The following is a 57,671-nucleotide window of genomic DNA, read 5'->3' on the forward strand; positions in this document are numbered from 1 at the left end:
CGCGCAAGGCTTCGAGTGCGGCGCAGGGCGCGGCATCGAAAGCGATCACGTTGACGAACAGGTTCTCGCCATCACCGCATTCGGCCCGCATGCGCGCCACCATGAAGGGCTTTCCGGTCTTGCTTGTGCGCTGCTCAGGCGTGCCGTACAGCCGCCCGGCAATCAATCCATCCATCATGGTCGGTCCTTTTTCGGTGGAGACACAGCCATGCTGCGCCCAAAGCGGCAGAAAACAAAAAAGGGTCAGCAGAAAAATCTGCTGACCCTTTTTGGGGATTGTGGTCGGCGAGAAAGGATTCGAACCTTCGACCCCTTGCACCCCATGCAAGTGCGCTACCAGGCTGCGCTACACGCCGACGAGAATTGAATTATATACCGAAAAATCAGCTCATAAAGACAACAGCTCGCGAATTTGCAAAAGCTCGTGCCGTACCGCCGAGGAATCGAGCGCCAGCTGCGGCCCCTCCTCGCGCCAGTCCGCGCAGATCAGCTCGAACTCATCGACATTCCCCGCACCCTCGGCGCCCGTCCCGCCGGCTTCGCGCAGCCGGGCGCGCGCCCCCTGGATGGTGAAGCCCTGGTCGTACAGCAGCTCTCGGATGCGGCGAATCATCAGCAGTTCGTGGTGCTGGTAATAGCGCCGGTTGCCGCGGCGCTTGACGGGACGCAGGTGCGTGAACTCCTGCTCCCAATAACGCAGCACATGCGGCTTCACGCAGCACAATTGCGCCACTTCACCAATGGTGAAGTAGCGTTTGGCCGGAATAGCCGGAAGCGGGGTTCCCTGGGACATCGGATGCATCTCCAAATCAACCTGACAAGGTTACCGCAGCCATTGTGCCGCCGCCATGCGCAATCGCCCTGCCCGGGCAACGCCATGCGGCAAGCGCCGGTTACGCGTCCGACGCCGAAGTTTCGCCGCTCTGGATCTGTTCCTTGAGCTTGGTGCTCGCATGGAACGTCACCACGCGGCGTGCCTGGATGGGGATCAATTCGCCGGTGCGCGGATTGCGCCCCGGGCGCGGCGCCTTGGTGCGGATCTGGAAATTGCCAAAACCCGAGAGCTTGACGTCATCGCCTTCGACCAGGCTTTGCGACACCAGATCGAAGAACGCATCCACCATTTCCTTGGATTCGCGCTTGTTCAGACCGATCTGGTCGAACAGCAAATCCGCAAGCTGGGCCTTGGTCAGCGCGGGGCTGTCCAGGCTTTCAATGGCCAATTCCATAGCAGACCCCTTGTCGTGGGAAAAGACAGTCAAATCGATCACCCGCGCAGGCGTGCGCCGCAGCGCGCCACCAGTTGTTCGATCACGGCCGCCATCGCGGCTTCGATCTCGGCTTCGGTCAGGCTCGCGGTGTCGCTGCCCAGCAGCAGGCGCACGGCCAGACTCTTCTCATTGGGCGCGAGCGCCCCCGCGGCCGGCGCTTCACCGGCGCGCAAAGGCTTGGCGCGGAACACGTCGAACAGCACGGCCGAGCGCAGCACAGTATGCGCTGCCGCGGCTTCGACGGCCGCCATGATCTCGGCATGGGTCACCGATTCGGCGACCACCACGGCGATATCGCGCTCGACCGACTGGTGCTTGGCGACCGCGCGGAACTGAGGCACCTGGCGCAGCTGCACGGCGTCGAGTTCGAGCTCGAACATCACCGGTGCCTGGGACAGTTCCCAGCCCTGGCGCCACTGCGGGTGGAGCTCGCCGACAAAGCCTATGGCCTTGCCGTCCAGCAGCACGCGTGCGCAGCGGCCCGGGTGCATGGCCGGATGCTGGGCAGCTTCAAACGTCGGGCGCAGCGGCGCGAGCAAGGCTTCGACATCGCCCTTGACGTCATAGAAATCCACGGCCTGGTCCTTGCGGCTCCATTGCAGCTGGTCGGCCGGGCCGCAGGCCATGCCGGCGACGCGCATGGGCTGGTCAAAGCCCTGCACCGTGGTGTCGGTGCTCTGCACGCTGGCATCGCGCAGGAACACGCGGCCGAGCTCGAACACGCGCACGCGCTGGGCCTTGCGGTCCAGGTTGAACTTGACGACCTGCAGCAGCGAGCCCAGCAGCGAGCTGCGCATCACGCTCAGGTGGCTGGCGATGGGGTTGAGCAGCTTGATCGGGTTGGCGTTGCCCGCGAGCTCGTGCTCCCAGCGCTCTTCGACGAAGCTGAAGTTGATGGTTTCCTGGTAACCCAGGGCCGCGAGTTCACGGCGCACGGCAAAGCTGCTGCGGCGGTTTTCGGCGCGCAGCTTGGGCGTGATGGGCGCCAGCGGCGGCGTGGTCGGCAGTTGGCCGTAGCCCAGCATGCGCGCGACTTCCTCGATCAGGTCTTCTTCGAGCGCGATGTCGAAGCGGTACGACGGCGGCGTCACCGTGAGCACGCCCTCGCCCTGCGTCACCGCCAGGCCCAGGCCCTGCAGCGCATCGGCGCACTGCTGCTGGCTCACGGGCATGCCGATCACCTTGGCCGCGCGCGCCACGCGCAGTTGCACGGGCTGGGGCTGGGGCACATTGACGATCTGGTCGTCGATGGCACCGCACCGGGTCTCGGGCGTGCCGCAGATTTCCAGCACCAGCTCGGTGATGCGCTCGATGTGCTCGACCGTGAGGTCGGCATCGACGCCGCGCTCGAAGCGGTGGCCGGCATCGGTGGAAAAGTTGAAGCGGCGCGAACGGCCGGCGATCGCGCGCGGCCACCAGAAAGCGGCTTCGACGTAGATGTGCTGCGTGTCGTCGGACACCGCCGTGGCGTCGCCGCCCATGATGCCGGCCAGCGATTCTATGGCCTGGTCATCGGCGATCACGCCGACCTGGCCGTCGACGCTCACGGTGTTGCCGTTGAGCAGCTTGAGCTGCTCGCCGGGACGGCCCCAGCGCACATCGAGGCCGCCGTGGATCTTGTCGAGGTCGAAAATGTGCGAGGGACGGCCCAGCTCGAACATCACGTAGTTCGAGATGTCGACCAGCGGCGCGACGCTGCGCTGGCCGCAGCGCGCCAGGCGGTCGACCATCCAGGCCGGGGTCTTGGCCTGGGTGTTGACGTTGCGGATCACCCGGCCCGAGAAGCGGCCACACAGATCAGGCGCGCTGATCTTCACGGCCAGGCGGGCGTCGCTGGCCACGGCCGCGGGCGTGAACGTGGGCGCGAGCAAAGGCGCGCCGGTCAGGGCCGCGACTTCGCGCGCGATGCCGTAGACGCTCAGGCAATGCGCGAGGTTGGGCGTGAGCTTGAGCGTGAACAGCGTGTCGTCGAGGTTCAGATAGCTGCGGATGTCCTGGCCCAGCGGCGCATCGAGCGGCAGCTCGAGCAGGCCGCCGTGGTCTTCGGCGAGCTTGAGCTCCTTTGCCGAGCACAGCATGCCGTAGCTTTCCACGCCGCGCAGCTTGCCGATCTTGATCAGGAAAGGCTTGCCGTCATCGCCCGGGGGCAGTTCGGCGCCGACCGTGGCGCAGGGAATGCGAATGCCCACGCGCGCATTGGGCGCGCCGCAGACGATGGTCAGCAGCTCGGCCTGGCCCACATCGACCTGGCACACGCGCAGGCGATCGGCATTCGGATGCTGCTGGGCCTCCTTGATTTCACCGACCACGATGCCGGTGAACGGCGGCGCGACGGGCGCGAGCTCCTCGACTTCCAGACCGGCCATGGTCAGGGTGTGCGCGAGTTCGGCGGTGCTCAGGGGCGGGTTGCAGAACGCGCGCAACCAGGATTCAGGGAATTGCATAGTCAGACTCTTTGGCTTCAAACGGGCCTGCGCTCCAGACGCAGGCGCCAGCGGTGGGTGCGGTGCTCAGAGTGGCCAACACCACCCAGCAAATCGAAGATTTGCGGTTGATACTAGGCGCTTTGCCGCAGACAGTGCGAATAGCACGGCAAGGCGAAGCAACGACGTAGCAAGGGTGGTGTTGGCCACTCTTATTGGAACTGCGACAGGAAGCGGATGTCGCCGTCAAAGAACAGGCGCAGATCGTTGACACCGTAGCGCAGCATGGTCAGCCGGTCGGGCCCCATGCCGAAGGCAAAGCCGATGTACTTCTCGGGGTCCAGCCCCATGTTGCGCACCACGTTCGGGTGCACCTGGCCCGAGCCGGCCACTTCCAGCCACTTGCCCGCGAGCGGGCCGGTCTGGAACTGGATGTCGATCTCGGCGCTGGGTTCGGTGAACGGGAAGAAGCTGGGGCGAAAACGCAGCACCAGATCGTCGCTTTCGAAGAACGTGCGGCAGAAATCGGTGAACACCACCTTCAAGTCCTTGAAGCTGACGTTCTCGCCTATCCAGATGCCTTCGCACTGGTGGAACATCGGCGAATGCGTGGCATCGCTGTCCACGCGGTAGGTGCGGCCCGGCGCGATCACGCGGATCTCGGGCATGCTCTGGCCCGCGTCCAGCAGGGCCTGGTATTTCTTCACATGCTGCACCGCATAGCGCACCTGCATGGGGCTGGTGTGCGTGCGCAGCAGGTTGGGGGCGGTCTCGGTGCCGCCTTCGACGTAGAAGGTGTCGTGCATCGAGCGCGCGGGATGGTCTTCGGGCGTGTTGAGCGCGGTGAAGTTGAACCAGTCGGACTCGATTTCGGGGCCGTCGGCGACATCGAAGCCCATCGAGGCAAAGATGCCTTCGATGCGTTCGAGCGTCAGCGACACCGGGTGCAGGCCGCCTTGGCCGCGGCGGCGGCCCGGCAGGCTCACGTCCAGCGCTTCGGCCTTGAGTTGGGTTTGCAGCTCGGCATCGGCCAGTGCCTGGCGGCGTGCCGTCAGGGCCGCCTCGATCGCCTGCTTGGCGACGTTGATGGCGGCGCCGCGCGACTTCTTCTCCTCGACGGAAAGCTGCGCCATGCCCTTCATCAGCTCGGTCACACGACCGGACTTGCCCAGGAACTGGGCCTTGGCGTTTTCCAGATCAGCAGGGGTGACGGCTTGCGCAAACAGTTGCTGCGCGCTTTCGACCAGAGAATCCAACTCGTTCATATCCGACTCTTGAAAATAAACAAGGGCTAGTGCCTTTTCAAGCTCTAGCCCTTGTTGTTAGTGCATTAGCAGCTACAGGTTATGTAGCTACAGGCCGTGAACTCAAGCAGCCAGCTTGGCCTTGACTTGTTCCACGATGCTGGCGAAAGCAGCCTTGTCGTGCACCGCGATATCGGCCAGCATCTTGCGGTCGATTTCGATCGATGCCTTCTTCAGGCCGTTTGCGAACACGCTGTAGGTCATGCCCAGTTCACGCGCAGCGGCGTTGATACGGGCAATCCACAGCTGACGGAACACGCGCTTCTTGTTGCGACGGTCACGGTAGGCATATTGCCCAGCCTTCATTACCGCTTGTTTGGCGATACGGAAGACATTACCGCGGCGACCGCGAAAACCCTTAGCGAGGGCCAGAACTTTTTTGTGACGGGCACGGGCCGTTACACCACGTTTGACGCGAGGCATGTAAGTACTCCTTGTTCGTCAGTTAATTACAAGCCAAAGCCGGGCAGCATTTGCGCGACGGAGGCCATGTTGGTCTCGTGCACAGCAACCGCACCACGCAGGTGACGCTTGTTCTTGGTGGTCTTCTTCGTCAAGATGTGACGCTTGAAGGCTTGACCGCGCTTGACGGTGCCACCGGGACGAACGCGGAATCGCTTCTTCGCGCTGCTCTTGGTCTTCATTTTGGGCATGTGAATGCTCCTGTTAATTGTGCTCGTGAGGCGTTCGCACAAAGGAGTGCGAACTTGTTGGCCCCGAGCCACTTCTTTGCCGGCCATTTCAGGCCGGCCTGCGCGCCAACGAACGAATCCGCTGCCGCACTCCGCGCCATGGCGCAAACCATGCCGCGCAAAAGAAAAAGTGAGCCTTTACGGCTCACTTTCGCTGCGAGCTAGATTATGCCTCAAGCTGCCGGCGTTGTGGGCGCATCGCTCTGTGCCTTGACAGGAGCGGGCTTTTTCTTCGCCGGGGCAATCATCATGATCATCTGGCGGCCTTCGAGCTTGGGGAACTGCTCGACGGCAATGGTGTCGGCCAGGTCATCGCGAATGCGATTGAGCAGGGCCAGACCCAAGTTCTGGTGCGTGATTTCGCGACCGCGAAAACGCAGCGTGATCTTGCACTTGTCGCCTTCCGCGAGGAAGCGGCGAATGTTGCGCAACTTGATGTTGTAGTCGCCGTCGTCGGTACCGGGACGGAATTTGACTTCCTTGATCTCGATGACCGTTTGCTTGGCCTTGGCCTCGGCGGCGCGCTTTTGTTCCTGGTATTTGAACTTGCCGTAGTCCATCAGCCGGCAGACCGGCGGATTGGCAGTAGCGGCGATTTCCACCAGGTCAACGTCCAACTCGCCCGCCATGCGCAGTGCTTCCATGATGGGAACAATGCCGAGGGGCTCGTTTTCTGGGCCGGACAGACGCACTTCAGGCGCCATGATTTCACGGTTGAGGCGGTGCTTGCGCTCCTCACGGTGACGGCGATCGCGAAATTCAGTAGCTATGGTTTTCACCCTTGAATATAAATGGCTACAACAGCGTAGCCTGCTTGCGTGCACTGTGCACGCAAGCCAAAGGCTGACATCTCAGTCAGACCTTGGAGGCGATGTCGCTGGCGACCAATTCAATGAATGCGTCAACCGACATCACGCCGAGGTCCTTATTGCCCCGGGCGCGCACTGCAACCGCTCCAGCAGCCTTTTCCTTGTCGCCAGCGACGAGGATATAAGGCAGCTTCTGCAACGAATGCTCGCGTATTTTATACGTAATCTTTTCGTTGCGCAGATCAGTAACCACGCGAAGGTCTTGACCAGGCAAGGCTTTTCGCAGTTTTTCGGCAATTTCACGACAGTAGTCGCCCTGGGCGTCGGTGATGTTGAGCACCGCCGCCTGCACTGGCGCGAGCCAGGCCGGCAGCGCACCCGCATGCTGCTCGATCAGGATGCCGATGAAGCGCTCCAGGCTGCCGACGATGGCGCGGTGCAGCATCACGGGGCGATGGCGGTTGCCGTCCTCGCCCACATATTCGGCGTCCAGACGCTCGGGCATGGAGAAGTCGACCTGGATGGTACCGCACTGCCACTGGCGACCCAGCGCGTCCTTGAGCGTGTACTCGATCTTCGGGCCGTAGAACGCGCCGTCGCCGGGCGAAATCTCGAAGTCGCAGCCCGAAGCGCGCAGGCTGTCGATCAGCGCGGCTTCGGCCTTGTCCCAGCTTTCATCCGAGCCTATGCGCGCTTCGGGGCGCGTGGCGACCTTGTAGATGATGTCGGTGAAGCCGAAGTCGGCATAGACTTTTTGCAGCAGGCGGCTGAAGGCCAGCACTTCGGGCTGGATCTGGTCTTCGGTACAGAAGATATGGCCGTCGTCCTGCGTGAAGCCGCGCACGCGCATGATGCCGTGCAGGCCACCCGTGGGCTCGTTGCGGTGGCACTGACCGAACTCGCCATAGCGCAGCGGCAGGTCGCGGTAGCTCTTGATGCCCTGGTTGAAGATGATGATGTGGCCGGGGCAGTTCATCGGCTTGAGCGCATAGTCGCGCTTTTCGCTCTCTGTGACGAACATGTTGTCGCGGTACTTGTCCCAGTGGCCGGTCTTCTCCCACAGGCCCTTGTCCAGGATCTGCGGGCCCTTGACTTCCTGGTAGCCGTTGTCGCGGTAGACGGCGCGCATGTACTGCTCGACCTGCTGCCACAGCGTCCAGCCCTTGGGGTGCCAGAACACCGTGCCCGGCGAATGCTCGTCGATGTGGAACAGGTCGAGTTCGCGGCCGAGCTTGCGGTGGTCGCGCTTTTCGGCTTCCTCGAGCATGCGCAGGTATTGCTGGAGCTCGTCCTTGGTGGCCCAGGCCGTGCCATAGACGCGCTGCAGCATCTCGTTGCGGTGGTCACCACGCCAGTAGGCGCCCGCGACCTTCATCAGCTTGAAGAACCTGAGCTTGCCGGTGCTGGGCACGTGGGGGCCGCGGCACAGGTCTTCGAAGTTGCCTTCGCGGTACAGGCTCACGTCCTCATTGCTCGGAATGCTGGCAATGATCTCGGCCTTGTAGTGCTCGCCCAGGCCCTTGAAATAGGCCACGGCTTCGTCGCGCGGCAGCACGCGGCGCACCACGGGCTCGTCCTTGGCGGCGAGTTCGGTCATGCGCTTTTCTATCGCCGCGAGGTCTTCGGGCGTGAACGGGCGCTTGTAGGCGAAATCGTAGAAGAAGCCGTTTTCGATCACCGGGCCTATCGTGACCTGGGCATCGGGAAACAGTTCCTTGACCGCATAGGCCAGCAGGTGGGCCGTCGAGTGGCGGATGACGTCCAGGCCATCGGCATCCTTGGCCGTGATGATGGCCAGCTGGGCGTCCTGCTCGATCAAGTGGCTGGTATCGACGACCTTGGCGGCGTCGCCGGAGCCGACCTTGCCGGCCAGCGCGGCCTTGGCCAGGCCGGTGCCGATCGAAGCGGCAACTTCAGCGACCGTGACCGGGCCGGGGAACTCACGTTGGGAGCCGTCGGGGAGCGTGATGTGGATCATGGGATTCCTTGTCAAACCTTGTCTGGGGGGAGTGGTGCGCGCCCGTGCCAAAAACAAAAAGCGCGGAACAGGTCCGCGCTTGAGAGGGAGAGAAAGCAAAAATCTCGTGCAGGCGCGAACCGCCGACCTATCGCAGGCCGGAGAACATCTCCGTGGATGTAGTTCGCGGTGTCATAACCAGATTGCCTTTCTCGCCCTTGTACGTTGAAACAGTGGTGTTTATGCGCGCATTTTACCTCTGTCGCGCAAGACCCGCACAGCTGCCGCGTTGCCGGATTGCCTAAACGATGCTGGCGATGCAGGCGCCCTGTTGCTGGAACGCACCAACGGCGGCGCGGATCGTGATCTTGCCCGCGCGGTGGGCCGTCACCTGCATTTCCATCTTCATCGCTTCCATGACCGCGATCACGTCGCCGGCCTGCACGCTGTCGCCGTCGGCCACCTGCCATGCATGCACGGTGCCGCTCACGGGTGCGGCCACGGCCGACGCGTCCACAGCGGCCGCCGCTGGGGTATCCGCCACACGCGCCACGCCCGACGACAGGCCCGCGAGCAATGCCGCGGGCAGGCCCAGAGTCACGCGGCGGCCGTCGATTTCCATGACCGTGCGCTGCAAGCTGGTGTCGGCCACCGGCGTCACGCGCGCGGCCGCCTCGAGGTCCTGGGCGAAATCGGTTTCTATCCAGCGCGTATGGACCTTGAAGTCCTGCGCCGTTTCGGCCGTGAAGTCGGGCTGCTCGAGCACCGCGCGGTGGAAAGGCAGGACCGACGCCACGCCTTCGATGCGGAACTCCTTGAGCGCGCGGCGCGCGCGCGCAATCGCCTGCTCGCGCGTGGCGCCGGTCACGATCAGCTTGGCCATCAGCGAGTCGAAAGTGCCGGGAATGGTCGATCCCGTGACCACGCCCGAATCGACGCGCACGCCCGGCCCCGTTGGCGCCTCGAACCGAGTGATCGCGCCGGGCGTGGGCACGAAGCCGCGGCCCACGTCTTCGGCGTTGATGCGGAACTCCAGCGAATGGCCGCGCGGCACCGGCGTTTCCAGCACGCGCAGCGGCAGGCCGTCGGCAATGCGCAGCTGCTCCACGACCAGGTCCATGCCCGTGGTTTCCTCGGTCACGGGGTGCTCGACCTGCAGCCGCGTGTTGACTTCGAGGAAGGAAATCGCGCCGTTCTGGCTCAGCAGGAATTCCACCGTGCCCGCACCGGTATAGCCCGCGGCCGCGCAGATGTCCTTGGCCGACTGGTGGATGCGCGCGCGTTGTGCGTCGCTCAGGAAAGGCGCGGGCGCTTCTTCCAGCAGTTTCTGGTTGCGCCGCTGCAGCGAGCAGTCGCGCGTGCCCAGCACCAGCACGTTGCCGTGCTGGTCGGCAAGCACCTGGGCTTCGACATGGCGCGGATGGTCGAGGAATTGCTCCAGAAAGCACTCGCCGCGACCGAACGCCGTCACCGCTTCGCGCACCGCAGAAGCGTAGAGCTCGGCCACGTCCTCGAGCTTCCACGCCACCTTGATGCCGCGGCCGCCACCGCCAAACGCGGCCTTGATGGCCACGGGCAGGCCGTGCTGCCTGGCGAAATCCACGACTTCCTGGGCGTTCTTGACCGGCTCGGCCGTGCCGGCCACCAAGGGCGCTCCGACCTTGATTGCCAGCTTGCGCGCCTGCACCTTGTCGCCCAGGCGGCGGATCGCTTCGGGCGAAGGGCCTATCCAGACCAGGCCGGCGTCGATCACCGCCTGGGCAAAGGCCGCGCTTTCCGACAGAAAGCCATAGCCCGGGTGCACGGCATCGGCGCCGCTCTTGCGCGCGACTTCGAGCAGCTTGGCGATGTGCAGGTAGGTGTCTGCCGGGCGATCGCCGCCCAGCCCATAGGCTTCGTCGGCCATGCGCGTGTGCAGCGCGTCGATGTCGGCGTCGGCATAGACGGCGACGGACTTCACGCCGTAGTCGGCGCAGGCGCGCGCCACGCGCACGGCGATCTCGCCACGGTTCGCAATCAGGACTTTTTTCATCATTTCAATTCTTTACTGGGTGATGTCTTCAGGCGACGCAGCAACTGCACAGGCCTGCACCGTCTCGGCGACGTCAAACGCACGCACCACACGGAACTTCACACGGGCATTGACCGGAATCTGCCCGGCCAGATCGAGGTGGTAGCTGGCCACGCTGGCGATCACGGGGTAGCCCCCGGTCAGCGGATGGTCGGCGAGAAACAGCACGGGCTGCCCGCTGGCCGGCACCTGGATCGCGCCGCGTGCCGTGCCTTCGCTGGGCAGCTCGCGGGTCTGGGCACGCGCGAGCGGAATTTCGCCTTGCAGGCGTATGCCCACGCGGTTGGACTGGGGCGTGACTGCCCAGGTCTGCGCGCACAGCGTGACCAGCGCCTGCGCAGCAAACCAGTCGGTGCGCGGGCCAAGCACCACATCCAGGCAGACTTCTTCATCGGCGCGCGGCATGTCGAACGCAGCCTGCTCGGCCAGCGCCACGGGCGGCAGGCCCGCGTCGCTGCCAACCTGCAGCGCATCGCCCACGGCCAGCGCGGCCGGGCCGACGCGCGCCAGCGTATCCGTGGACGCGCTGCCCAGCACCGGCACCACGCTCCAGCCGCCGCGCACGGCCACATAGTTGCGCGAGCCGGCCTGCGGCGCATGCACGATCAGGCGATCACCTGCATCGAGCGCCAGCGGCGCGTAGGTATTGACGGCGTAGCGCCGCCCTCCGGCGGTCAGCACTTCGACCAGCGCGTCGGCGCCGGTCACCGCGACGACCGCGGCCTGCAAGGCCTCGAGCGCAAGCCCGCCATAGGCGACTTCGAGGCAGGCAGCGTCCACGCCTGGAGCGGCCTTGTCCGCCGCCACATTGCCGACCACGCGGTTGGCCGCGCGCAGCGCGCCGCGGTCCATCGCGCCCGAAGCGCCCACGCCCTGCCCTGCATGGCCCGGACGGCCGCCGTCCTGGAACAGCGTCTGCAGGCCCGCGGCCTCGACGCGGAACGCGGCATCTGCAGCGTCGCCCGTGCTTTCCTCCGGTGCCACGCGTTCGCCCGCGCAGGCCGCCATCAGCGCGGCCAGCGCTTCAGGCGACAAGGTGGCCACATCGACAAACTGCACGCGATAGCCGGGACGCAGCAGCGAGGGAGCGACGCGCTCCAGGTCCCACATCTGCACCGGCGTCGTGCCTATGATCTGCCAGCCGCCGGGGCTGGCCTGCGGGTAGACGCCGCTGAACGTGCCAGCCAGCCCGACCGCGCCCGCGGGGATGCGCGTGCGCGGCGTCTTGCGCCGCGGCACGTCGAGCCGTGCATCGCCGCCCGACAGATAGGCAAAGCCGGGCGCGAAACCCGTGAACGCCACGGCGTACTCGCCGCCGGTGTGCATGCGCACCACGTCGGCGGGCGTCACGCCCAGCAGATCCGCGACCTCCTGCAGATCCTCACCGTCGTAACGCACAGGAATCTGCACGCGGTGGCGCGCGTGCTCGACCTGCGCGCCCAGGCGGCGGCGGCCGACTGCGTCGATCAGCCGCGGCAGTTGCGTCAGCGTGGGGTTGAAATAGATCAGGATGGTGCGCGCCGCGGGAATCAGCTCCTCGACGCCGGCCACGGGCGCGGTCTGCAGCGACTGCAGCAGGGCCAGGGTCTGCGCGAGGTCATCGAGCTCGACCAGCACCGCATGGAGATTGACAGGCAGAAAACGCATGCGCGGCTCAGTTCGCATTGCCGAGCGCAAACGGGGCGATGGCCACGCCTTCGGCCTGCAGGCGCGCGCGCACGGCACGCGCCATCTCGACCGCGCCCGGGCTGTCGCCGTGCACGCAGATCGAATCGGCCGCTATGCGCACATCGCAGCCATTCACATCCGCCACCACGCCTTCGCGCACCAGGCGCAGCATGCGCTTCGCGACTTCGTCGGCGTCGTGCAGCACCGCGCCTTTTTCGCGCCGCGACACCAGGCTGCCATCGGGCATGTAGCCGCGGTCGGCAAACGCTTCAGCTACCGTGCTCAGGCCCGCAGCGCGCGCCCAGCCGATCAGCGGCGCGCCCGCGAGGCACACCAGCACCAGGCTGGCATCGATGGCGAGAATCGCATTGATCACGTCGCGCGCCTGGCGCGCGTCATGGGCAATGGTGTTGTAGAGCGCGCCATGGGGCTTGACATAGCGCACTTCGGTGCCTGCGGCCTTGGCCAGTCCTTGCAACGCGCCGATCTGGTAGATCACGTCGGCCACCAGGTCTTCGCTGGCCACGTCCATGTTGCGCCGGCCAAAGCCCACGAGATCGCGGTAGGCCACATGCGCGCCCACGGTCACGCCATTGGCCCGGGCTTCGCGCAGCGTCTTCAGGATGCCGGCGGTATCGCCCGCATGGAAACCACAGGCCACGTTGGCGCTGCTGACAATCTTGAGCATGGCCGCGTCATCGCCCATGCGCCAGGCGCCCAGGCTCTCACCCAGGTCGCTGTTCAAATCCATCTTCAACATCTTGCTTTTCCTCTATTCAATGCGGCTCAGTGCAGCTTGCCGCCGGTCTCAAGCACGTCGGCCTGCACCGTGAGCGCGGTGCGCAGCAGCTGCTGCATGCCTTCGACCTGCGTCGCCAGCGCCATGCTGGGCGCGCCGGGAATGCGCGCCGCCTGCTGCGGCAGCAAAGGCAGGTGCACAAAGCCGCCGCGTGTTCGCGCCCCTGGGCTGCCCTGGGCCAGCGCATGCATCAGCGCATAAAAGACATGATTGCAGACAAAGCTGCCCGCGGTGTTCGAGACCGACGCCGGAATGCCTGCAGCGCGCAGGTCGCGCACGATCGCCTTGATCGGCAGCGTGGACCAGTAGGCCGCGGGCCCGTTCTCGGCGACCGGCGTGTCGATAGGCTGCGCGCCCGCGTTGTCGGGAATGCGCGCGTCGTTCACATTGATCGCCACGCGCTCGGGCGTGATGTCGCTGCGGCTGCCGGCCAGGCCCAGGCAGACCACCAGTTGCGGCGCGCACTCCCCTAGCGCCTGCTGCAGCGCCTCGGCGGCCGCGCCGAAGACGCAGGGCAGCTGCACCGCATGCACGCGCGCGGTCCGGCCTTCGGCTTCGAACGTCCAGCCCGCGAGCGCGCGCGCGACTTCCCACGACGGGTTGACCGAGTCCTGGTCGAAAGGCTCGAAGCCCGTGAGCAGGATGGTCATCGTTGGATTCAGTGCTTCATTCATCGCTCGCTCCCCGCCACTCAGCGGAACATCAGGAAATACAGCAGGAAGACATTGACCACCAGCAGCGCCAATGCCGTAGGCGCCTGCGCCTTGATCACCGCATTCTTGTCCGGCAACTCCAGCAGCGCCGCGGGCACGATGTTGAAGTTCGCGGCCATGGGGGTCAGCAAGGTGCCGCAGTAGCCGGAGAACATGCCGATGGCCGCCATCACGGCGGGGTCGCCGCCGTACACGCCGATCAGGATAGGCACGCCCACGCCGCCAGTCATCACCGGGAAGGCGGCGAAGCCATTGCCCATGATGATGGTGAACAGCGCCATGCCCAGCACGTAGACCGCGACCGCGACGAAGCGGATGTCCATGTTGATATAGCTGGTCGTCACATAGGCCACGGCCTTGCCCACGCCGGCGTCGGAGAACACCAGCCCCAGCATGCCCAGCAACTGCGGCAGCACCACGGCCCAGCCGAGCGCGTCCGTGAGTCGGCGCGATTCTCGCATGCCCTGCACCGGCGTTTCGCGTGTCAGATAGCAGGCCAGGCCCAGCGCCACGACGCAGCCCAGCCCCAGGCTCACCAAGGTGGTGTTCCTGGGGTCGAGCAGCAGCGTCTGACCGATCTTGACTTCATGCAGCAGCAAGGTGCCAATCACGGTCACCAGGGGAATCGCCAGTGCCGGAACGAACAGCTTGTTGCCCAGGCGCCTGGCGCTGGCCAGATACTGCGCGTCGGTGCGCGGCTTGTGCTTGCCCACGCCCACGCCGCCGAAGCCCGCGAGCAGCGCCATCACGATGACGCCCACGCCCACCCATTCAGGCGGCAGCTTCTCGCCGATCAGAAAGACCAGCGAATACAGGCCCCAGAAAGCGGCGCTGGTGTAGCGGCGCGTGTGGCCCTTGTCGGCCAGGGTCATCAGCGCGGTGATCGCCAGGATGACGCCAACGAGATAGTAAAGATGTTGAATCGACAAAATCATGATCAGCGCGCCTCCACGCTCTTGCCCACGACCGCTTGCTCAGCGGCGATTTCCTCGGCGGCCCGGCCGCCCCCCAGCTCCTTGTCCAGCACCTTGTCGAGGCGGTACATGCGCCAGCCGTGGATCAGGAACGCACAGATGGCCGTGGGAATGCCCCACAGCGCGACGTGGATGGGTTCGACCTCGATGCCCGCCTCGCGCAGGAAGGTGACCATCAGCACGATGGCGCCGAACGCCACGAAGATGTCCTCGCCGAAGAACAGGCCGACGTTGTCGGTCGCCGCCGAATAGGCGCGCAGCTTGTGGCGGATGCGATCGGGCAGCTTGCCGTACCGGGTCTCGGCCGCACCTTCGGCCATGGGGGCCAGCAGCGGACGCACCATCTGCGGGTGACCGCCCAGGCTGGTCAGGCCCATGGCCGCCGTGAGTTCACGCGCGGCCAGGTAGACGATCAACAGGCGACCGGCCGTGGCCGACTTGATGGAGCTGATCCAGTTCTGGGCGTGCTGCCTGAGGCCATGGCGCTCGAGCAGGCCGATCACCGCCAGCGGCAGCAGGATGATCAACGGCAGGTTGCGGGTCTTGATGAAACCCGTGCCGATGACAGCCAGGATTTTCTCCGGGCCGAAGCCCGCCGCGACGGCCGTGGCAATGGCCGTGGCAATCACCACCAGCATCGGATTGAAGCGCAGGATGAAGCCCGCGATGATGACGCCTACCCCAATCAGGGGCCAAAGGCTGACGTCTGTGATCATTGGAAGACCTTTCGTTTGGATCCCACGCGCTCGGCCGGGGCGGCTCGGGCGGACAAGTGGCCACTGCCACGCTGATCTGCCCTGCCCCGCGCTCGGCCCTGGGGACGAAGAACGGCGCAAGGGCTGGTTTCAAAAGCCAGCCCTTGCTTTTTTTGTTGAACAATCTATCAATAAGGTTGAGCATTCATAAAACAATGAATGAACAATGACTGGATTGTGCAAGCCATTACAGGGGCAGCAGAATCAGTAATTACCCTCATTTCCCCGCTGCAGGTCACGTTGCACCCCTGAGCAAACGGGAGGATTGGCTGCACAATGGTCTCGCTGCCCAGGGCATCCGCGCTGTGGCGGGCCCTTCCACGATCACCTGCACCACTTGATGACTTCCGCTCCCGAACTTTCCATCGCCGCCACCAGCCTCAACGAACGCGTGGCCGACATGGTTAGACAAAAGATCGTCCAGGGGGAATTCGTGCCCGGGCAAAAGCTGTCCGAAGCCGCGTTGAGTGAAAGCCTGGACATTTCGCGCAACACGCTGCGCGAAGTGTTTCGCTCCCTGACCAAGGAAGGGCTGCTCAAGCACGCACCCAATCGCGGAGTCTTCGTCGCCACGCCCAGCATCGCCTCGATCATCGACATCTACCGCGTGCGCCGCATGATCGAGTGCCAGGCACTGGCCCAGGCCTACCCCTACCATCCCGCGAAGAAGCGCATGCGCCAGGCGGTCGACAAGGCCCAGGCCTGCCGTGATGCGGGCGACTGGCAGGGCGTGGGCACGGCGAACATGGACTTCCACATGGCGCTGGTCGGAATGGCCGACAGCGAACGCCTCAACAGCTTCTTTTCCCACCTGCTGGTCGAGCTGCGCCTGGCCTTCGGTCTGCTCAACGACCCGGAATTCCTGCACGCGCCCTATGTGGGCATGAACCAGCGCATCATGGAAATGGTCGAGGCCGACCAGATGGCCGAAGCGGCTGCGGCGCTCAATGAATACCTGGTGCATTCGGAGCGCATCGTGCTGGCGGTATATGCGCGGCAGATTGCCCACGATGCATAACGCTCAATAAAAAAATCCATCCCTGGTGGGGATGGCTTTGAAGCTTGGGAGCTCCTGGCTGGAAGCTCCGCGGTCCAGGATCAGTGGAACGGCTCTTCCTCGGTCGGGCCCGTCGGCGCCTTCACGCTCGGCGTACCGCCCTGGATCACCGTGGCCCCATCGTCGAAGTAGCCCGCGCCCACTTCCTGCGGGTGCGACACGAAGGTGTAGCCCTTTTCACGCGCGGCGAAATCGGGTTCCTGGACCAGGTTCACGTAGTGCTTCATGCCTTCGCCGTTGGCGAAATGAAAGACTCATCAATTCAGCGTGAACTTGCTTGCGGCTTAATGAACCCGCAGCACCTCAAACTGCTGTCGGATTGGAGCGACCTGTATCGATACCTCATCACCCTCGCACTTGCCCAGCATGGCCCTGCCCAAGGGGGCTTCGCTGCTGATGACCTGAACGAGTTCAGCGCCGTTGACCAACTTCATGCTGCCCCCATCCGGGCCGAGAAAGATCTGTTGCTGCCTGTCGTCGGAATCCACCAGGCAGACCAGCGCGCCGAGCTGTATACCTTTGCTGGCGTTGTAGGGGCGCGGAGAGAACTGGCGCCAATTGGCCATCGCCTGACGGATGGCTTCGGCGCGACGAGCCTGGCCTGTTGCCAGGTAGGCGGCTTCGAGACCCAATGTGTCGTATTTGTTTTCGGCGATGTTTTCTTCGTGAGTCGCCGCTTCATGGGCCGCCCGCGCTGCCTGCTCGGCTTGCAGCAGGTCCTCGGCGAGCCGTTCCAGCACCTGCTGCTGCAGCAACAATTTATCCATAATGAAAGCTAGGCATGTCAACAAGTGGGGGGGGGGGGGAAGGTCTTGATTATGAAGGGCTGCGACGCTCCTGTTGGCTACAGGTTAACTTCAGCTATGGGTCGAAACGAGACTTCCACACGCCGGAAGCGGATTTCCACACCAGCCCGAATCCCGTCTCACAACGCAAAAACCACCTGACACCAACGGCATCAAGTGGTTTTTCAGCCTGCCCTGCCCCGGCGCCCTCGCGAACGCCAGGGGCTGGCGAAGATCAGTGGAACTGCTCTTCTTCGGTCGAGCCCGTCAGCGCCTTGACGCTCGAGGTGCCGCCCTGGATCACCGTGGTCACGTCGTCGAAGTAGCCCGCGCCCACTTCCTGCTGGTGCGACACGAAGGTGTAGCCCTTTTCACGTGCGGCGAACTCGGGTTCCTGGACCATGTTGACGTAGTGCTTCATGCCTTCGCCGTTGGCGTAGGCGTGTGCGAACTGGAAGGTGTTGAACCAGTTGATGTGGATGCCGGCCAGCGTGATGAACTGGTACTTGTAGCCCAGCGCCGAGAGTTCGTCCTGGAACGAGGCGATGGCCTTGTCGTCGAGGTTCTTCTTCCAGTTGAACGACGGCGAGCAGTTGTAGCTCAGCAGCTTGCCCGGGCAGGCGGCCAGCACGGCCTGGGCGAACTCACGCGCAAAGCCCAGGTCGGGCGTGCCGGTTTCGCACCACACCAGGTCGGCGTACGGAGCGTAGGCCACGCCGCGGCTGATGGCCTGCTCCAGGCCGTTCTTGACGCGGTAGAAACCTTCCTGGGTGCGCTCGCCGGTCAGGAACGGCTTGTCGTTGGCGTCATGGTCGGAAGTGATCAGGTTCGCGGCTTCGGCATCGGTGCGCGCCAGGATCAGCGTGGGCACACCCATCACGTCGGCCGCAAAGCGCGCGGAAACCAGCTTTTCAACCGCTTCCTTGGTCGGCACCAGCACCTTGCCACCCATGTGGCCGCACTTCTTCACGGCCGCGAGCTGGTCTTCGAAGTGCACGCCCGCCGCGCCGGCGGAGATCATGTTCTTCATCAGCTCGAAGGCATTGAGCACGCCGCCAAAACCGGCTTCGGCATCGGCCACGATGGGCAGGAAGTAATCGATGAACTCGGCGTCGCCGGGGTTCAGGCCGCGGCCCCACTGGATTTCATCGGCACGCTTGAATGTGTTGTTGATGCGGCGAACCATGGTGGGCACCGAGTCGTAGGCATACAGCGACTGGTCGGGGTACATGGTTTCGGAGCTGTTGCCGTCGGCGGCAACTTGCCAGCCCGACAGGTACACGGCTTCGAGGCCGGCCTTGGCCTGCTGCATCGCCTGGCCTGCGGAAATCGCGCCGAAGGCGTTCACATAGCCTTTCTTCGCGCCGCCGTTGACCTTCTGCCAGAGCTTCTCGGCGCCGCGCTGGGCCAGCGTGTGCTCGGGCTGCAGGCTGCCGCGCAGACGCACCACGTCGGCGGCCGAATAACCGCGCTTGATACCCTTCCAGCGGGGGTTTTGCGCCCAGTCCTTCTCAAGTGCGGCGATTTGCTGTTCACGGCTCAGTTGTTGCGTCAGCGATTGGGGCATGTTGTTTCTCCAAGGACTCAAGGTTGATGAACTTTCGCGGCGGCATTTCTGCTGCCCATGGAGACTACTGTAAATTTATTTCGGAAAAAAAGCTTGAGTCTTATGTCTTATATAAGAGATAAGACACCTATATAAATCAACCACTTGCAATCATTTTCCGCATTGCGAAATGACATTTCTCGTATTGATATTTTTTGGTGCGTTGCAGCATTTTGAATTTTCACATTATGAAAACGACATTTCAGCAGGCAAAATCTGGGGCTCTTCCACGGCCGCAGCATTTGAAACCGGCGCGGATTTCTGAAGCGCTGAAGGCCACACGGGGCAGAGCAACGGATCCGGCCATTCTTGGACGGGCTCAGGACGCTCAAGAAACAGCTTTTTTCCCCAAATAAATCGATGACTTAGAAAGTGACCGATTGGGGCAAACAGCGGCGAGATTGGTAAAAACCGTTCGTGGTGAGCTTCGCTAGGCGCGCCCGTCGAACCATGAACGGCCCGTCCTCATGATTTGAGCGCAGGCCGTTCACCCTTCGACGCGGCCGGCCAAGCAGGCTCAGGGCGAACGGGGATTGTCAAGTCCGCTGTTTCTTTTAAATGCATTACGAGACCTCGGCTTGCTTACCTCGCTCAGGACTCTCAAGAAACTGATTTCCCCAAACAAATCAATAACTTAGCAGCGATCCGATTTGTGCAAGCAGCGATCGCAAAGTCATGATTTGTCGAAAAAGAATAGCTAATGGCCGTTCGCCCTGAGCGAGGTAGGCGAGACTCGTCTCGCTTGAACCGAAGACCCGCGCTCAGCTGCGGATCTCTTCGGAAAGCACTTCCCAGCGATCGCCCAGCCGGCGCCAGTACTGCCGCAAGGGCAAGCTCTTGCCCGCCTTGCGGCTGCCTATCTGCATGTCCACGATGCGAATCTCGCCTTGCGGATCCTTCCATGCATAGACCGACAGATCTTGCACGCCAATATCGGAGAAGCGGAAGAACTCCGTGAGGCGGGCCCTGGGAACCTGCTGCGCCGCAGGCTCTTGCCCATACATTTTCGCGAGAAGGCCCGGGTCGGCGCTTTTCCAGGCCTGCTGCCAGTTATCCAAGACGCGCACGAAGGCATCGGCGGTCCTGGCCTGGGAACGGTCCGACGGCCCGGTCCACTCCAGCTTGTCGCGCATCAGTACCGGCGTCTGGCGATCGAGCGTCTTCATCAGCAAGATCAGATCGGGATTGGCCAGAACGATGCAGCCGTCGCTGGCCTCGGGAAGGCGCGCGAACTGGTCCGGCGGAGATCCGTGCAGCCAGATGCCATCGCCCGAACGGTCCACGGCCTTGTCCCAGTCATTGGGGTAGTTGAGCGTGAGCGCGCCCTTGCCGTAGAACTCGGGCAGTCGCGCACCCGGAATCTGGCGGCCGATGAAGTAGACGCCCTGGGGCGTGCGCTGATCGCCTTCCAGCGACTTGCCCATGCCGAACTTGCCGATCGAGACATAGAAATCACCGATCAGGCGCAGCTTGCCCTTCTCGTTGCGAAACAGGTACAGCCTGGATTTGCTTGCATCGATCGCCACGGCATGGCGAACCGAAGCGCCCAGTTGCTGGAACTCGCGCGGCACGCTGCCCGCGGCCAGCACGGCACCCGCGCCATGGACGCGGCGCTGGAGTTCCTTTTGCAGGCCATGCGCCTGTTCCTGCAATTCCAGCGGCGCAGCCGGCGTCGCCTTGGGATCGGCGGATACATGCTTGACCAGCAGTTGCGTGACTTCGGACGTGGGCGCGTTCGCCCATCCGGTCATGCGGCCGGTCTTGAAGCGCAGCAGATCGGCATAGACCAGCTGGGCCGCACGGAAATTGGGAACATCGGCCGTGAGCTGGGCCGCAGCACGCAAGGCCGCATCCAGCTCCTGGCGCTTGACCAGGTCGATGACGTCGAGCAGGCGCGCTTCCGCCGTATTGGCCACCACGGGCTTTGCAGCAGCGCCTGCGGCCACTGCGCCGGCCGCACCCGCTGCACCTGCTGCGGCAGACGCCTTGGCCCGGCTCGCCGATTTTGGCGCGGACGCAACCGCGCGCTTGGCAGGCTTGACCTGCTTGGCGACCGACTTCGACTTCTCCTGGCGCACCTGGGCATGGGCGGTCGAGATATATGCCGCACCACTGCCCATCACGCACAGCACAAGCAGCGCTCGACAAAGCGACCTTCTCATCAATATTCCCGACAATTATCTTCTACTGGCGATGCGCACGGAGGCAAGGAAAAGGACCGGTCTCAACCGCCCGTGCTTTCACGCACGATGCGCCAGTTGCCGCCCTCGTTGCGCATGGCCAGGGTTTTTCGCGTGGTGGTGTTCAGGCTGCCGGCTACGTAGTTCTGGCGGAACCTGGCCGTGGCCTGGTCGCCATTGACGGACACCTGGATGTTTTGCAGCGTGATCGAGATACCGCTCTTGCCGACAATGCGGATGCGGCGCGCTTCCTTCCATTGGGCCAGGCTGGCGCCATTGCCCGGCACGAACTTCTCGCTGTAGGCATCGAGATAGCCCGGCATGTCCTGCTTCTCCCAGGCGGTTACCCAGGCCTTGACTGCGGACTCGACTTCGGCCGCAGACTGTGCGACTGCCGGCTTGGGTTCGGCGGCAGGTGACGCTGTCGGCTCGGCGGCCACAGCAGGCTTGGCGGGCGATGCCAGCGCTGCGGCGGCCGATGCCGCGGCGGTCGATACCGCGGCAGCCGACGCTGCGGCGGCCGGCGCTGCTGCGGGCGCTGCCGGCGCTGCGGGCGCGGCAGCCACAGCGGCAGGGGCCACCACGGCAGCAGGCGCTGTCGGTGGTGTAGCGGTCTTGGCGACGGCTTTCGCTTCCGCCTTGGGCAAGGGCCTGGTTTCGACCACCGGTGCGGGCGTGGTCTGCGCCTTCACCTCCGGCTTGACCTCGACCTTGGGCACCACCGGCGGCTTCGCCGGCGCTGCGGGCGCCGCGACGGCACTCGTGCTCGCCTGCGCCACCACGGTCTTGGCCGGGCCCTGTGCCGCGGGGACCAATTGCGTGATCAATGCCAGCTTGGCTGGGATGGTCTGGCGCGAACTGTCCAGTTGCAAGGCCTTGGAATAGGCTTCGCTGGCCATGCGCGCATACAGGTCGCCCAGGTTCTCATGGGCAGTCGTGTAGCTGGGATTGGTGCGAATGGCTTGCTCCAGCGCTTCCGCTGCCTTGCGCTCCTGGCCATCCGCCGCGTACAGCACGGCCAGATTGTTGTAGGGCTCGGGCATGCTCGGGTACTCCCGAACCAGCGAAGAGAAAATCCTGATGGCCTGCGCGTTCTGCTTTTGCTCGGTCGCAATCACTCCACGCACGAAACGCATTTCGACATCGCCGGGGTTCTGCTTGAGATAGCTGTCGGCCTGTATTGCGGCCTGCTTGGCATTGCCCTGGTCCAGCAGCTTCGTGACTTCATCCACGGCGCGCGAAGCCTGCACGGGCATGCTGCCAAGACTCAGGCCCCAGCCCAGCAGCACAGCGAGCATGGGCCTTGAAAAGCGCGACGGGACAGCACTGCGCTTACGCAACATAACCGGGGATGCAATCTGCATATGGCGCTCTTCTCTCTACGCAATGAATGGGAGGGGAAATGGGATGGGGCTTGTCGCTCATGCCAGGTCAGCGCAGCCGCCTGAGCACGCAGCCAAACCCTTTTAATTGTATACGCGCTCCATCCCGCCAGCACCTGCCAAGGGCGTATCCAGCGACGTGCAACCGCCTTGAAAGCGAAGTCGGCGGCAAAGCGATCGATGCGTGCGCCCGAAGTGCAGCCCACGGCTGCGAAAACGATACGCCACAAACACCGAACGTTACGGAACACACGACGTAACACATACCGGAACACGCGCCGAAACACGCTTGCACTCCACTGCCAATTCTTGGAAACACCCAGAAAACACCAATTAAATCAACCACTTGCGAATATCTCAAGGATTGAACAGATAGGGACGGCCGTTGGCACGCATATTGCAAAAAACCTTCCAGACGAGCTTTATGGCCCGCGACCTTGCCGACCGCTTGAACGATCAACCCATCTGGAAAGAGCATATGACGACCTCTTCAATACAACCCTCCGGCACCGCCCTCGCACAGTTGAATGTCTCGCAGGCCGGCGCGTTCGACGCAGCCCCTGCGGCTGGCGCAGCGGCCGCGGCCGTGCCTGCTCCCGCCGTTCTTTCCCAGGTTTCACCGGGCGTTCAGATCGTGCGCGACGGCCAGGCCATGGCGGCGCAAGCCGGCAGCCGGCTGCAAATCGGCGACAAGATCATCGTTCCGCCAGAGGGTGGAGCGCAGGCATTGTTCTCGGGCAGCGGAGGGCAGCAGCTGGTAGGAACGTTCGCTGGCGGCACCGAGGCCACGCTCAACTTCCGCAGTACCGAGGAAGGCACCGGCGTCATGGCGCTGGACCTGGAATCGGGCGACGTCGATGTCGCCGCGGTCGACTCCGAGTCCGTGGGCCTGGTGGTGACGAAGGAATCCTCTGAGGCAGGCGGCGCGGTGCTCGGCGACTTCCTGCTCGCAGGTCTGGCCGGCCTGGGCGCGGGCGCGCTGCTCGCGTCCAGGAACAACGACGACGATGACAACCCGGCGCCTGTGCTGCCGACCAATCCAACGGATTCCACCGAGCCGACGGATAGCACTGAGCCAACGGACTCCACCGAGCCGACGGACTCTACCGAGCCCACAGATTCCACTGAGCCTACGGACTCCACCGAACCCACGGACTCCACTGAGCCTACGGATTCCACTGAGCCTACGGATTCCACTGAGCCTACGGACTCCACCGAACCAACGGACTCTACCGAGCCCACGGATTCCACTGAGCCTACGGATTCCACCGAGCCCACGGATTCCACTGAGCCCACGGATTCCACTGAGCCTACGGACTCCACCGAGCCCACGGATTCCACTGAGCCTACGGACTCCACCGAGCCCACGGATTCCACCGAGCCGACAGATTCCACTGAGCCTACGGATTCCACTGAGCCTACGGACTCCACCGAACCAACGGACTCTACCGAGCCTACGGATTCCACCGAGCCCACGGATTCCACCGAACCAACGGACTCCACTGAGCCTACGGACTCCACCGAGCCCACGGATTCCACCGAACCAACGGACTCCACCGAACCAACGGATTCCACTGAGCCCACGGATTCCACTGAGCCTACGGACTCCACCGAGCCTACGGATTCCACCGAGCCCACGGATTCCACTGAGCCCACGGATTCCACCGAGCCAACGGACTCCACTGAGCCCACGGATTCCACCGAGCCAACGGACTCCACTGAGCCCACGGATTCCACCGAGCCCACGGACTCCACCGAACCAACGGACTCCACTGAGCCCACGGATTCCACCGAACCAACGGACTCCACTGAGCCTACGGATTCCACTGAACCAACGGACTCCACTGAGCCCACAGATTCCACTGAACCAACGGACTCCACTGAGCCCACAGATTCCACTGAACCAACGGATTCCACCGAGCCAACGGACTCCACCGAGCCAACGGATTCCACTGAGCCCACGGACTCTACCGAGCCGACAGATTCCACTGAGCCCACGGATTCCACCAATCCAACGGATCCGACAGATTCCACCGAGCCAACGGATTCCACTGAGCCCACGGATTCGACCGAACCGACGGACTCTACCGAGCCCACCGATGGTCCGGATGACAGCACCGGCCTGATCACTTCGGTGCAGGACGTGGTCGATACCCTGTTGCAGGGGACGGTCGCGGCGCCAGTGATCGATCTGATCAACTCCCTCGTGGACCCTGACAACAGTGCGTTGAGCACGGTTACCGGCTTGCTGGAAAACCTCACGAATACCGACGGCGGCCTCGGTGCGCTGACGGACCTCGTCAACGGCCTGGTCAATACGCAAAATGAGGGCCTGGCGCCCTTGATCGACACCCTCAACAATCTCTTGAACGGTCTCGCGGAGCCCTCGGGTAGCGGCGGCGTGCAGGACCTCGTGAACAACGTTGTTGGTGGCCTGCTGGGTACGGGCGGCTTGGGCGGCTTGCTGGGCGGTTTGCTCACTGGCGGCAGCGGTGGTGGCGACAACGGTGGTGGCGACGGCAGCGGCAGCGAGGGACTCACCGCCTCGACGCAAAGCGTGGTCGACAACCTCGCGGAAGGCACGGTTGCAGCGCCAGTGGCTGACCTGATCAACGCGCTGATCCATCCTTCCGAAGGCACGCTGTCCGCCGTGACCGGCGCACTCGAAAGCCTGACCGGTACCGACGGCGGCCCATTGGCTGTACTCACGGAGCTGGTCAATGGACTGGCCACCATTCCCGGTGAAAACCTCGAACCGTTGATCGAGACGCTCAACGGCTTGATCGGCGGACTGGCGAGCGCGGGCGACGGTGCAGGCGCACTGCAGGATGTGGTCGAAAGCCTGCTGGGCGAAGACGGTGCGCTTGGCGGACTGCTTGCCGAAGGCGGCCTGCTGGCCGGCGTTGGCGACCTGCTGGGCAATCTGTCGGGCGGCGCAGGCGGCGGCTCGGGCGGTAACGGCAGCGGCGTCGTGACCTCGGTGCAGGACGTGGTCGACAACCTGCTGGGCGGCACGGTGGCCGAGCCGGTGGCGGATCTGATCAATGCGCTGACCCACCCCACGGACGGCACGCTGTCCGCAGTGACCAGCGCACTTGAAAGCCTGACAGGCACCGACGGCGGCCCGCTGGCGGTACTCACGGAACTGGTCAATGGTCTGGTCACCATCCCCGGTGAAAACCTCGAACCGCTGATCGAGACGCTCAACGGCCTGATCGCTGGACTCGGGGACGCAGGCAACGGCGCAGGCCCGCTGGGCGGCATCGTCGAAGGCCTGCTGGGCGAAGACGGTGTGCTTGGCGGACTGCTTGCCGAAGGCGGCCTGCTGGCCGGCGTTGGCGGCCTGCTGGGCAATCTGTCGGGCGGTGCAGGTGGCGGCTCGGGCGGTGACGGCAGCGGCGTCGTGACCTCGGTGCAGGACGTGGTCGACAACCTGCTGGGCGGCACGGTGGCCGAGCCGGTGGCGGACCTGATCAATGCACTGACCCATCCCACGGACGGCACGCTGTCCGCAGTGACCGGCGCACTTGAAAGCCTGACCGGCACCGACGGCGGCCCGCTGGCGGTACTCACGGAACTGGTCAATGGCCTGGTCACCATCCCCGGTGAAAACCTCGAACCGCTGATCGAGACGCTCAACGGCCTGATCGCCGGACTCGGGGACGCAGGCAACGGCGCAGGCCCTCTGGGCGGCATCGTCGAAGGCCTGCTGGGCGAAGACGGTGCGCTTGGCGGACTGCTTGCCGAAGGCGGCCTGCTGGCCGGCGTTGGCGGCCTGCTGGGCAATCTGTCGGGCGGCTCGGGCGGTGACGGCAGCGGCGTCGTGACCTCGGTGCAGGACGTGGTCGACAACCTGCTGGGCGGTACGGTGGCCGAGCCGGTCTCTAACCTGCTCAATGCACTGATCGCGCCTACGGACGGCACGCTGTCCATCGTCACCGGTGCGCTCGAAGACCTGACCAGCATCGAAAACGGCCCGCTGGGCGTGCTCACGGAACTGGTCGATGGACTGACGCAGGTGCCCGGTGAAGGACTCGAACCGGTGCTCAGCGTGCTGCACGACCTGATTGCCGGCCTTTCCGATAACGGTGCGACCGGCGGTCTGAGCGGCATTGTGGCCGGAGTGCTCGGAGACAACGGCTTGCTTGGTGGCCTGCTCGGTGGCGGCGGCGGCCTGCTCGGCGGCGGCTTGCTCGGTGGACTGACCGGCGGCGACGGTGGTCTGCTCGCCGGAGTGATCGGTGACGACGGACTGGTCGGCGGCCTTGTCGGCGGTGACGGCGGTCTGCTGGCCGGTGTGATCGGTGACGATGGCCTGCTTGGCGGCCTGCTGGGCGGCGACGGCGGCCTGCTCGGTGGACTGACCGGCGGCGACGGTGGTCTGCTCGCCGGAGTGATCGGTGACGACGGACTGGTCGGCGGCCTTGTCGGCGGTGACGGCGGTCTGCTGGCCGGTGTGATCGGTGACGATGGCCTCCTGGGCGGCCTGCTCGGCGGCGACGGCGGCCTGCTCGGTGGACTGACCGGCGGCGACGGTGGTCTGCTCGCCGGAGTGATCGGTGACGACGGACTGGTCGGCGGCCTTGTCGGCGGTGACGGCGGTCTGCTGGCCGGTGTGATCGGTGACGATGGCCTCCTGGGTGGCCTGCTCGGCGGCGACGGCGGCCTGCTTGGTGGCCTGCTCGGCGGCGACGGTGGACTGCTCGGTGGACTGACCGGCGGTGACGGCGGCCTGCTCGGTGGTCTGACCGGCGGTGACGGCGGTCTGCTCGCCGGAGTCATTGGTGACGACGGCCTGCTTGGTGGCCTGCTCGGTGGCGACGGCGGCCTGCTCGCCGGTGTGATTGGTGACGACGGCCTGCTTGGCGGTCTGCTCGGCGGCGACGGTGGACTGCTTGGTGGTCTGACCGGTGGCGACGGCGGCCTGCTCTCCGGAGTGATCGGTGACGACGGACTGGTCGGCGGCCTTGTCGGCGGCGACGGCGGTCTGCTCGCCGGTGTCATCGGTGACGACGGCCTCCTGGGCGGCCTGCTCGGCGGCGACAGCGGACTGCTGTCCGGTCTGACGGGTAGCCAGGGTCTGGTCGGCGGTCTGCTGGGCCAGAACGGCGCAGTGGGCGGCTTGCTCGGCGGTGGCGGATTGTTGGGCGGCCTGCTGGGCAAGAGCGCTGCGCCGGCCTTCACCAGCGCCGAGTCGGCAGATCAGCCCATTGCCACGGCGATCAGCAGCCTGTCGGAGGGCGGCAACGATACCGCCTCCATCCTGCCTCAGTCGCTGCACAACAACCTGTTTGCCTGATCAACGCCACAACAACGCCCATGTCGCAGACCTTTCGGGTCAACGCGGCATGGGCATGCAAGGAGTCACATGTTCAAGAACTACCCGCTTTACACCAGCCTGCTGCTGGCCTGTGGTCTCGCGGCCTGCAGCTCCGGCCCCGGCAGCTCCGCGCAGCGCAGCGCAAACCATTACGCGTTCGGCAAGGCGCCTCCGGTCGCTGCGGACAATGCGCGCGTCGCGCCCGTCATCGCCCAGCCCGTGCAAGCCAGGAAGGGGCCGGACAATGTCGCGCATATCGTCTATTTCGATTTCGATTCCTACACGGTCAGGCCCGTCGATCGACCGATTCTGGAAAGCCATGCCCGCTGGCTGCGCAGCAACCCGCAGCAGTCGCTGGTGCTCCAGGGCCACACTGATTCGCGCGGCGGCATCGAGTACAACCTCGCGCTCGGAAACAAGCGTGCGCAAGCGGTGCGTTCAAGCCTGCAACTGCTGGGCGTGGAACAGCACCGGGTGGAAGCCGTGAGCTACGGCAAGGAGCAACTGGCCGACCCGGGTACGAGCGATGCGGCACACCAGCGCAATCGCCGTGTGGAATTCGAGTATCGATGAGTTGATTGAGCAGCCTTGACCGCTTGCGTGCTAGGAAAGCTTTGATCCACAAACACCCCCTCACCACTGCCGGGCTGGCGCTGCCAGCGCAGGGCCACAAGCCATCCATGGAGAGCAGGACCACCCTCGCCCGCCAACTGGGCGCCGGCCTGCAATACCTGGAACAGCGGATCACGCTCCTTCCCGAGCCCTACTCCTGCTGTGTGCTGTTTTTCACCGTGGCCGCGAAAGGATCGGATGCCTGCGTTTTCTTTGTACGCAGAAGCACTCTGGAGGCGGCATGGCGCGAAGGCACGACCCGCGTGCGCCAGTGGGCCTGGGTGCGCCAGCTCAGCGCGGTCGAACTGCGCATCGACTGGCCGAATGAAATCGTGGTGATCGGCAGCCGCATTCCTGCGCTGTGCCAGTGGGGTTCGGCCTCGGCATGGGCACTGGCGGACGACGATCTGGAACACGCCGAGCTCATATCGCCGATGGCGCTTTTCAACACCCGCCAGAGTCCTCTCGACACACGGTTGAAACAGTTCATTGCCACCCCGGCCTTCCCCGCCATGGCGGATGTCAATTTGCTGCTGCGGCTTCAGGGCCTGCGCATTGGCGAGGATGGCGTACAGACCGAACTGCCGAAAGTGACGACTCCGCCGCCGCCCCCTGTGCCTGCGACCAGGATGCCGCCCGTGCGGACCGAGCCCCCTTCTTGCGAGCACCGGCAATGCCAGGGCAACGGATTGGAAAGCGTCGATTGCGACCGACTGTGCGTGACTTATGCGCTGCTGCTCGCGCAGCATCACGTTGCGGAAACGGAGTTGGCGCAGACCGGAATGATGCAAGCCATAGAGCGCGCGTTTGCATGCCTGGAGAAAAACATCGATAGCCTGGGCATGCGCGCCGACGCTGCCTACATAGAACAGGCCATGTGTCTGCTGATTTTTACCCGCTATATCGTCAACCGCAACACGGACGGCGCATTCACCAATTTCATTGGTCACCTGGAGAGGCTTGCGCAGGATTTGATCGCCATCAAGAATGCCGGCCCTCCGGACACCTCACCTTGAAAGCCTGTTTCAGAGGAGCCGAAGTGCAAAGCGCAAGGGATTTCACCTCCACGCTGCCGAAATGCCGCTGCGCACCGCCGGCTGCTTATTTGCCGTGCCCATCGGTAAATCGCGAAGTGGTAGCAATGCAGGGCCCAGCGAATTCAACGCAATGCATTAACGCGTGCGGGGGACCGGCTCACCCGGACGCGCCATTAAGAACAATTTGCATGATGAACAAACAAGCACGAATTCGCCTCAGGGTTTTCCATTACCCAATGGAAAGAGCGCCGCCGCCCCATATTCCCTCAACAGCCGTGCCAAGGAGCAGACTGCTGCCCCGCGGGCATCCCCTCGCAGAGACATCTGAAATTCTCACACACAAGCCGTGCGCGCCTTTAGTGGGATTTATCGGGCACGAGTTCCCAGCCTGCATCGATTAACCGATAGCTCCAACCGAAAAGCATTGAAGTCTCGAACTTTTCGGCATAAACGAATCACTTCGCGCAAAAACGAAAAAAATAGGAACGATTTCCACTAGAAAATCATCAATTTCCGTATACGCATCGTCGAAATTTCCCTCGCCGCGACAGCAGGCGAGGAGGGCCGCATTCCGTCTGCGCAAAGAGCGATAGGACGTGGGTAACCCGATAATTGTTATCTAAGACTTGCTGATGCTTCATTGCATATTTTGAGTACAGCGATTAAGAAAAACTATTCCAACAGAACCAACCCTGGAAAACAAACCTATTAAAATTTGGGGTTAAGATAACAACTGATTACTGAATTACACTAATAAAAACATCGATTAACACCAAAGCATCACTGTTGCAACTGAACCATCAACTTCGGGAAGACAAAGAAGGCTATCGACCCTAAAAAATCATAGAGAACAGGCTTTTTAGCGCGTTCTGCTCCAGGCCAGATAAAGGCCCGCGCCATTAACCGACAAAGACCGCCAGCCCCATGCTTCAATACCTGCTACCCCGCCAGTTGCTGACTGCCATCGACAAGGATGAGCAGACAGGCAAGACCTCGGGGTATGGCTCGGCCATAAGGGACTCGTTCGACAGAGCGTCCCGGCATCTGCGTCGGGCGGCATGGTTGTCCTTGCCTATCAGCCTGCTGGGCTTATTGCCTTCCATTTTCATCTTGCAGGTCTATAACCGGGTTATCTCGCGCGGCGGCATTGCGACGCTGACCGCCATGGTCGCCGGCGTTCTCTGTTTTCTTTGCCTGGAGCTGTGGCTACGCCGCCGGCGCGCCCTAGCGCTGCGCGAAGCGGGCGCGACCATCGACCGGGAAGTTTCCCAGACCCTGATGAACTGCATGCTGCGCCATCCGCTGCTGACGCTGGAGCGGCGCTCGGCCAGCCAGTGGCTGCAGCTGTTTCGCGATATCGGGGCGATGCGCTCGTGCGTATCGGGCGGCCTGGCGGCTTCGGTGCTCGATCTGCCCATGGCCCTGCTCGCGCTGGTCGTGATCGGCATCATTGCCTGGCCCGTGCTGCCGGTGATCCTGGTAGCGATGCTCATCCTGGGCGTGCTCGCCTGGTGGTGGGCTGATGAAGTGCGCAACTCCCGCGTCGAGGAAATCGAGCAGGCCCGCCAGCTCGATCGCGGCACGGCCGAGATCTGCAATGCGCGCACTACGCTCAAGGTGCTCGGTTATGACGATGCCGCAAAGCAGTCCTGGCAATCCGGCTACGACCGCTGGCTCGGCGAGAGCTTCCGCAAGAACGGCGAGATCGAGAATGCGCGCGAAACCGGCCATGTGCTGCTGACCCTCTTCTCCGTCGCCGTCATCACCGTGGGCGCCATTGCAATCAATGCCCAGTGGATGAGCATAGGCAGCCTGATGGCCGTCAATCTGCTGTCGGCCAAGGCCCTGGGCCCCATCGCCCAGCTCGCGAGCAACTGGCGTTCGCTGGCTCGAGCCAACGAGTCCACGCAGCGGCTGCAGGCCGTGCTGCGCGAGCCGCTGGAGCCCGCGGCCCAGACCATTGAGCCGCCGCGCCCGCGCGGCGCGTTCCGGCTCGACAACGTGAGCTTCCACTATCCCTCGGGCCATGTCGCGCTCGACCAGGTCTCGCTGCAACTGGGCCCCGGAGGCATCCATGCGATCCTGGGCCGCAACGGTGCCGGCAAGTCCACGCTGGCCAAGCTGCTCGCCGGCCTCTACCAGCCCACGCAAGGCAGCCTGTTCATCGATGAGTACGACATGGCCCAGTTCTCCCGCAGCGACCTCGGACGCTGGGTCGGCTGCCTGCCCCAGCAGTCCTACTGGTTCAGCGGCCCCATCATCGACACGCTGCGCATGGTCAACCCCGAAGCCGACAGCAACCGGATCTTTGTCGCCTGCAAGCTTTCGGGCGCGCACAACTTCATCAGCCGGCTGCCCAACGGCTACCAGACCGAGCTGGGCGAAGGCGGTGCCGGCCTGTCGGCGGGCGAGCTGCGCAAGCTCGGCCTGGCCCAGCTGTTCCTGCGCAATCCCTCGGTGCTGATTCTCGACGAGCCCAGCAACGACCTCGATTTCGAAAGCGAAACCGAGCTGCTGCAGACGCTCAGGCAGATCGCGGTCAAGCACACCATCGTCGTCGTCACCCATTCGCTGCGCGTGGCCTCGCTTGCCCAGCATGTCTACCACGTGCGCGGCGACGGCCAGGTCGACCACGGCACGCCCGAGAAAATGCTGCCGGAACTGTTTGGCGTGGCGCGCCCTGGCAGCGCCAGCCCCGCAAGCGATGCGCCCGTCCCGGCCACGGGCGCTGCGGCGGCGCAAACGGCACAAGTGGCGGTGTGAGCATGAGCACCCCACAAGAACTCCCCGAAGTCCTGCGCGATGCGCGCCAGGCGCCTGGCGCTGCCGATACGGCCGCCGTGAACCCGCGCGCGCGCGGCACCTCTGCGTTCTTCAGCCGGCAACGGCTGCTGATCGCCATCATTGCCGCGCTGGTGCTGGTCGGCCTGTTCTATCCGGTCGAAAACGTGGTGGTGGCAAGCGGCCAGGTGATTCCCTCGGACCGGGTGCAGACCGTACAGCATCTTGAAGGCGGCATCGTCACGTTGGTGCATGTGAAGGAAGGCCAGACCATCACCAAGGGCCAGCCGATTCTGGAAATCGACCTGGGCGGCGGCAGCCTCAACCTCGAGCAGCTCACCGCGCGCAGCGCGACGGCCCAGGCCGTCAGAACGCGCCTGGCGGCCGAAAGCCAGGGCCTCAAGCTCGACGCCAAACACTTCCCCGCCGAAGTCGATGCACGCATCGTGCGCTCCGAACTCGGCGCCTTCACCGCGCGTGCGCTCGAATACCGGGGCGGCCTGGCCTCGTCCCAGGCCATGCTTGCCCAGGCGCGCGGCGATGTCGCGCAGGTCCAGGCGCGCATCCAGGGGCTGGAAAACAGCCTGCGCCTGTACGAGCAGGAAGCCGCGATCGCCAACCAGCTCGCGGCCGAACAGCTCATAGGCCAGCTCGAAGTCATAGACAAGCAGCGCGCGCTCGAACAGGTGCGTGCAGACCTGGCCGCCGCAAGGCAAAGCCTCGTGAGCAACCGCGCAAAGGTCGAGCAGGCCCAGGCCAAGCTGATGGAAACGCAGGGCGCATTTCGCCGGCGTGCGTCCGACGAGCTGGCCCAGACCGAGCGCGAACTGATGAGTCTTTCGGAAGACCTGTCGCGCGCCCAGAACCAGCGCACCCGCACCGTGGTGCTCGCGCCCACCGACGGCATCGTCAAGGGCCTGCGCAGCTCGGGTGCGGGCTGGGTGGTCAAGCCCGGCGAGCCGATTCTCGAAATCGTGCCCGACAAGGACGAGATCGTGGTCGAGGCGCGCCTCAACCCCTCGGACCGCGGCTACGTGCATGTGGGGCAGGCGACCAAGGCCAAGATCACTGCCTACGACTATCTGCGCCACGGCTTTGTCGCGGGCGAGGTCCGGCTGGTCTCGGCCGATGCCGACAGGGACCCCAACCGCCCGGACTCGCCCTCTTATTTCCGCATCCAGGCCAGCCTGCAGCAGCCCTGGGTCGGCCGCGTCGACAACCGCATCACCACCGGCATGCAGGCCGAGCTGGACCTGCTGGTCGGCCATGAACCGTTCATCTGGTATCTGCTGCGCCCCGTGCTGCGCATCCAGAGCGAAGCGTTCCGGGAGCCCTGATGATGACGAGCCTAAACATCGCTCACGGAGCCTGCGCCACGGCCCTGGGGCTGCTGGCCTGCGCGCTGGCCCTGTCGGCGCCTGCGGCCGCACAGAGCGCAAGCGACAGCCTGGCCGCTTCCGTTCTGGTGGCCGCGCACAGCCATCCCGCGCTGCGCGGCGAGTCCGCCGAGCGGCCTGCGGGCGCCCTGCCCCTGCAGCTCGCGCAGCAGCTCACGCCCGGCTCGCTGGCGGTCAACCAGTCGCAAAAGCAATTGCTGCAGGCGCTCTACGAGATGCTTGGCGGCCACCCCGATGTGCTCAAGGCGCGCTCCGCGCTCGAGTCCGCGGGGCATGACCTCAATTCGGCGAAAAACGCACGCTGGCCCACCTTCAAGGTCGGCACCTCGTCGGGCAATGCCTCGATAGCCCAGGGCCAGCGCCGCGAGTCCTACACCGCCATCAACGCCGAAGTGCGCGTGAACCTGCTCGACGGCGGCGCGATCGGCGCGGGCATACGCTCGGCCGAAGAGATGGAAGCCGCGCAGGACAACGTGCTCTACAGCACGCGGCAGAACGTGCTGCTCGAAGCACTGACCGCGCTGCTTGAACTGCACCGTTTCGAGCGCAAGGCCCAGGTGGCGGCCGAATCGGCCGCCACCATAGGCCAGCTCGCGCATGTAGAGCAGCGCCGCGCCGAGCTCGGCGCGGTCGGCCGCAATGACCTGCGCCGGGCCGCCTCGCGCCGGGCCAGCGCGCTGGCCGAACAACACGCGCTGCAGTCGCAGCGCATGGACGCACTGGCGCGCTTCACGCGCTATTTCAACTACGTGCCCACGGGCCAGGCACTGCCCGAACTCGAAGTGCCCGACTACTGGCTGCCCGCGAGCGAGCAGGCCGCGCTGCAGGCCTCGGAACACCACAGTTCCGAGCTGCGCGAAACGCGCCACATGATAGAGCGCGCAACGGCCGAAGTCGAACGCAGCAAGGCCGAGCGCTTTCCCACGCTGGCCGGCGTCGTTGCCCAGACCAAGGACCCCAAGGGCGTGATCTACAACGAAGGCACGCGCTACGGCCTGGAGCTCAACTGGAACTTCGGCAATGGCTTCGAGCTGCGCGACCGCATTCTCAAGGCGATCAACGAATTGCAGGCCCAGGAAGCGCAGCAGGAAGCCGTGCGCCGCCAGGTGCAGGAAGCCGCCTCGGCCGCCTGGGGCCGCTGGCAGGCCGGCCGCGAGCGCGAAGCCCAGTTGACCGACGCGGTGCGCGAAGCGCGCACGGCCTTCGAAGGCTACCGCCGGCTGCTCGAAGTCGGCCGCGGCAGCCTGGCCCAGGTGCTCGATGCGCAACTGGACATGCAGCGCCTGATGCTGGACGAAGCCGACGCGCTTTACGACCAGCGCATCAACGGCCTGCGACTGGTGCGCACGACGGGGCAGTTGCTGCCCCGCGAGCTGCCCGAACATTGGCTGGACCGGCTGTTCGACCAGCCCACGGTCAGCCGCATTCCGACGGGCCCTGGCAGCACCGTGCCCCGCACCTCGCCGCAGACCGCGCCCGCCTTTGCCGGCGCGCGGCCCCAAGACGCCGCCACCACACCCCCCATTTTGCTGACACAGCGCCTGCAACTGCGCCTGGACACCCGTCTGGACCCCACGCTGCGCGCCCTGCCCCGGAACCCTCCCGTCGTCACCCACGCGCTGCGATGGTGACGCCCCTGTTTTCAGCCGCGGCCGCGAGCGCTAGCCCATCGCCCGCCAACCGCTTTTACTCCATGGGCCAGACTTTTGATTGGAATCAAGATGACCAACCTTATCAAGAACTTCTGGAATGACGAAGAGGGCGCTACTGCCATTGAGTATGGGCTGATTGCGGGGCTGATTGCGGTGGCGATCATCGTCACAGTCGGCGAGATTGGAGTGAGCCTCAATGGATTCTTCACCTACATCAAGACCAAGCTCGGTACTGCCCCGGCGTCGTAAGGGCACCGCAGCCCATGCCATCCCCCGTCTTGATGATGTCCCTCTGGCTGCTCTGGTTGATTGCCATTGCGGTCATGGACTTGCGCAGTCGCAAGGTACGCAATTGGATGGTGCTGCTGGGCCTGGGCACGGGTCTGGTGGCACTGGCCGGTGGTGTACAGCCCTTCCAGGTTACGGCCTGGAAGGCGCTGCTGGGCATGCTCGCGGCATTTGCCGCGCTGCTGCCTTTCTATGCGCTGCGCTGGATGGGCGCCGGGGATGTCAAGTTTGCGGCTGTTGTAGGCCTATGGCTTGGCTTCTCGCCTCAGCTTCTGGCGATCTGGATCGGCGGCAGTCTGCTGGCAGGCCTGCATGGCTTGTGCGTGCTCACCTGGCGCAGGCTGCGGGCCACGCCCACCGCAAGCTGGCTGCAGGCCCGCCTGCCGCTGCGGGCCGCGACGGCCCTGTTTGCTGCCGATGACTGCGCTGCGCGCGGCAATGCGCCACGCGTGATCGAGCGCAGCATTCCCTACGCGGGCTATATGGCGCTGACGGCGATCTGGCTGGTACTGGCCGGCGATCCCGCGCGGACCACCTAGAAAGGCATGGGCATGCAGCTTCATAACGCACACGGGTATTTCGCTTTCGCGGCCGGCAGGGGTTTCCCGCTGACTGGCCCCGAAAGCCAAGTTTCTGTACGGCGGCAACAGCCGGTTTTTCCGGTTTCGCCGTCATTTCAACCACAACGAACAAGGGAGCGCACGCTATGAACCTCACCAAGATTCTTGCCGGGCTGCTGCTCGTTCTGGCCATTGGCCTGGCCATAGGTGCCTGGATGCTGAGCCGCCCGTCCAACCGGCCGGTTTCGCCGGTCGCAAGCACTGCACCGGCCGCGCCCAAAGCGCCGCTGGAGCAGCACGCCGTTGTCGTCGCCGCCAAGGCGATTGCAGCCGGCCAGCGCCTGACCGCCGAAGACGTCAAGATTGTCCAGTTGCCCACGGCCGTCGCCAGCAGCTTCAGCAGCGCCGACGCGGTGCTGGGCCGCACCACGGTCATGGCCATGGCGGCCGACGCGCCCTTGTTCGAGCAGCACCTGCTCAACGGCCTGGCGCTGCAACTCGAAAACGGCCAGCGCGCGGTATCGGTGGCGGTCAAGGAACCCATGGCCGCAGGCCACCATGTGCGGCCCGGCGACTTTGTCGATGTGTTCTTCACGCTTGACGGCAAGACCGACCAGGCCAACGTGGACACGCAGACCCGCCTGCTGCTGGCGCGCAGCCGCGTACTGGCCTACGGCGCGGCCAGCGTGGAGAACCCGCCGCCCAGCGCCGCCCAGCGCAAGGTGCAGGAAGAGGACACCGGCAGCAGCCTGCGCCGCGGCAGCGGCCAGCGCGAAAGCCAGAACGCGCGCCCCGACAACGCCAATACCGCCGTGCTCGCCGTGCCGCTGGACGACGTGCAGCGGCTGACCCTGGCCGAAAAATACGGCCAGCTGACGCTCGCGCTGCGCCATCCCGACGACAGCAGCGTTCCCGAGGCCTCGCTGTTCGCGGCCCTGCCCACGGTGCTCCAGCCGGTCGCCGGGCGCCTGCCCAAAGGCGAACCACTGCAGCCCGTCGACCGTTCCTATGCAGGCCTGCGCTTCAAGGATCTGGCCGCGGGAGCGGACGCGAAGAATACGCGCCGCCCGCCAGCCCCCGTGCAGACAGCGGCGGCGCGCGCGCCAAAGGCCCAGCCCCCACGCCAGCAGGCCGTCGAGCTTTACCAGGGAAGCGCCGTGCAGACCGTGAGCTATTGAGACCACACCATTGCCCGCTTGCGTCCGCCGCAGGCCCTTCTCGTGCACACAGGGTAGAGACCATGAAAACCGCAACCATTTCGCAATCGACCGTCATCGGCCTCCTGGGCAGCCTGGCCTTGTGCGCAAGCCCGTCGAGCGGCATGGCCCAGCCGACGGCCGAGACGCCCGCGCCCGCCACTGCGCGCACGGGCCTTGGCGATGCAGGCCCCATGCTGGACCTGACCGTGGGCCAGCAGCATTTGCTGCAGGAGAACGCGGCCGTGGAGCGCATCGCCGTGGGCGACCCGAATGTGCTCGATGTCAAAGTGCTGCGCGACCTGGGCCCGGCCGCGTCCCGCGCTTCCGGGGCACGCACGGCGCAGTTGCTGCTCACGCCCAAGGCGCCCGGCCAGACCACCCTGGTGGTCTGGCCGGTCAACGGCGCGCCGCACACCCGGCAGGTGCACATAGGCAGCCAGCGCCTGTTGCTCGAGCGCCGCCTGGGCTCGCTGCCCCAGCACGCGCAGGCGCTGGCCGAACTGCGCTCTGCAGCGCCCAGGGACGCGGTGCTGGTCGACCGGTCCACCGTCAAGGTCGCAAGCAATACCGTACAGGTCGATGTGCAGGTCGTGGAGTTCAAGAAATCGGCGCTGCGACGCGCGGGCATGAACCTCGCGAGCGGCGGCCCGAACAACCATGGCTTCCAGTTCGGCGTCTACACGCCCGGCAACAGCAATGCAGCCAGTGGCGGCACCTCGGGCGGCGACAGCGGCGGCTCTGCCATTACCAATGCCATGAACCTGGTGCTGGGCTTTGGCAAGGCATTCAGCGGTGCGGGCATTACCGCGCAGCTGGGCTTTCTCGAAAGCAATGGCCTGGCCCGCGTGCTCGCCAAGCCGACGCTGGTCGCCCACACCGGCCAGAGCGCGAGCTTTCTCGCCGGCGGCGAAATCCCGATTCCCGTGCCGGGCCGCGACGGCAATATCGCCATCGAGTACAAGGAATTCGGCGTCAAGCTGCAGCTCACGCCGACCATTCTTTCCGACGAGCGCATCGCGCTCAAGGTCGCGCCCGAAGCCAGCGACCTCGACTACACCCAGGGGCTGAGCATCAGCGGCGTCTCGGTGCCGGCGCTGCGCACGCGCCGCGCCGACACCATGGTCGAGCTCGCCGATGGCGAAAGCTTCATCATCGGCGGCCTGGTCAACCGCGCCACCATTTCCAGCGTCAGCAAGGTGCCGCTGCTCGGCGACCTGCCCATCCTGGGCACCTTCTTCAAGAACCTCAACTACTCGCAGGAAGAGACCGAGCTGGTCATCATCGTCACGCCGCGCCTGGTGCAGCCCCTGCCGGCCAATACCGACCTCGAGGCCATGCTGCCTGGGGCACGCTCCGAGCAGCGCAATGCCGGCAAGGTCTGGGCACCGTACCTCCTGGGCGCGCCCTATGCCAACTCGGCGCTGCCGGGTTTCTCCTATTGATACCATGAGCAAAGAGCCATTTGCCCCCCTGCCTCCCGGCGACAAACCGCCAGTGCCGTCGCTCGCCGATCTTCTGGCCGCGCGTGCGCATGACGCCGATGCGGCGGACCTGACCGGCGCAGACCAGGACAGCAGGCAGACCGCAGACGCCACGCCCGGCCCTGCGCGGCCTGAGCTGCCGAAACCGTCACCGGTCCATGCCCGCGCTGGCGCCGCGCCGATTGCGCAGGAGGAAGCGGTGCCCGTCAAGGTGCCCCTGCTGCTGGTGCATGCCGAGTTCTCGGAAGGCGCGCTGATCCAGACCTGGATGCAGCATGTGATGAAGGGCCCTTCCCTGCACCTCGCGCGCTTTCAGGAAGGGTTGACCGATCTGGTGCTGGACCACCAGCCGTATGCGGTGCTGATCCAGTTCGATCCCGGCTGTATCGATGCGGCCGTCGCGCTCTCTGCGCAGCTGCAGACGCAGTACCCGCAGATTCCCCGGCTCGCCATCGGCCGCGCGCGCCACGGCCAATGCATGCTGGCCGCGCTGCGCACCGGCGTGCAGGATTTTCTCGATATCGACGGCTCGGTCGAGACCGCGCAACTGGTCGTGCGCAAGCTGCTCAGCAGCCCGCCATCCGCGGGCCTGCATGTGTCGCGCGCACCGCAGACCGCCATCGTTTCGGCGCGCGCGGGGCTGGGGTGCAGCCTGCTGGCCGCGCACCTGAGCTGGCATCTGCAGGCGCGACTCTGCGGCGCACCGCCTGCCTCGGCTGCAGCGCCCGCCGCACAGGGCGAGGCGTCGGCGGCTGCGGATGGTGCGGCCAAAGAGCCGCTGTCCAGCCTGCTGATCGAACTCGGCACGCTCGGCGGAGATTGCGCGATGTATCTCAACACCCCGGGCGAGTTCGACTTCACCGACGCCGTCAACCAGCAGCGCCGCCTGGACCGGCGCATGGCGCAAAGCGCGCTCGCACACCACGCGAGTGGCCTGCGATTGCTCACGCTCGCACGCCATGCGCATGCCTTGCCCTCCACCGAAGTGCAGGCCCTGCTCAACCGGCTGGGCCATTATTTCCGCCATATCGTGCTCGACATGGGGGCGACCGAGTCGCAGCAGATGCTCAAGGACGTGCTGCCCACGGCCAGCGAAGTCTGGGTGGTGTGCGACCAGAGCGTGGCCAGCGTGGTCTGGACCGCCGAATTGCTGCAATACCTCGACGGGCTGCAGATTCCGCGCAGCCGCCGGCAGCTGATCGTCAGCCGCCACGACCCGCGCCTGGAGCTGAGCGCCGAGCAGATCGCGCGCCAGCTGCACTTGCCCCTGCTGGCCCATCTGCCCGAACGCCGCCGGGAGCTGGCCCAGGTGGTCAACCAGGGAATGCTGTTCACACCCCAGCAAAAGCGCGAGCCTTATGTGCAGGCGGTCGAGAAACTGGTGGACCGTCTGCTGGCCGATCACCACCCGGAAACGGCGCTGGCGAAAACTGCATCTGCGAGCCCGCTCAACCGACTGTTGCAACGCATCAGAACCCACTGAACGCACCATGATGACCACGGCCTACTCCCCTCAGACGCATGCCAGCCCTGCCGAGTTCGAGAACAGCGCGCTGCTCGCCGACCTCAAGAACAATGCCTACGACCACCTGCTCAGCCGCATCGAGGAACTGGGCGCGGAGTTCGGGCGTTGGTCACCGGCCGCGATTGCGCAGTTCGTGTCGCTGGAGCTCGACAGCTTCATCCGGCTGCACGCCGTGCCCGTCAACGAGCAGGAAGCCCACCAGGTCGCAAGCGCGCTGACGCGCGAGCTCACGGGGCTGGGCCCGCTGCAGACGCTGCTCGATGACCCGAATGTCGAGGACATCCTGATCAACGGCTACAAGGACATCTACGTCTCGCGCGGCGGGATATTGAAGCGCGAAACCTCGCAGTTCAAGGACGACGAACATGTGCTGCGCATCGTGCGGCGCATTCTCGCGCCGCTGGGCCGGCGCCTGGACGAATCCAGCCCCATGGTCGATGCCCGGTTGCCCGACGGCGGGCGCATCAATGTCATCATCGCGCCGCTGTCCATCGACGGGCCCTCGGTGTCCATACGCAAGTTCCGCAAGGACCCGCTGACGCCCAAGGACCTGGTCAAGCTCGGCACCTTCAACGCCGACATCTGCCGCATCCTGGAGATGGCCGTGCAGTCGCGCTGCAATATCCTGATCAGCGGCGGCACCAGCTCGGGCAAGACGTCGCTGCTCAACGCGCTGGCCACCTTCATTCCCGGGCGCGAGCGCATCGTCAGCATCGAGGACACGGCCGAGCTGTCGCTGAACCACAGCCATGTGGTGCGGCTCGAAAGCCGCCCGGGCGGCTTTGACGGCAGCGGCCATGTGAGCATTCGCGACCTGCTGGTCAACAGCCTGCGCATGCGCCCTGACCGCATCATCGTCGGCGAAGTGCGCAGCGGCGAAGTGCTGGACCTGCTGCAGGCCATGAATACCGGCCACGACGGCTCCATGGGCACCATCCACGCGAGTTCGCCGCGCGAATGTCTGTACCGCGCCGAAATGCTCGCCGGGTTTGCGGGCTTCCAGGGCAGCGAGACCAGCCTGCGCCGCCAGATTGCGAATGCCATCGACTTCATCGTGCAGATCGGCCGCCTGTCCAACGGCCGGCGGCGCCTGCTGTCGTTGACCGAAGTGACCGGCATGTCGGACAACATCATTTCTATGCAGGAGCTCTACCGCTACGAGCCCCAGATGGATGCCGATGGCCAGGAACTCGACCACTGGGTCTCCATGGGCATCTCGCCGCATTCTCCCAAGCTGCTGAGCTGGTGGCGTTCGCAGCAAAGCCAGGGGAACGAGCGATGACCTCCATGGCCCCCGCAATCCTGGTGCTGTGCGCGCTCGCCTGCGTGCTGTTCGCGCTCGCGCTCTGGCTGTTTGCGAGCGCCCGGCGCAAGCAGGCGCAGCAGTCCATCCAGAGCACGCTGCGGCGCAGTCTGGACATACGGCGCGAGCTGCACATCAGCGAGCCTTTGAACCTGCCCGGCGCGGGCGCGCCGACCATGCCGACCCAGGCCCAGCCGGCGCAGCCCGATGCCTTGCGCCGGCTCAAGGCATATCTGCGCTACAAGGCCTGGGGCATTGCGCCGCGCACGCTGGTGCTGATGGCGCTGGGAGCGCTGGCGCTGTCGGTGATCGCGGCGCTGCAAGGCGGCGCCGTCATGGGCGCGATGGTGCTGGGGCTGTGCCTGCTGCTGGGCGCGTTCGGCATCTGGCTGCGCCTGAGCCGGCGCCGCGCCAAGATGCTCACGCAATTGCCCGGTTTTCTCGACAACATGGTGCGGCTGCTGTCCATTGGCAACTCGCTGCCCGCGGCCTTCCAGTTCGCCAGCAGCAACGTGCCCCAGCCGCTGGGAGCGGCGCTGCAGCATGCGTCGGCCTCGCTCAATGTCTCGCCCGACCTGGGCCAGGCCATGGCGCAACTCGAGCGCACCTGGGGCCTGCCCGAGTTCGGGCTGCTGGCCGCGGTGTTTCGCATGACCACGCGCTACGGCGGGCGCGCCGACGTGGTGCTCGAGCGCGTGTCCAGCTATATCCGCGATCGCCAGTCGGCCGAACGCGAGCTGCATGCAATGTCGGCGGAAGTGCGGCTGTCAGCCTGGATTCTGGCGCTGCTGCCCATCGTGGTCGGCACCATGATCATGCTGCTCAACCAGGGCTACTTCATGCGCATGTGGAACGACGGCATGGGCCAGAAGATGATTCTCGTCGCCGCCGCGCTGCAGATTTTCGGCTCGTTTTTTCTGTACCGCCTGGCCCGCCTCAAGTAGGACGCAAAGCCCCATGCTCACAGAAACCACCACCCCGTTCTTCACGCGACCGCGCAGCGCCGTGCTGCGGCTTGCCCTTTCCAAGGAGCAGCCATGACGGAGCAGCAACTGTGGATTGCCAGCCTTGCGCTCGCGGCCCTGGGCGTGCTGCTGCTGGCCGGCGCGCTGGCCTGGCAGCTGCGCCGCTCGGCGCGCGCGGAAGCGCGCGTCGGCGAAATGCTGCACGTGCGCGAAGCCAGCGCGGCGGCGATGGCCCCCTTTCCCATGCCCGGCGCCCCTGCGCTGTCGGCGAGCGCCGGCGGCGACAAGGCCGAAGCGGCCATGGCGCAATCGGTCGCCAACAGCCTCAGGCCGCCGGCATGGCTGCAATCGGGTCTGTCCAAAGCGCTGTTCGCCAGCGAAGACCGCAAGCTGATGGAACTGGCGGGCCTGGAAGTCGCGCGCGGCGGCCTGGTCTACGTGATCAGCCGCGTGGTGCTGGCGCTTTCGCTGCCCCTGCTGGTATTGCTGCTGCTCCAGCCCAAGGGCTTGTATGCGCTGATCTTTGGCTTTCTTGCCTTTGGCCTCGGAATGATGCTGCCCAAATGGGTGGTGCGCTCCAAGGCCAACAAACGCCGCCAGTGCGTGGTCGACGAGCTGCCGCTGTTTGTAGACCTCCTGCGCCTGCTCCAAGGTGTAGGCCTGAGCATTGACCAGAGCATGCAGATTCTCGCGACGGAATTCACGGGCGTGCTGCGTGTGATCGGCAACGAGCTGGCGCTTGCCAACCGGCTTTACAGCAGCGGCCGCACGCGCGAGCAGTCGCTGCAGCGCCTTGCCTACCTCGGTGCCGATGACGATCTCAGCGCCGTCGTCAATCTGCTGGTGCAGGTCGACAAGCATGGCGGCGCCGTGCAGGACCCGCTCAAGGAATTCAGCCTGCGCCTGCGCGAAAAGCGCCAGGCGGGCTTCAAGGAAAAGATAGGAATCATCACCGTCAAGATGACCGGCGTCATGGTGCTGACCCTGCTGCCGGCCCTGCTTGTCATCACGGCGGGCCCGGGCTTCACGGCCGTCATCCGTTCGCTGTCTTCCATGGGAGGGAAATAGGCCATGTCGACCAACGCACGCTTTTCGCAGCCGCACCGCACCGCCGCCGGGCTCGCACTCGCGGCCTGCTCGCTGCTGCTCGCGGGCTGCGCGTCCAAGCCCGCACAAGGCTATGGCGCGGCCGCCGATGCCGGCCTGGCGCTGCAGGCGCAGCAGCAGATGGAAAAAGCCGAGCAAGCCACGCAGATCGACCCCCAGCAGACCTATCTGAGCCTGATCACGCAAATGCAGCAGGCCAACCAGTGGTATGCCTCGCTTGCACATACCGAAGCGTTCGAGCGCCAGCACGGCGCCAGCGCGCAGATGCGGCTGTTGCGCGCCGATGCGCAGCGCAATACCGGCCAGGTGCTGCTCGCCGAGAAGGAATACCGCGCGCTGCTGGGCGAGCCGGACAGCACGACCCAGGCCCGCGCCCACCGCGGCCTGGGGCTGCTGCATGCGGGCCACAAACGCTACGCGCAGGCGGTCGCGCAACTCGAGCGCGCGCGCCAGCTCAACCCCATTGACGCCGACCTGCTCAGCGACCTGGCCTACACCCATATGCTGGACGGCCAGCTGGACGCGGCATCGCTGCCGATGCTGCAGGCAGCGCAGCTCGCGCCGTCGAATGCGCGTGTCCAGCTGAACCTCGCGCTGTACTGGCTGGCCAGCGGCGCCCAGGACCAGGCCACGCAACTGCTGGACCGCCTGCGCCAGCCCCCGGCCAGGAACGCCGCGCCGCTGATCGACGACACCTCGTTGCAGACCCTGCAGGCCCAGCTCGCAACCATCGCGCAGGCCGTGCAAAACCGTGCAAATGCAGCCGTGCCGCAGGGCCTGGCAGCGCCTGCGCTTGCAGCCTCGGTGGCCGCGCCTGAAAAGCTCAGAACCATCGTCCTTGACTATCCGCCGCGTGCGCCCGCGGCGGATGCCGGCGCCAGCAATGCCTTGCCAGCGCCAGCGCCCGCCCGCGCGCTCGATGCACCCACGCTCACGGCAGACCGCAGCCCTGCGCCCGCCCATCCGCAATAAGGAAGCACCATGATGTCCCATTTCGCATCCCATACGCGCCGCCTCTGCACGCCGATGGCGGCGCTGCTGCTGGGGCTGGCTTTCGCCAGCGCAGCCCATGCCCAGGTGGACCCGGCTGACCGCACCGTCGCCTCCGTGGAAGTGGCGCAGCCCAGCCCCATTGAGGCCGGCAGCCTTGCGCAGCCCTCCCCCGCAGTGGCCCAGGCTGCTGTTCAGGCACCCAATGCCGTTCAGCCCCTGCCCCTGCGCGTCAGAAGAATCGACATAGGCAGCGCCACGGAGGCGCTCTGGGACATGCAGCGCGCCTCGCCCGGCGTACACCCGCGCAGCATCGATGGCGAGCAGGCCAGCCGCAGCTATCAGCGCTATCTCAAGAGTTTCGAGACCACCATTCCGGAGCACTACAGCACCGGCCTGGGCGTCGCGACGAAGTAAGCGCGCCTCATCCAAATGAAGGATCACGCCATGCCATTGCCACCACGAACCTCTGCCCCGCCACGCCGGCAGCGTGGTGTCTATGCGCTGGAATGGGCGCTGGTCTTCATCGTGTTTTTCATGCTGCTCTACGCCATCCTGAGCTTCGGCCTGGGCTTTCTGGTGCGCGAATCGATGCAATGGGCCGTCGAGGACGGCGCGCGCGCGGCGCTGCAATTCAAGACCTCCCGCACCGATCGCCAGGCGCGCGCACTGGCCGTCGTGAAGAACAACCTGGACTGGCTGCCTGCGCAGCTCAAGGGCACGATAGACAGCAACTTCAGTTTCATGGTCTGCGAACTCAATAACAACGCGAATTGCCCCGAAGACCTGGTCTGCGACCTCGACAAGAACGCTCCCTGCATGGTGCAGGTACGGCTGACGCTGCCGTACGCACAGCACGCTTTCACCCCATCGCTGACGATGGGCCTGCTCGAAGTCGCAATGCCCGATCTGCAGGCGCAGGCCCAGATCGTCGTCGATCAGAAGGGGTTCTGACATGCGCCACACCTCCGATTGCATTCCATCGTTTCCGCGCGGAGCACAGCATTCCCTCGCCCCTTCGACGGGCCCGGAACTCAGGACGAACGCCCCCACTACCGTTCGCCCTGAGCTTGTCGAAGGGCGTTTTGCGCCAGGGCGCTCAAAGCGAAGCGGCTTCATGCCCCCGCCCTTTCGCCTGCAACGCGGCATTGCGGCCCTGGAATTCGCCTTGCTGGCGCTGTTCGTGATGCTGCCGATCTTTCTCGGCATATTCGTCTTCTGGGAAGTGCTGCAGACGCAGCAGGTGGTCACGCGCGCCACGGGGGATGGGGCACGGCAGGTATCCCGCATGCTGCACGCACCGAAATCCGATGGCACAGCCCATTCGCAAACGGAAGCACTCGAAGCCGCGCAAACGTCCATCAGAGCAGCATTGCGCAGCCATCTGGGCAACGCGGCGAACCCCACGGTCACGTTGGACGGCACAGGGGCCTTGACCCTGAACGTCACCTACGCGCGCCCGGCGCTGCTGGGCAGCGCGGGTGGGCTGAACTTCATCGAGCCCGAGACCATCCAGGCCCGCAGCGTCATCCAGTACGCCGTGGACACCCCGCCATGAAACCGGAGGAACCCGCTATGCAACCGATGGTTTTCCCACATGCCGCGCGCCTGGGCCGTTACGCCAAGGCACGCCCGGCCACGCAACGCGGCAGCCTGCTGATCCAGTTCGCGGTGTTTCTCTCCGTCACTGTACTGATTCTGGGCGTCGTCGATCTGGGCTATTCGTTCTACGCCAAGCGGGATCTGCAGCGCATTGCGGATCTCGCGGCGATTGAGGCAGTGCAGGGGATTGGTCCGCCGAATGACAACGCGACCTGTGTTGCTGCCGGCGCCCAGAGTGTCGAGTCGAACTGGCCCTCACCGATCAGCCCTTTAACCAAGAGCGTGGTCTGCGGCGAATGGAATGCGGCGAAATACGCCGCGCCGCGCCATTTCCTCGGCCATACAACCGACACCACGGCCGCGCAGGTGGTGCTCGAAGGCGACTCGCCGCGGTTTATCCCCGGTCCCTGGAGCCGTCGCGTGCGCGCCGAAGCCATTGCCCAGCGCACCGATCCCACTACCTCCTTCCAGATTGGCTCGCAGCTGCTGAATCTCAACAACGATGCGCCTTTGGGTCGCGTGCTGACGCTGATCGGCCTTGATGCCGACAAACTGACGGTGCTCGATGCCAACGGTCTGGTGAATGGCAAGATTTCACCGTCAGGCCTGCTCAAGGCTCTGGGCATCGACCTGGGGATTGAAGGGCTGGCTGTGCTCACGCCGCAGCAATTGGCCGACCTCAATAATCTGTCCCTGTTGCAAATCCTTGATGCATCGCTGGAAGTCATTTCCGACGACACGCTGACAGCCGATGTGCGTGCCGCCATCGATGTCATCAAGGATCTGAAAATCGACGGTGTGCGACTGCTCGACACCAAGATCCCCTTGCTTGGAGATTCGAGCACCGGCACACCGGGCATTTTCACGTTCCTGTCGCTGGGCAAGACCACGTCGCCCAACGCCGCTGCGCTCGATACCCAGATCGGCATTGGCGCCGTGCTGAACACGGCCATCATGATCGCCGCCAATGGCCATGCACTGCAGGTCAAGGACACGTCGCTGCTCAACACCGTCAAGCTCGGACTGACCGTCGTCGAACCCCCAACCATCGTGATCGGCCGCGGCACCGTAGGCAACAGCGCCCAGGTCCGACTCAATCTTGACATCGACTCCAAAGGGCTTCCGCTGCTGGGCAACTTGCTCGATACGCTGGGCGTGCGCATCAACTTGCCGATCAAGATCGACGGCGTAAGCGCCGATGGAATGCTCAATGAAGACAATGGCGTGAACTGCCGCAGCAACCCGCCTTCGCTCAATGTTGATGTGGCATCGCGGCTCGCCAAGATCACCATCGGCCATCCGGAGCTGAGCCCCAATGACCCGAGCAACCTCCTGATCAAGACACCGCTGTCGCTGAACGTGCGCGGCCCGATCAACGTGAGCGTTCTGCAGGCGAACGACGAAACACTGCTGGACATTGCCAAGGACCAGTCCAAATGGACACAGGCGAATCCGCTACTGCTGGGCGATACCGTGGGCGCACTGACCGATGCAGTGTTCCAGTTGCTGGGTGGCCTGTTCTCGCCGCCCATCATGAACGCCAGCTGGCAGGGTATGAGCACCGATGGCACGGCCACGCAGACCCAGGACGCCCAGATCGAAGCGCTTGCAAAACTCTATCTCGAAGAGACCAAGGTCAACGGCTTCTACAAGATCGATCCCGCGATCAATCTGCTGCTCAATGGCCGCGGCATCGAAGGCACCGACGGCTACCTGGGAAAACTCGTCAATACGAACTTCACTTTCAGCAACGCAATCCCCAAGAGCTGCCTGCTGGTCATCTGTGCGCCCAGCGAATGGGGCAGCGGCACTTTCTCGCAGGCTTTCAAGGCCTATACGAGCACCACTTACGGCGTGCTTGATCTCGTAGGAATCAGCACCTTGGGCAATGGTTACACCAGTTGTGCGGGACTGCTGACATCCCTGCTGGCATGGAATTCCTGCGTTCTGTCGAATCTGAACAACCTGCTCAAGAAGCAAAGCACCCACGTGAACCTGACCGATGCCAACGCCCTGGTCGACTCGCTGAAAAACACCGCCACCAGCAGCGTGACCTGCAACGGCGCGCTGTGCGTGCTGCTCAAACCCATTCTGAACCCGCTCAAGGGGCTGCTCAATGGCGTAGGCCAGGCCCTGCTCTCGCCGCTGCTGAACAACGTATTGGGCCTGGAACTGGGCCGCAACGAAGTCAAGGCACTGGACATCAACTGCAATTCGGCCGAACTGGTGTTTTGACAGCAATGCGCACCAACCTGCATGGACAACAAGGAAAAGTACAGTGAATCAGAGTGATTTGGTCATCTACGTCTGGGAAGGCCAAGCCGATATAGCGGAACGGGTAGAACGTTGCATGCTCAGCATGGATGTGGAAGTCGTGCGCGCCGATGGACTGAATCTGCCGCCGGCTTCGACCGTGGGCCAGAACGCGATTTCGGTCGTGAGCGTCTCGGTGCTCGAAGGCGCGCGCTTCAGCCGCCAGCATGTCGAAGGTACGTTTGGCGGCATGCCGGTGCTGTGGGTCAGCTCCAACCTGCGCGGCGCGAGCGCGGGCAGCTATGCGACGGAGTACTCGCATGTGCTGCCGTTCGACTTCACCGGCGCGGAACTGCGCGCGATGCTGGCGCGCATTCTTCAGCGTCTGCAGAGCTCGCACAACCAGCCCCAGCGCTCGGATGACATCATCGCCGTCGCCGATTGCATGCTGAGCCTGCTCAATGACGTCGACACTTTCGCCGACTGCGAGCACAGCGTGCTCATCAGCGGCGAGACCGGCACCGGCAAGGAGCGCATCGCCGAGCGGCTGCATGTGCGCAACACCCACTATGGCCAGGGGCCGTTCGTCGTGGTCAACTGCGGTGCGATTCCCGATGGCCTGTTCGAGTCCCTGTTCTTCGGCCATGCCAAAGGCTCGTTCACCGGCGCCGTGACGGCCCACAAGGGCTTTTTCGAGCAGGCCAGCGGCGGCACGCTGTTCCTCGACGAAATCGCCGACCTGCCGCTGTACCAGCAGGTCAAGCTGCTGCGCGTGCTCGAGGAGCGCACCGTCACGCGACTCGGCTCGGCCACGCCCGTGCGGCTCGATTTCCGGCTCGTGGCCGCGACCAACAAGCCGCTGCGCGAGCAGGTGCATGCCGGGCGCTTTCGCGCCGACCTGTTCTTTCGCCTCGCGGTGATCGAGCTGCAGATGCCCAGCCTCGAGGAGCGCGGCGAAGCCGACAAGCTCGCGATCTTCTCGAGCATCCTGCACAAGGTGGTCGGCGAGGAAATGCTGGCCACGCTCGGCGAGCCGCCCTTCTTCATTCTCGACGCGGTGGCGCAGATGTACTTTCCGGGCAATGTGCGCGAGCTGCGCAATCTGACCGAACGCATAGGCGTTGCCGCGCGCCAGACGCAGGACTGGCTTGCGGGCGGCGCGACCGAGCGCATCCTGCGCCAGGCGCAAAGCCTGTCGGCCGTCACTTTCCCGCTGCAGACCAGCAGCGAGCCGGTGCCGGCCAGCCGCTCCAACTGGGACCAGGAAGAGCGCAACCGCATCATCGCCGCGCTGAGCGCCCACGACTGGAAACGGCAGCCCACGGCCGACCAGTTGGGCATCAGCCGCAAGGTGCTGTGGGAAAAGATGCGCAAGTACCAGATCAGCAACGGCGAGCCCGAAGTGCCGCTGTCGGTGTGCATACCTTTGGAAGCCGAGGACGAACTCGAAAAGTGACCCGATGCGCCTCCCGCTCGGGCACACCCGGGCCTGTCTCTGCAAATTTCACCCCATGCAAAAACCTCTGATCGTTTTCGTCGGCGCCGTCTATCCCAGCCAGTACACCCTGCTGTGCAGCCACATGCGCGCCAGCGGCATGGCCGACAGCTGGTTCATGACCACGCCGGGCCACAAGGCAAAGCATGAAAAGGACTGCGACCACCTGTTGTCCTTCCAGCCCGATGGCAAGATCGTCGGCCCGCAAAGCTATTACTATTCCGGCAAGGTCGAGCGCTCGGCGCGCATCTGCCGCGGCGTGCTCAAGGCGCTCAAGGCGTTCGAGAAGGCGCAAGGCCGGCGCATCGACGTGGTGGTCGCGCACTCGCTGTGGGGCGCGCCCAACTGGCTGTATGACGAGCTGGACGCAGCCATCGTCAGCTACATCGAGTTTCCGAGCTACCGCACCCACGGCTGCGATGCAACCTATCCGCCGGACGAAGCCCAGCGGCTGGCCGACCGCAACACCGAAATGCTGCACTTTCACCAGGTGCTGCGCAGCGACCTGACGATCGTGCCCAGCGCCCATGCGCGCTCTATGTTTCCACCGCTGCTGCAGGACCGCATCGCGGTGCAGTTCGAAGGCTTCGACATCCAGCCGCCGCTGCGCAAGAGCGCCGAGGCCGCGGCGGACGGCCAGCCGTTCACCATCGCGTTCTCGGCGCGCGATCTGTCGAGCGCCAAAGGCTTTGAAACCTATATGCGACTCGTGGACCGCATGGTGCGCGAAGGCGATGCAAAGGACACGCGCTTTATAGCCATCGGCGACCCCGCGGCCGCAACCTATGGCTACGAGCAACAATGGGTCGAGCGCCGCTATGGCGGCAAGGTCGCGAGTTTTCGCGACCATCTGCTCAAGGTCTATCCTGGCGCGCAGGTCGTCGAGTTTCCAGGGCGCCTGCCCTATGCGCAATTCGCCGAAATGCTCGCGGGCGTGGACCTGTTCCTCTATCCGCTGCGCCATGGCGTGGCGAACTGGGGCCTGATGGAAATCCTCGCGCGCGGCGGCTGCGTCATCGGCTCCAACTGGGGCTTCACTCCAGAGCTGGTACAGCACGATGTCAACGGGCTGCTGCTGCCCGACAACGACGACGCCTGGATCGAAGCGATACGCGCGCTGCGCGCCGACCCGCCGCGGCGCGCGCGCTATGCCAAGGCCGCGCAGGAGACGGGCCGGCAGTACCACATCTCGAATATCGCACCGCGCTTCATGGCGCTGTTCGAGCGCGCGATGGGCCAGCGACGCGCTCCGCTGATCACGGCGGCGAAAGGCCCGCTGGCCGGCCCGGCGTAGTTGACATCCTCTCCCACCTTGGCCGAGGCCACCGCTTGCGTGGGAAGGAGGGAGATTCCTGCTGCGCTACGCATGAGTTACCTCTTGCATAGCCGCTTCGGCGGGTTCCTGCTTCATTGAGGCGGTTGCACCGCAGTCTTGGACTGCGGCCAGAGCCTTCCTCGCTTTAATCGAGCATTTTCTTGACGTATCGCGGAACACGACTGGAAGTTTTCAGCCCTTGGCGGATACGAGCCAGCAATTCAGGGCTACAGGACTCTCTCGCTTGCCATACAGCCTGATCAACCATTTTCTGCACATGATCAACAGACTCGATGCGCGGATCACGGTAGTAAACGTAGCTGTCATGCGTGATGAATGGATGCTCGCCAGCCATGATGACACAAGCAGCGTCATGCGGAAACTCGGGCTTCACGGATGTGACGCTTACCATGATGACGTGAGGCTTATTTCCATAGCCTCCCAGACTGGCTGGACCGAGGGCTATCGCAAAAAGGTGCTTGAAGTCTGCAGGCCCGGAGGGAACCAACAAGCAAGCACCTTGTTCGCAACTCCAGGGCATTTCAGGCGAACGCCGTGTTGAGTTGCGCCTGCTCTTTCAGGTGACTAACTGCAGAATCTACCCCTTGCTGTGAAAACCCCAAAGCAGAAAAGAGGCGATCGAGCGGAATTGCAGCACTTGAGCCCTGCGGATCTACCCACTCAGGACAGGCGTCACCATGCGTGTACTCGACCAGAGCAAACTTGCTCATGTGCCCGAATTTTTCCCACACACTACCCAGCACCTCCAAGTCGCCATCGCTTAACTCAAGAAGGTCGTCTTCTGGCGTCCGGATCATGCTGGGGTCTTTAAGTGCCAAGTCATGACCTGCACGATCATCAACCCATGTCGTCCAACCGCCATCGACACTTTGCACCGCGCCGTTCATGTAGTCATAGGTCAAAGAAAGCACAGGTCCATGGGGCATTGAGACCAGCTTATCGCCTGTGATCGGCTCCCCGTAAACCTTTAGCGATTCACGCTCCGACAGGTACAGAAGCTTCATCAGCTTCAAAAGAGGCAGACGACCGCCAGCACGGTGCAGCAAGAACGCTGCAGCCTGTGCTGTACGTTTCTCATTGAACAGTGTTGGGTACATGCTTAACTCCTAGGCTGTCAAATGTACCAGATATGGTTTTTCGAGTCGTGCAATCATTTCCAGATAACTTTAGTAGTCCGATTCGATTCGTTTCCTACGATGCAGACTTCGCCCTTCTGACCTTGCCCCTGAAAAACGTACCCCTTGCTAAGAACGTGTTCAATCATGTCGGCGTGTGTCAAGCAAGGAGAACGAAGATGAACAAGACGGTCAGGGCCCGATACACGCTGGTATTCAAGCAACGAAGCGGTGCGATTGGTGGAGAGCGGCCAGACGATGGCCACGGCGGGGCGCCGCCTGGATGTGCCATGCACCATGGCCCAGGCACTGCAGCCCATAACGAAAAAGGCCCTTGATTGCTCAAGGGCCTTTTTGTATTTGGGGTGGCTGATGGGGCTCGAACCCACGACAACAGGAATCACAATCCTGGACTCTACCAACTGAGCTACAGCCACCGTAGATTCAAATTATAGCGCGTTTTTCGCAGGTCAAACCGAGTTGTTCCACATCGACGCGCTGGCGGGGCCTGACAGGCAGCGCGGCAGCTATGCGGTGGCCTCATATGCATGCTCCAAAAACTCACTTGTCCGCCGCCATGCGCGCTTCTACATTGAGTTTTAAGTGCTGGCCTCAACGCTGGCGCGAAAGCCTCCGCCTCTGAACCTACAAGGACCACCATGACAACGACAGTTTCTGCCTTCGGCCTGCGGGCCCTTGCAATCAAAGTGGGCGGCACCGTGCTGTTGGCCACGCTGGCGGGTACCGCCCTGGCCAACACGGCGGCGAGCAGCAGCGCCGGCCCGCTGGTCACTGCCGAATGGCTGGCGCAAAACCTCCACCGCGCCGACGTGCGCGTGATCGAGGTCAGCGTCAACCCCGGCCTCTACGAGCGCGCGCACATTCCCGGCGCGGTGAACTTCTCCTGGCACAACGACCTCAACGACAAGCTGCGCCGCGACATCGTCGGCAAGCAGGACTTCGAGAAGCTGCTGTCCAAGGCCGGCGTGAAGGACGACACCACGGTCGTGCTGTACGGCGACACCAACAACTGGTTTGCGGCCTGGGGCGCCTGGGTGTTCGACATCTATGGCGTGAAGAACGTCAAGCTGCTCGATGGCGGACGCAAGAAATGGGAGGCAGAGAACCGCCCATTGAACAACCGCGCGCCCGAATACGCGGCCACCACCTACCGTGTGGGCAAGGTCAATCTGGACCTGCGCGCGCGCCTGAGCGACGCCCTGGCCGTGGCCGAAGGCAAGTCGCAGGCCAAGCTGATCGACATCCGCTCGGGCGACGAGTACCAGGGCAAGGTGTTTGCCCCGGCCGGCGTGCCCGAACTCGCGATCCGCGCGGGCCACATTCCCGGCGCGGTGAACGTGCCCTGGGGCCAGGCGGTGCAGGAAGACGGCACGTTCAAGACCAAGGAAGAGCTGCGCAAGCTCTATGCGGGCGTGGGCATCGACGGCAGCAAGCCGGTGATCACCTACTGCCGCATCGGCGAGCGCTCCAGCCACACCTGGTTCGCGCTGTCCAAGATCCTGGGCTACGACGTGAAGAACTACGACGGCTCGTGGACCGAATATGGCAACGCGGTGGGCGTGCCCATCAATAACCCGGCCGGCACGGTCTGGGCTGCAAAGTAAGCACGGGCTGCGGCAACGCGCCTTTTCAATGCCCGCATGCGCGGGCATTTTTGCGACCAGACAGGAAAAATGATGTCCACCATTGAAGCAAGTCGCACCGACCTGCCGCCTGACGCAGCCCGCAGCGCTGCCTGGCAGCCCTGGGCTGCGGCCGGCCTGATCGTGCTGCTGTGGCTGTTCGCCGGCCAGGCACAGACATGGAACGGCGGGCGCACGCTGGTGTTTGCGTTGTCCATAGGCATCGCACTCGGTGTGGTGCTGCAACGCACGCGCTTTTGCTTTTACTGCCATGCGCGCGACTGGCTGCAGCGCGATGACCCGCGCGGCATTCTGGCCATTGCACTGGCGCTGGCGATCGGTGTGGTGGGCATGACGGTGGTGCAAAGCAGCTGGGTCGCGAATCCCCAGGCCGGGCAGTTGCCGCCCGAAATGCATATCGGCCCGGTGAGCTGGGTGCTGGTGCTGGCCGGGCTCGCGTTTGGCGCGGGCATGTCGGTGTCGGGCTCGTGCATCAGCGCCCACTGGTACCGGCTTGCCGAAGGCTCGGCCGTCGCACCGTTCGCATTGCTCGGCACCGGCCTGGGCTTTGCTATCGGCTTTCACACCTGGAACCCCCTGTACAGCCTGGCCGTGGCCGGTGCGCCCGTCGTCTGGCTGCCCGGGCATCTGGGCTATGGCGGCGCGCTGGCCGTGCAACTGGGCGTCCTGGGCCTGTGGTCGGCCTGGGTCTGGCAGCGGCATGTCAAACGCCAGGCGCCTGCCGTGCGACCCAGCGCCGTGCCGGTGTCAAAGGACCTGCGCAGCCTGTGGCTGTCATTGTGGACCGGCCGCTGGAACTATGCCCTGGGCGGTGCGCTGGTCGGGCTGATCAGCGTGCTCGCCATCGTGCGCATGCGGCCGCTGGGCGTGACCGCGACGCTGGGCAGCCAGGTGCGCGGTGCCTTGCAGACGCATGGCTGGGTGCCCGAGCGGCTCAACGGCCTCGACGGGTTTGCGGGCTGCGCCACGCTGCCCCAGGAAAGCTGGGCCACGCCCAACGCATTGGTGCTCGTGGGCCTGATAGCCGGCGCGTTTGTCGCGGCGCTCGCCAGCCGGCAATTCACGCCGCGCCTGCCCACGGGCCGTGACGCGCTGCGCGGCATTGCCGGCGGCACGCTGCTGGGCTGGGGCGCGATGACCGGGCTGGGCTGCACCATAGGCACCCTGCTGTCGGGCGGCATGGCCGGCGCGCTCAGCGCCTGGGTGTTCGGTGCGGCCATGCTCGCCGCGCTGTGGCTGGGTTTTCGCTTTCAGGCATGGCAGGCAACACGCGGCGCGACCTAGACCGAGACCTACTGCGCGCGCACCACGCGCCAGATGGTGTTGCCCACGTCATCGGCAACCAGCAGCGCGCCCTTGGCATCGAGTGCCACGCCCACGGGGCGGCCATGGGCCTTACCGTCCTTGTTCAGGAATCCGCCAAGGAACTGCACGGGGGCACCCGATGGACGCCCTGCGGCAAATGGCACGAAGACGACGTTGTAGCCCGTGAGTTCCTTACGGTTCCACGAGCCATGCTGGCCGATGAAGGCACCGCTGGCGTAGGGCGCGGGCATGCGCCCGTCCGAGAACGCCAGGCCCAGTGGCGCGACGTGCGAGCCCAGGCCGAAATCCGGTGCAATTGCCTTGGCCACCATGTCCGGGTTGGCCGGCTTGACGCGGGCGTCGACGTTCTGGCCCCAGTAGCTCCATGGCCAGCCATAGAAAGCGCCGTCCTTGACCGACGTCAGGTAGTCGGGCACGAGGTCGTTGCCGAGTTCGTCGCGCTCGTTGACGACGGTCCAGAGTGCCTGTGATTCAGGTTCCCAGCCCAGGCCGTTGGGGTTGCGCAGCCCCGTTGCGAACAGCCGCTTGCTGCCCGTGGCCAGGTCCACTTCCCAGATTGCGGCGCGGCCCTCCTCCGCTGCCAGGCCGTTGTCGCCAATATTGCTGTTCGAGCCCACGGTCGCGTACAGCTTGCTGCCGTCGGCGCTGGCGATGATGTTCTTGGTCCAGTGGTGATTCGCGCCTGCAGGCAGGTCGGTGACCTTGGCGGGTGCCGCGGAAATGCTCGTCTGCCCGGACTCGTATGGCACTTTGACGATGCTGTCGGCATTGGCGATGTAGAGCTGATTGCCCACCAGCGCCATGCCGAACGGCGAAACCAGCCCCTGCATGAAGGTTTCCCGGGTCTCGGCCACGCCATCGCCATCCGCATCGCGCAGCAGCGTGATCCGATTCGCGCTCGGGGTGTCCGCGCCCGCGCGCTTCATCACCATTCCCATGGCCTTGCCACGCAGGCCATCTGCATGCACGTTCTTCGCACCTTCGGCAGGCGCGGGCTTGTTGCTTTCAGCGACCAGCACATCGCCGTTCGGCAGCACATACACCCATCGTGGATGGTCAAGGCCAGCGGCCAGGGCCGTGACCTTGAAGCCTTCGGGCGCCTGCGGCACCACTCCCTCGGGCCAGCCCAGCGCAGGCGCGATGTTGACGGTGGGCAGCAAAGCGCCCTTGTCCGGCGCGGGCAACTGCGGGTTGGCGCCCAGGCCGGGGCCTGCGAGATGCTGGGCCGAGGCTGCGGCCATGCTGCCTACCAGGGCCAGCAGCATGCAAAAAGAGGGAGTGTGCTTTTTCATGCGCACAGTATCGGTGGACGGTTTTGCGCCCGCCTGTAGTCCGAAACCGCAAGCGTCAGCCACCCATCCACGCGGGCAGCCAGCGCACCAGCGCCATGCCGGCGAGCGCCTGCGCCACCGCGCCGTGCCACATCAGGGCCGTGTTGTCGAGCGTCGCGCACGCATCGACACGCAGCCGGCCGGCCCACGACCGCGCGAGCACATAGCCGCCCATGACCAGCAGCACCAGCGCATGAAAGCACTGCCAGGCAACGAGCGCCGCAACGGTCGCACTCCAGGCATCGGCGCGCGGTGATAGCCCGCCTTGCAGGTGCACGCCCAGGTCGAGCGCGATCGCGCCGATCGCCGCGCCCATCGCCAGCAGCACGGCCAGGCGCAACCGGCCCTGGCGCTCACGGCCCAGGCAGCGCCGAGCCCAGACCATCAGCGCCGACGCGCCCAGCAGCAGGCCCGCGGGCCAGAGCCCGCCCGCAGGCAGGCTCGCGCCGGGAGGCGGGCAGACGTCGAGCGCCATCGAGACATGGATGTGGGCGAACGCGAACGACGCGAAGATGGAGGCATCCACGGCGAGCAGGGTCCATGTCGCCCACCACGAATGCGAGGCACGGCCCCTGGCCACGGTGGGCACGCTCACGCCGTCGCCAATCGTGGCCATGGGCCGCAGCGGCGCACGGTCCGAGTCCCAGAGCCAGACCAGCATCGCGGCCAGCGAAATCGCACCCGAGATGAACGCCGGCACGATCCAGGCCAGCGTCAGCAGCAGAAAGAAGCCGGCCGTGCCCGCGGCCGCGATGAACGGCAACCAGCCATCGCCCGGCAAGCGCAGCAGGTGGCGAATCTGCGCATCGACCGGGCTCGTGACCAGGGTCTCGCGCCCGCCGAACACCGTGCCGGGCAGCCAATGGCGGCCCGCGACCACCTCCTG

General features: G+C 64.7%; 47 protein-coding genes, 2 tRNA genes and 2 pseudogenes (2 of these 51 running past the window's edge). 25 read left to right on the forward strand and 26 right to left on the reverse strand.

Annotated features, from left to right (window positions below; all coding sequences use genetic code 11):
• From GVL12_RS08620 to GVL12_RS08695, 16 genes and pseudogenes are all read right to left on the reverse strand, one after another.
• On the reverse strand, positions 1–178 hold the start of the coding sequence (locus GVL12_RS08620) for a single-stranded DNA-binding protein (RefSeq protein ID WP_159912870.1). The gene continues 188 nt to the left of window position 1, outside the view; only the first 178 of its 366 coding nucleotides appear in the window; it begins with the start codon at positions 176–178; the stop codon falls past the left edge of the window.
• Between the two features lie 101 nt (positions 179–279).
• A tRNA-Pro gene (locus GVL12_RS08625) sits at positions 280–356 on the reverse strand.
• 188 nt (positions 357–544) lie between these two features.
• Positions 545–793 (reverse strand): annotated as a pseudogene (locus tag GVL12_RS26530) (MerR family transcriptional regulator); the annotation flags it as partial.
• A 100-nt stretch (positions 794–893) separates the two neighbouring features.
• Entirely contained in the window at positions 894–1,229 is a 336-nt protein-coding gene (locus GVL12_RS08635; protein ID WP_159912874.1) for an integration host factor subunit alpha, read from the reverse strand.
• Positions 1,230–1,267: 38 nt separating this feature from the next.
• Entirely contained in the window at positions 1,268–3,715 is a 2,448-nt protein-coding gene (gene pheT, locus GVL12_RS08640) for a phenylalanine--tRNA ligase subunit beta (protein WP_159912876.1), read from the reverse strand.
• Positions 3,716–3,906: 191 nt separating this feature from the next.
• Entirely contained in the window at positions 3,907–4,959 is a 1,053-nt protein-coding gene (pheS, locus tag GVL12_RS08645) for a phenylalanine--tRNA ligase subunit alpha (protein ID WP_159912878.1), read from the reverse strand.
• 102 nt (positions 4,960–5,061) lie between these two features.
• Positions 5,062–5,421: a 50S ribosomal protein L20 gene (rplT, locus tag GVL12_RS08650; RefSeq protein ID WP_159912880.1), complete on the reverse strand. Its 360-nt coding sequence runs from the start codon at positions 5,419–5,421 to the stop codon at positions 5,062–5,064.
• A gap of 26 nt (positions 5,422–5,447) precedes the next feature.
• Positions 5,448–5,651, reverse strand: a complete 204-nt coding sequence (rpmI, locus tag GVL12_RS08655) for a 50S ribosomal protein L35 (RefSeq protein WP_159912882.1) — start codon at positions 5,649–5,651, stop codon at positions 5,448–5,450.
• Between the two features lie 212 nt (positions 5,652–5,863).
• Entirely contained in the window at positions 5,864–6,460 is a 597-nt protein-coding gene (gene infC, locus GVL12_RS08660; RefSeq protein WP_200843617.1) for a translation initiation factor IF-3, read from the reverse strand.
• 85 nt (positions 6,461–6,545) lie between these two features.
• A complete protein-coding gene (gene thrS / locus GVL12_RS08665) occupies positions 6,546–8,477 on the reverse strand; it encodes a threonine--tRNA ligase (RefSeq protein WP_159912886.1) in 1,932 nt (643 codons plus the stop codon).
• A gap of 280 nt (positions 8,478–8,757) precedes the next feature.
• A complete protein-coding gene (locus GVL12_RS08670) occupies positions 8,758–10,488 on the reverse strand; it encodes a biotin carboxylase N-terminal domain-containing protein (protein ID WP_159912888.1) in 1,731 nt (576 codons plus the stop codon).
• Between the two features lie 12 nt (positions 10,489–10,500).
• A complete protein-coding gene (locus tag GVL12_RS08675; RefSeq protein ID WP_159912890.1) occupies positions 10,501–12,174 on the reverse strand; it encodes an urea amidolyase family protein in 1,674 nt (557 codons plus the stop codon).
• Between the two features lie 7 nt (positions 12,175–12,181).
• Positions 12,182–12,955 (reverse strand): LamB/YcsF family protein, encoded by a 774-nt coding sequence (locus tag GVL12_RS08680; protein WP_200843606.1) that lies wholly within the window; start codon positions 12,953–12,955, stop codon positions 12,182–12,184.
• Positions 12,956–12,981: 26 nt separating this feature from the next.
• Positions 12,982–13,668 carry a pyroglutamyl-peptidase I gene (gene pcp / locus GVL12_RS08685; protein ID WP_159912892.1) on the reverse strand — a complete coding sequence of 229 codons (687 nt, stop codon included), beginning with the start codon at positions 13,666–13,668 and terminating at the stop codon, positions 12,982–12,984.
• Between the two features lie 17 nt (positions 13,669–13,685).
• Positions 13,686–14,642, reverse strand: a complete 957-nt coding sequence (locus tag GVL12_RS08690) for a DUF979 domain-containing protein (protein WP_159912894.1) — start codon at positions 14,640–14,642, stop codon at positions 13,686–13,688.
• A 2-nt stretch (positions 14,643–14,644) separates the two neighbouring features.
• Positions 14,645–15,397 carry a DUF969 domain-containing protein gene (locus GVL12_RS08695; protein ID WP_159912896.1) on the reverse strand — a complete coding sequence of 251 codons (753 nt, stop codon included), beginning with the start codon at positions 15,395–15,397 and terminating at the stop codon, positions 14,645–14,647.
• A gap of 379 nt (positions 15,398–15,776) precedes the next feature.
• Between GVL12_RS08695 and GVL12_RS08700 the strand changes: the two genes are divergently transcribed.
• The gene (locus GVL12_RS08700; RefSeq protein WP_159912898.1) at positions 15,777–16,454 is read left to right on the forward strand and encodes a GntR family transcriptional regulator; all 678 of its coding nucleotides are present in this window, start codon (positions 15,777–15,779) and stop codon (positions 16,452–16,454) included.
• A gap of 80 nt (positions 16,455–16,534) precedes the next feature.
• Here GVL12_RS08700 and GVL12_RS08705 read toward each other — a convergent pair.
• From GVL12_RS08705 to aceA, 3 genes and pseudogenes are all read right to left on the reverse strand, one after another.
• Positions 16,535–16,738 (reverse strand): annotated as a pseudogene (locus GVL12_RS08705) (isocitrate lyase); the annotation flags it as partial.
• A gap of 39 nt (positions 16,739–16,777) precedes the next feature.
• Complete coding sequence (locus GVL12_RS08710; protein ID WP_159912900.1) at positions 16,778–17,260, reverse strand: GreA/GreB family elongation factor; 483 nt, start codon at positions 17,258–17,260, stop codon at positions 16,778–16,780.
• Between the two features lie 253 nt (positions 17,261–17,513).
• The gene (gene aceA, locus GVL12_RS08715) at positions 17,514–18,845 is read right to left on the reverse strand and encodes an isocitrate lyase (protein WP_159912902.1); all 1,332 of its coding nucleotides are present in this window, start codon (positions 18,843–18,845) and stop codon (positions 17,514–17,516) included.
• Positions 18,846–19,014: 169 nt separating this feature from the next.
• On the opposite strand from aceA, the gene GVL12_RS26870 reads away from it, so the two are divergent.
• Positions 19,015–19,149 (forward strand): hypothetical protein, encoded by a 135-nt coding sequence (locus GVL12_RS26870; protein WP_306770585.1) that lies wholly within the window; start codon positions 19,015–19,017, stop codon positions 19,147–19,149.
• A gap of 496 nt (positions 19,150–19,645) precedes the next feature.
• Here the strand turns inward: GVL12_RS26870 and GVL12_RS08720 are convergent, their stop codons facing one another.
• Positions 19,646–21,046: a murein L,D-transpeptidase family protein gene (locus GVL12_RS08720; RefSeq protein WP_159912904.1), complete on the reverse strand. Its 1,401-nt coding sequence runs from the start codon at positions 21,044–21,046 to the stop codon at positions 19,646–19,648.
• Between the two features lie 62 nt (positions 21,047–21,108).
• A complete protein-coding gene (locus tag GVL12_RS08725; RefSeq protein ID WP_200843607.1) occupies positions 21,109–22,362 on the reverse strand; it encodes a nuclear transport factor 2 family protein in 1,254 nt (417 codons plus the stop codon).
• Positions 22,363–24,589: 2,227 nt separating this feature from the next.
• On the opposite strand from GVL12_RS08725, the gene GVL12_RS08730 reads away from it, so the two are divergent.
• The 21 genes from GVL12_RS08730 (at position 24,590) to GVL12_RS08830 (ending at position 51,307) form a co-directional block, all read left to right on the forward strand.
• The gene (locus GVL12_RS08730; RefSeq protein WP_159912908.1) at positions 24,590–27,745 is read left to right on the forward strand and encodes a hypothetical protein; all 3,156 of its coding nucleotides are present in this window, start codon (positions 24,590–24,592) and stop codon (positions 27,743–27,745) included.
• 69 nt (positions 27,746–27,814) lie between these two features.
• Complete coding sequence (locus GVL12_RS08735) at positions 27,815–28,339, forward strand: OmpA family protein (protein ID WP_159912910.1); 525 nt, start codon at positions 27,815–27,817, stop codon at positions 28,337–28,339.
• A 41-nt stretch (positions 28,340–28,380) separates the two neighbouring features.
• On the forward strand, positions 28,381–29,394 hold the full coding sequence (locus tag GVL12_RS08740; RefSeq protein ID WP_159912912.1) for a hypothetical protein: 1,014 nt from the start codon (positions 28,381–28,383) through the stop codon (positions 29,392–29,394).
• A 945-nt stretch (positions 29,395–30,339) separates the two neighbouring features.
• Positions 30,340–32,178 (forward strand): peptidase domain-containing ABC transporter, encoded by a 1,839-nt coding sequence (locus GVL12_RS08745; protein WP_159912914.1) that lies wholly within the window; start codon positions 30,340–30,342, stop codon positions 32,176–32,178.
• Positions 32,179–32,180: 2 nt separating this feature from the next.
• Positions 32,181–33,533: an HlyD family type I secretion periplasmic adaptor subunit gene (locus tag GVL12_RS08750; RefSeq protein WP_159912916.1), complete on the forward strand. Its 1,353-nt coding sequence runs from the start codon at positions 32,181–32,183 to the stop codon at positions 33,531–33,533.
• A complete protein-coding gene (locus GVL12_RS08755; protein ID WP_159912918.1) occupies positions 33,533–35,224 on the forward strand; it encodes a TolC family protein in 1,692 nt (563 codons plus the stop codon). Before GVL12_RS08750 ends, GVL12_RS08755 begins: the two co-directional genes overlap by 1 nt.
• Positions 35,225–35,314: 90 nt before the next feature.
• Positions 35,315–35,494, forward strand: a complete 180-nt coding sequence (locus tag GVL12_RS08760; protein WP_159912920.1) for a Flp family type IVb pilin — start codon at positions 35,315–35,317, stop codon at positions 35,492–35,494.
• Between the two features lie 14 nt (positions 35,495–35,508).
• The gene (locus GVL12_RS08765) at positions 35,509–36,072 is read left to right on the forward strand and encodes a prepilin peptidase (RefSeq protein ID WP_235033829.1); all 564 of its coding nucleotides are present in this window, start codon (positions 35,509–35,511) and stop codon (positions 36,070–36,072) included.
• 167 nt (positions 36,073–36,239) lie between these two features.
• The gene (cpaB, locus tag GVL12_RS08770; protein ID WP_159912922.1) at positions 36,240–37,271 is read left to right on the forward strand and encodes a Flp pilus assembly protein CpaB; all 1,032 of its coding nucleotides are present in this window, start codon (positions 36,240–36,242) and stop codon (positions 37,269–37,271) included.
• Positions 37,272–37,333: 62 nt separating this feature from the next.
• Positions 37,334–38,734 carry a type II and III secretion system protein family protein gene (locus tag GVL12_RS08775; protein ID WP_159912924.1) on the forward strand — a complete coding sequence of 467 codons (1,401 nt, stop codon included), beginning with the start codon at positions 37,334–37,336 and terminating at the stop codon, positions 38,732–38,734.
• Between the two features lie 4 nt (positions 38,735–38,738).
• Positions 38,739–40,256 carry a pilus assembly protein CpaE gene (locus GVL12_RS08780; protein WP_159912926.1) on the forward strand — a complete coding sequence of 506 codons (1,518 nt, stop codon included), beginning with the start codon at positions 38,739–38,741 and terminating at the stop codon, positions 40,254–40,256.
• A 7-nt stretch (positions 40,257–40,263) separates the two neighbouring features.
• On the forward strand, positions 40,264–41,580 hold the full coding sequence (locus GVL12_RS08785) for a CpaF family protein (RefSeq protein WP_159912928.1): 1,317 nt from the start codon (positions 40,264–40,266) through the stop codon (positions 41,578–41,580).
• Between the two features lie 5 nt (positions 41,581–41,585).
• Entirely contained in the window at positions 41,586–42,545 is a 960-nt protein-coding gene (locus GVL12_RS08790; protein ID WP_200843609.1) for a type II secretion system F family protein, read from the forward strand.
• Positions 42,546–42,638: 93 nt separating this feature from the next.
• The gene (locus GVL12_RS08795) at positions 42,639–43,634 is read left to right on the forward strand and encodes a type II secretion system F family protein (protein ID WP_159912932.1); all 996 of its coding nucleotides are present in this window, start codon (positions 42,639–42,641) and stop codon (positions 43,632–43,634) included.
• Positions 43,635–43,637: 3 nt separating this feature from the next.
• Positions 43,638–44,645: a hypothetical protein gene (locus GVL12_RS08800; RefSeq protein ID WP_159912934.1), complete on the forward strand. Its 1,008-nt coding sequence runs from the start codon at positions 43,638–43,640 to the stop codon at positions 44,643–44,645.
• 9 nt (positions 44,646–44,654) lie between these two features.
• Positions 44,655–45,080 (forward strand): DUF3613 domain-containing protein, encoded by a 426-nt coding sequence (locus GVL12_RS08805; RefSeq protein WP_159912936.1) that lies wholly within the window; start codon positions 44,655–44,657, stop codon positions 45,078–45,080.
• A 30-nt stretch (positions 45,081–45,110) separates the two neighbouring features.
• Positions 45,111–45,617: a TadE/TadG family type IV pilus assembly protein gene (locus tag GVL12_RS08810; protein ID WP_200843610.1), complete on the forward strand. Its 507-nt coding sequence runs from the start codon at positions 45,111–45,113 to the stop codon at positions 45,615–45,617.
• Positions 45,618–45,780: 163 nt separating this feature from the next.
• Entirely contained in the window at positions 45,781–46,221 is a 441-nt protein-coding gene (locus GVL12_RS08815) for a TadE/TadG family type IV pilus assembly protein (protein ID WP_159912940.1), read from the forward strand.
• Between the two features lie 17 nt (positions 46,222–46,238).
• Entirely contained in the window at positions 46,239–48,500 is a 2,262-nt protein-coding gene (locus GVL12_RS08820) for a pilus assembly protein TadG-related protein (RefSeq protein WP_159912942.1), read from the forward strand.
• Positions 48,501–48,615: 115 nt separating this feature from the next.
• Entirely contained in the window at positions 48,616–49,974 is a 1,359-nt protein-coding gene (locus tag GVL12_RS08825; protein ID WP_200843611.1) for a sigma 54-interacting transcriptional regulator, read from the forward strand.
• Between the two features lie 55 nt (positions 49,975–50,029).
• Positions 50,030–51,307, forward strand: a complete 1,278-nt coding sequence (locus tag GVL12_RS08830; protein WP_159912946.1) for a glycosyltransferase — start codon at positions 50,030–50,032, stop codon at positions 51,305–51,307.
• 166 nt (positions 51,308–51,473) lie between these two features.
• Here GVL12_RS08830 and GVL12_RS08835 read toward each other — a convergent pair whose 3' ends face one another.
• The 3 genes from GVL12_RS08835 to GVL12_RS08845 form a co-directional block, all read right to left on the reverse strand.
• Positions 51,474–51,839 carry a hypothetical protein gene (locus GVL12_RS08835; RefSeq protein ID WP_235033830.1) on the reverse strand — a complete coding sequence of 122 codons (366 nt, stop codon included), beginning with the start codon at positions 51,837–51,839 and terminating at the stop codon, positions 51,474–51,476.
• 31 nt (positions 51,840–51,870) lie between these two features.
• Entirely contained in the window at positions 51,871–52,446 is a 576-nt protein-coding gene (locus tag GVL12_RS08840; protein WP_159912950.1) for a Panacea domain-containing protein, read from the reverse strand.
• A gap of 379 nt (positions 52,447–52,825) precedes the next feature.
• Positions 52,826–52,901, reverse strand: a tRNA-His gene (locus GVL12_RS08845).
• A gap of 222 nt (positions 52,902–53,123) precedes the next feature.
• Here GVL12_RS08845 and GVL12_RS08850 point away from each other — a divergent pair.
• Positions 53,124–54,089, forward strand: coding sequence for a sulfurtransferase (locus tag GVL12_RS08850; protein ID WP_159912952.1), 966 nt, complete (start codon positions 53,124–53,126; stop codon positions 54,087–54,089).
• Between the two features lie 72 nt (positions 54,090–54,161).
• Entirely contained in the window at positions 54,162–55,412 is a 1,251-nt protein-coding gene (locus tag GVL12_RS08855; protein ID WP_159912954.1) for a YeeE/YedE family protein, read from the forward strand.
• Between the two features lie 8 nt (positions 55,413–55,420).
• On the opposite strand, the gene GVL12_RS08860 is transcribed toward GVL12_RS08855, so the two are convergent.
• Both GVL12_RS08860 and GVL12_RS08865 read right to left on the reverse strand, forming a co-directional pair.
• Positions 55,421–56,746 (reverse strand): sorbosone dehydrogenase family protein, encoded by a 1,326-nt coding sequence (locus tag GVL12_RS08860; RefSeq protein ID WP_235033831.1) that lies wholly within the window; start codon positions 56,744–56,746, stop codon positions 55,421–55,423.
• Positions 56,747–56,801: 55 nt separating this feature from the next.
• Positions 56,802–57,671, reverse strand: partial view of a cbb3-type cytochrome c oxidase subunit I gene (locus GVL12_RS08865; RefSeq protein WP_159912956.1) — the 3' end only. 1,638 nt of this gene lie beyond the right edge of the window; 870 of the gene's 2,508 nt are visible here — the last part of the coding sequence; its start codon lies beyond the right edge, outside the window; its stop codon occupies positions 56,802–56,804.

It is taken from the genome of Pantoea sp. 18069, from assembly GCF_902706035.1.
Lineage (GTDB): Bacteria > Pseudomonadota > Gammaproteobacteria > Burkholderiales > Burkholderiaceae_C > Comamonas.

Bases quoted from the DNA above. Each gene is read 5' to 3' on its own strand.
- GVL12_RS08745 (WP_159912914.1), top strand. From the start codon at position 30,340: ATGCTTCAATACCTGCTACCCCGCCAGTTGCTGACTGCCATCGACAAG.
- GVL12_RS08670 (WP_159912888.1), bottom strand. From the start codon at position 10,488: ATGAAAAAAGTCCTGATTGCGAACCGTGGCGAGATCGCCGTGCGCGTG.
- GVL12_RS08810 (WP_200843610.1), top strand. From the start codon at position 45,111: ATGCCATTGCCACCACGAACCTCTGCCCCGCCACGCCGGCAGCGTGGT.
- GVL12_RS08805 (WP_159912936.1), top strand. From the start codon at position 44,655: ATGATGTCCCATTTCGCATCCCATACGCGCCGCCTCTGCACGCCGATG.
- GVL12_RS08720 (WP_159912904.1), bottom strand. From the start codon at position 21,046: ATGAGAAGGTCGCTTTGTCGAGCGCTGCTTGTGCTGTGCGTGATGGGC.
- GVL12_RS08830 (WP_159912946.1), top strand. From the start codon at position 50,030: ATGCAAAAACCTCTGATCGTTTTCGTCGGCGCCGTCTATCCCAGCCAG.
- GVL12_RS08785 (WP_159912928.1), top strand. From the start codon at position 40,264: ATGATGACCACGGCCTACTCCCCTCAGACGCATGCCAGCCCTGCCGAG.
- GVL12_RS08710 (WP_159912900.1), bottom strand. From the start codon at position 17,260: ATGGATAAATTGTTGCTGCAGCAGCAGGTGCTGGAACGGCTCGCCGAG.
- GVL12_RS08700 (WP_159912898.1), top strand. From the start codon at position 15,777: ATGACTTCCGCTCCCGAACTTTCCATCGCCGCCACCAGCCTCAACGAA.
- rpmI (WP_159912882.1), bottom strand. From the start codon at position 5,651: ATGCCCAAAATGAAGACCAAGAGCAGCGCGAAGAAGCGATTCCGCGTT.
- pcp (WP_159912892.1), bottom strand. From the start codon at position 13,668: ATGAATGAAGCACTGAATCCAACGATGACCATCCTGCTCACGGGCTTC.
- rplT (WP_159912880.1), bottom strand. From the start codon at position 5,421: ATGCCTCGCGTCAAACGTGGTGTAACGGCCCGTGCCCGTCACAAAAAA.
- GVL12_RS08840 (WP_159912950.1), bottom strand. From the start codon at position 52,446: ATGTACCCAACACTGTTCAATGAGAAACGTACAGCACAGGCTGCAGCG.
- GVL12_RS08820 (WP_159912942.1), top strand. From the start codon at position 46,239: ATGCAACCGATGGTTTTCCCACATGCCGCGCGCCTGGGCCGTTACGCC.
- cpaB (WP_159912922.1), top strand. From the start codon at position 36,240: ATGAACCTCACCAAGATTCTTGCCGGGCTGCTGCTCGTTCTGGCCATT.
- GVL12_RS08695 (WP_159912896.1), bottom strand. From the start codon at position 15,397: ATGATCACAGACGTCAGCCTTTGGCCCCTGATTGGGGTAGGCGTCATC.
- GVL12_RS08780 (WP_159912926.1), top strand. From the start codon at position 38,739: ATGAGCAAAGAGCCATTTGCCCCCCTGCCTCCCGGCGACAAACCGCCA.
- pheT (WP_159912876.1), bottom strand. From the start codon at position 3,715: ATGCAATTCCCTGAATCCTGGTTGCGCGCGTTCTGCAACCCGCCCCTG.
- GVL12_RS08795 (WP_159912932.1), top strand. From the start codon at position 42,639: ATGACGGAGCAGCAACTGTGGATTGCCAGCCTTGCGCTCGCGGCCCTG.
- GVL12_RS08735 (WP_159912910.1), top strand. From the start codon at position 27,815: ATGTTCAAGAACTACCCGCTTTACACCAGCCTGCTGCTGGCCTGTGGT.
- aceA (WP_159912902.1), bottom strand. From the start codon at position 18,845: ATGCCCCAATCGCTGACGCAACAACTGAGCCGTGAACAGCAAATCGCC.
- GVL12_RS08680 (WP_200843606.1), bottom strand. From the start codon at position 12,955: ATGTTGAAGATGGATTTGAACAGCGACCTGGGTGAGAGCCTGGGCGCC.
- GVL12_RS08800 (WP_159912934.1), top strand. From the start codon at position 43,638: ATGTCGACCAACGCACGCTTTTCGCAGCCGCACCGCACCGCCGCCGGG.
- GVL12_RS08635 (WP_159912874.1), bottom strand. From the start codon at position 1,229: ATGGAATTGGCCATTGAAAGCCTGGACAGCCCCGCGCTGACCAAGGCC.
- GVL12_RS08825 (WP_200843611.1), top strand. From the start codon at position 48,616: ATGCTCAGCATGGATGTGGAAGTCGTGCGCGCCGATGGACTGAATCTG.
- thrS (WP_159912886.1), bottom strand. From the start codon at position 8,477: ATGATCCACATCACGCTCCCCGACGGCTCCCAACGTGAGTTCCCCGGC.
- GVL12_RS08690 (WP_159912894.1), bottom strand. From the start codon at position 14,642: ATGATTTTGTCGATTCAACATCTTTACTATCTCGTTGGCGTCATCCTG.
- GVL12_RS08760 (WP_159912920.1), top strand. From the start codon at position 35,315: ATGACCAACCTTATCAAGAACTTCTGGAATGACGAAGAGGGCGCTACT.
- GVL12_RS08855 (WP_159912954.1), top strand. From the start codon at position 54,162: ATGTCCACCATTGAAGCAAGTCGCACCGACCTGCCGCCTGACGCAGCC.
- pheS (WP_159912878.1), bottom strand. From the start codon at position 4,959: ATGAACGAGTTGGATTCTCTGGTCGAAAGCGCGCAGCAACTGTTTGCG.
- GVL12_RS08755 (WP_159912918.1), top strand. From the start codon at position 33,533: ATGATGACGAGCCTAAACATCGCTCACGGAGCCTGCGCCACGGCCCTG.
- GVL12_RS08765 (WP_235033829.1), top strand. From the start codon at position 35,509: ATGCCATCCCCCGTCTTGATGATGTCCCTCTGGCTGCTCTGGTTGATT.
- GVL12_RS26870 (WP_306770585.1), top strand. From the start codon at position 19,015: ATGACATTTCTCGTATTGATATTTTTTGGTGCGTTGCAGCATTTTGAA.
- GVL12_RS08750 (WP_159912916.1), top strand. From the start codon at position 32,181: ATGAGCACCCCACAAGAACTCCCCGAAGTCCTGCGCGATGCGCGCCAG.
- GVL12_RS08775 (WP_159912924.1), top strand. From the start codon at position 37,334: ATGAAAACCGCAACCATTTCGCAATCGACCGTCATCGGCCTCCTGGGC.
- GVL12_RS08675 (WP_159912890.1), bottom strand. From the start codon at position 12,174: ATGCGTTTTCTGCCTGTCAATCTCCATGCGGTGCTGGTCGAGCTCGAT.
- GVL12_RS08860 (WP_235033831.1), bottom strand. From the start codon at position 56,746: ATGAAAAAGCACACTCCCTCTTTTTGCATGCTGCTGGCCCTGGTAGGC.
- GVL12_RS08850 (WP_159912952.1), top strand. From the start codon at position 53,124: ATGACAACGACAGTTTCTGCCTTCGGCCTGCGGGCCCTTGCAATCAAA.
- GVL12_RS08725 (WP_200843607.1), bottom strand. From the start codon at position 22,362: ATGCTCGCTGTGCTGCTGGGCTGGGGCCTGAGTCTTGGCAGCATGCCC.
- GVL12_RS08815 (WP_159912940.1), top strand. From the start codon at position 45,781: ATGCCCCCGCCCTTTCGCCTGCAACGCGGCATTGCGGCCCTGGAATTC.
- GVL12_RS08790 (WP_200843609.1), top strand. From the start codon at position 41,586: ATGGCCCCCGCAATCCTGGTGCTGTGCGCGCTCGCCTGCGTGCTGTTC.